54 protein-coding genes, 1 tRNA gene and 1 pseudogene (1 of these 56 running past the window's edge) are annotated in these 57,671 nt (G+C 39.2%); 33 read left to right on the top strand and 23 right to left on the bottom strand.

The window, feature by feature from the left end; genetic code table 11:
• The 3 genes from IR083_RS00575 to feoB all read right to left on the bottom strand — a co-directional run.
• Positions 1–96: the beginning of a SusD/RagB family nutrient-binding outer membrane lipoprotein gene (locus IR083_RS00575; RefSeq protein WP_006800477.1), read on the bottom strand. It extends 1,428 nt beyond the left edge of the window; 96 of the gene's 1,524 nt are visible here — the first part of the coding sequence; its start codon is at positions 94–96; its stop codon lies off the left edge, out of view.
• Between the two features lie 22 nt (positions 97–118).
• A complete protein-coding gene (locus IR083_RS00570) occupies positions 119–3,310 on the bottom strand; it encodes a SusC/RagA family TonB-linked outer membrane protein (RefSeq protein ID WP_006800478.1) in 3,192 nt (1,063 codons plus the stop codon).
• Between the two features lie 487 nt (positions 3,311–3,797).
• Positions 3,798–6,287: a ferrous iron transport protein B gene (gene feoB, locus IR083_RS00565; RefSeq protein ID WP_006800479.1), complete on the bottom strand. Its 2,490-nt coding sequence runs from the start codon at positions 6,285–6,287 to the stop codon at positions 3,798–3,800.
• A 1,823-nt stretch (positions 6,288–8,110) separates the two neighbouring features.
• On the opposite strand from feoB, the gene IR083_RS00560 reads away from it, so the two are divergent.
• From IR083_RS00560 to IR083_RS00550, 3 genes are read left to right on the top strand one after another with little or no spacing between them, the layout of a single operon-like run.
• Positions 8,111–10,573 carry an endonuclease MutS2 gene (locus tag IR083_RS00560; RefSeq protein WP_194222828.1) on the top strand — a complete coding sequence of 821 codons (2,463 nt, stop codon included), beginning with the start codon at positions 8,111–8,113 and terminating at the stop codon, positions 10,571–10,573.
• Positions 10,574–10,588: 15 nt separating this feature from the next.
• On the top strand, positions 10,589–10,834 hold the full coding sequence (locus IR083_RS00555) for a hypothetical protein (protein WP_006800481.1): 246 nt from the start codon (positions 10,589–10,591) through the stop codon (positions 10,832–10,834).
• A gap of 29 nt (positions 10,835–10,863) precedes the next feature.
• Entirely contained in the window at positions 10,864–11,739 is an 876-nt protein-coding gene (locus IR083_RS00550) for a PD40 domain-containing protein (RefSeq protein WP_194222827.1), read from the top strand.
• A 60-nt stretch (positions 11,740–11,799) separates the two neighbouring features.
• On the opposite strand, the gene IR083_RS00545 is transcribed toward IR083_RS00550, so the two are convergent.
• Positions 11,800–12,759 carry an NAD-dependent epimerase/dehydratase family protein gene (locus tag IR083_RS00545; RefSeq protein ID WP_194222826.1) on the bottom strand — a complete coding sequence of 320 codons (960 nt, stop codon included), beginning with the start codon at positions 12,757–12,759 and terminating at the stop codon, positions 11,800–11,802.
• A gap of 3 nt (positions 12,760–12,762) precedes the next feature.
• Complete coding sequence (gene kbl, locus IR083_RS00540) at positions 12,763–13,959, bottom strand: glycine C-acetyltransferase (RefSeq protein ID WP_194222825.1); 1,197 nt, start codon at positions 13,957–13,959, stop codon at positions 12,763–12,765.
• A 468-nt stretch (positions 13,960–14,427) separates the two neighbouring features.
• Between kbl and IR083_RS00535 the strand changes: the two genes are divergently transcribed.
• Entirely contained in the window at positions 14,428–15,462 is a 1,035-nt protein-coding gene (locus IR083_RS00535) for a glycerophosphodiester phosphodiesterase family protein (RefSeq protein ID WP_194222824.1), read from the top strand.
• 143 nt (positions 15,463–15,605) lie between these two features.
• Positions 15,606–15,932, top strand: a complete 327-nt coding sequence (locus IR083_RS00530) for a hypothetical protein (RefSeq protein WP_194222823.1) — start codon at positions 15,606–15,608, stop codon at positions 15,930–15,932.
• A gap of 155 nt (positions 15,933–16,087) precedes the next feature.
• On the opposite strand, the gene IR083_RS00525 is transcribed toward IR083_RS00530, so the two are convergent.
• Positions 16,088–17,041: a hypothetical protein gene (locus IR083_RS00525; protein ID WP_194222822.1), complete on the bottom strand. Its 954-nt coding sequence runs from the start codon at positions 17,039–17,041 to the stop codon at positions 16,088–16,090.
• 266 nt (positions 17,042–17,307) lie between these two features.
• On the opposite strand from IR083_RS00525, the gene IR083_RS00520 reads away from it, so the two are divergent.
• Positions 17,308–19,848, top strand: a complete 2,541-nt coding sequence (locus tag IR083_RS00520) for an alpha/beta hydrolase family protein (RefSeq protein ID WP_194222821.1) — start codon at positions 17,308–17,310, stop codon at positions 19,846–19,848.
• A gap of 78 nt (positions 19,849–19,926) precedes the next feature.
• Here IR083_RS00520 and IR083_RS00515 read toward each other — a convergent pair whose 3' ends face one another.
• Together IR083_RS00515 and IR083_RS00510 are read right to left on the bottom strand one after the other, a co-directional pair.
• Complete coding sequence (locus IR083_RS00515) at positions 19,927–20,406, bottom strand: hypothetical protein (RefSeq protein WP_206759845.1); 480 nt, start codon at positions 20,404–20,406, stop codon at positions 19,927–19,929.
• Positions 20,407–20,417: 11 nt separating this feature from the next.
• Positions 20,418–21,332, bottom strand: a complete 915-nt coding sequence (locus tag IR083_RS00510) for a dimethylarginine dimethylaminohydrolase family protein (protein ID WP_194222819.1) — start codon at positions 21,330–21,332, stop codon at positions 20,418–20,420.
• Positions 21,333–22,104: 772 nt separating this feature from the next.
• Between IR083_RS00510 and IR083_RS00505 the strand changes: the two genes are divergently transcribed.
• Together IR083_RS00505 and IR083_RS00500 are read left to right on the top strand one after the other, a co-directional pair.
• Positions 22,105–22,530, top strand: a complete 426-nt coding sequence (locus IR083_RS00505; RefSeq protein WP_194222818.1) for an organic hydroperoxide resistance protein — start codon at positions 22,105–22,107, stop codon at positions 22,528–22,530.
• Between the two features lie 391 nt (positions 22,531–22,921).
• Positions 22,922–23,278 carry a hypothetical protein gene (locus IR083_RS00500; RefSeq protein ID WP_006800493.1) on the top strand — a complete coding sequence of 119 codons (357 nt, stop codon included), beginning with the start codon at positions 22,922–22,924 and terminating at the stop codon, positions 23,276–23,278.
• 56 nt (positions 23,279–23,334) lie between these two features.
• On the opposite strand, the gene IR083_RS00495 is transcribed toward IR083_RS00500, so the two are convergent.
• Positions 23,335–24,285 (bottom strand): NAD-dependent epimerase/dehydratase family protein, encoded by a 951-nt coding sequence (locus IR083_RS00495; protein WP_194222817.1) that lies wholly within the window; start codon positions 24,283–24,285, stop codon positions 23,335–23,337.
• Positions 24,286–24,453: 168 nt separating this feature from the next.
• Between IR083_RS00495 and aldA the strand changes: the two genes are divergently transcribed.
• The 4 genes from aldA (at position 24,454) to IR083_RS00475 (ending at position 28,678) form a co-directional block, all read left to right on the top strand.
• On the top strand, positions 24,454–25,890 hold the full coding sequence (aldA, locus tag IR083_RS00490) for an aldehyde dehydrogenase (RefSeq protein ID WP_194222816.1): 1,437 nt from the start codon (positions 24,454–24,456) through the stop codon (positions 25,888–25,890).
• Between the two features lie 88 nt (positions 25,891–25,978).
• Positions 25,979–26,719 (top strand): (Fe-S)-binding protein, encoded by a 741-nt coding sequence (locus IR083_RS00485; RefSeq protein ID WP_006800496.1) that lies wholly within the window; start codon positions 25,979–25,981, stop codon positions 26,717–26,719.
• Positions 26,716–28,110, top strand: coding sequence for a lactate utilization protein B (locus tag IR083_RS00480; protein ID WP_194222815.1), 1,395 nt, complete (start codon positions 26,716–26,718; stop codon positions 28,108–28,110). Before IR083_RS00485 ends, IR083_RS00480 begins: the two co-directional genes overlap by 4 nt.
• Complete coding sequence (locus IR083_RS00475; RefSeq protein ID WP_194222814.1) at positions 28,100–28,678, top strand: lactate utilization protein C; 579 nt, start codon at positions 28,100–28,102, stop codon at positions 28,676–28,678. The genes IR083_RS00480 and IR083_RS00475 overlap by 11 nt, the downstream gene beginning before the upstream one ends.
• Before the next feature lie 115 nt (positions 28,679–28,793).
• Here the strand turns inward: IR083_RS00475 and IR083_RS00470 are convergent, their stop codons facing one another.
• From IR083_RS00470 to IR083_RS00455, 4 genes are all read right to left on the bottom strand, one after another.
• A complete protein-coding gene (locus IR083_RS00470) occupies positions 28,794–29,609 on the bottom strand; it encodes an META domain-containing protein (protein WP_194222813.1) in 816 nt (271 codons plus the stop codon).
• A gap of 25 nt (positions 29,610–29,634) precedes the next feature.
• Complete coding sequence (locus tag IR083_RS00465) at positions 29,635–30,420, bottom strand: nitrilase family protein (protein WP_194222812.1); 786 nt, start codon at positions 30,418–30,420, stop codon at positions 29,635–29,637.
• A gap of 86 nt (positions 30,421–30,506) precedes the next feature.
• Positions 30,507–31,046 (bottom strand): 1-acyl-sn-glycerol-3-phosphate acyltransferase, encoded by a 540-nt coding sequence (locus IR083_RS00460; RefSeq protein WP_194222811.1) that lies wholly within the window; start codon positions 31,044–31,046, stop codon positions 30,507–30,509.
• Positions 31,046–31,327, bottom strand: a complete 282-nt coding sequence (locus IR083_RS00455) for a hypothetical protein (protein ID WP_006800502.1) — start codon at positions 31,325–31,327, stop codon at positions 31,046–31,048. Before IR083_RS00455 ends, IR083_RS00460 begins: the two co-directional genes overlap by 1 nt.
• A 342-nt stretch (positions 31,328–31,669) precedes the next feature.
• On the opposite strand from IR083_RS00455, the gene IR083_RS00450 reads away from it, so the two are divergent.
• The 11 genes and pseudogenes from IR083_RS00450 to IR083_RS00400 all read left to right on the top strand — a co-directional run bounded on the left by IR083_RS00450 (position 31,670) and on the right by IR083_RS00400 (position 41,294).
• Complete coding sequence (locus IR083_RS00450) at positions 31,670–33,322, top strand: glycogen/starch synthase (protein ID WP_194222810.1); 1,653 nt, start codon at positions 31,670–31,672, stop codon at positions 33,320–33,322.
• A gap of 267 nt (positions 33,323–33,589) precedes the next feature.
• Positions 33,590–36,175 carry an alpha-glucan family phosphorylase gene (gene glgP, locus IR083_RS00445; RefSeq protein ID WP_194222809.1) on the top strand — a complete coding sequence of 862 codons (2,586 nt, stop codon included), beginning with the start codon at positions 33,590–33,592 and terminating at the stop codon, positions 36,173–36,175.
• Positions 36,176–36,289: 114 nt separating this feature from the next.
• Positions 36,290–36,496 (top strand): annotated as a pseudogene (locus IR083_RS00440) (hypothetical protein); the annotation flags it as partial.
• A gap of 20 nt (positions 36,497–36,516) precedes the next feature.
• On the top strand, positions 36,517–37,005 hold the full coding sequence (locus tag IR083_RS00435) for an RNA polymerase sigma factor (RefSeq protein ID WP_194222808.1): 489 nt from the start codon (positions 36,517–36,519) through the stop codon (positions 37,003–37,005).
• Complete coding sequence (locus IR083_RS00430; protein ID WP_194222807.1) at positions 36,992–37,597, top strand: hypothetical protein; 606 nt, start codon at positions 36,992–36,994, stop codon at positions 37,595–37,597. The genes IR083_RS00435 and IR083_RS00430 overlap by 14 nt, the downstream gene beginning before the upstream one ends.
• Positions 37,598–37,795: 198 nt before the next feature.
• The gene (locus IR083_RS00425; RefSeq protein WP_194222806.1) at positions 37,796–38,458 is read left to right on the top strand and encodes a helix-turn-helix transcriptional regulator; all 663 of its coding nucleotides are present in this window, start codon (positions 37,796–37,798) and stop codon (positions 38,456–38,458) included.
• 205 nt (positions 38,459–38,663) lie between these two features.
• The gene (locus IR083_RS00420; protein ID WP_006800510.1) at positions 38,664–39,134 is read left to right on the top strand and encodes a DUF4252 domain-containing protein; all 471 of its coding nucleotides are present in this window, start codon (positions 38,664–38,666) and stop codon (positions 39,132–39,134) included.
• 119 nt (positions 39,135–39,253) lie between these two features.
• Entirely contained in the window at positions 39,254–39,760 is a 507-nt protein-coding gene (locus tag IR083_RS00415) for a DUF4252 domain-containing protein (protein WP_194222805.1), read from the top strand.
• Positions 39,761–40,255 carry an RNA polymerase sigma factor gene (locus tag IR083_RS00410; RefSeq protein ID WP_006800512.1) on the top strand — a complete coding sequence of 165 codons (495 nt, stop codon included), beginning with the start codon at positions 39,761–39,763 and terminating at the stop codon, positions 40,253–40,255.
• On the top strand, positions 40,255–40,821 hold the full coding sequence (locus tag IR083_RS00405) for a hypothetical protein (protein WP_194222804.1): 567 nt from the start codon (positions 40,255–40,257) through the stop codon (positions 40,819–40,821). The genes IR083_RS00410 and IR083_RS00405 overlap by 1 nt, the downstream gene beginning before the upstream one ends.
• Positions 40,818–41,294 carry a DUF4252 domain-containing protein gene (locus IR083_RS00400; protein WP_006800514.1) on the top strand — a complete coding sequence of 159 codons (477 nt, stop codon included), beginning with the start codon at positions 40,818–40,820 and terminating at the stop codon, positions 41,292–41,294. Before IR083_RS00405 ends, IR083_RS00400 begins: the two co-directional genes overlap by 4 nt.
• A 63-nt stretch (positions 41,295–41,357) precedes the next feature.
• Here IR083_RS00400 and recA read toward each other — a convergent pair whose 3' ends face one another.
• The 5 genes from recA to IR083_RS00375 form a co-directional block, all read right to left on the bottom strand.
• On the bottom strand, positions 41,358–42,380 hold the full coding sequence (recA, locus tag IR083_RS00395) for a recombinase RecA (protein ID WP_194222803.1): 1,023 nt from the start codon (positions 42,378–42,380) through the stop codon (positions 41,358–41,360).
• Positions 42,381–42,405: 25 nt separating this feature from the next.
• Positions 42,406–42,867: a thioredoxin-dependent thiol peroxidase gene (bcp, locus tag IR083_RS00390; protein ID WP_194222802.1), complete on the bottom strand. Its 462-nt coding sequence runs from the start codon at positions 42,865–42,867 to the stop codon at positions 42,406–42,408.
• 15 nt (positions 42,868–42,882) lie between these two features.
• Positions 42,883–43,416 carry a hypothetical protein gene (locus tag IR083_RS00385; RefSeq protein WP_194222801.1) on the bottom strand — a complete coding sequence of 178 codons (534 nt, stop codon included), beginning with the start codon at positions 43,414–43,416 and terminating at the stop codon, positions 42,883–42,885.
• 48 nt (positions 43,417–43,464) lie between these two features.
• Complete coding sequence (locus IR083_RS00380; RefSeq protein ID WP_194222800.1) at positions 43,465–44,040, bottom strand: TIGR00730 family Rossman fold protein; 576 nt, start codon at positions 44,038–44,040, stop codon at positions 43,465–43,467.
• A gap of 639 nt (positions 44,041–44,679) precedes the next feature.
• Positions 44,680–45,537: a helix-turn-helix domain-containing protein gene (locus tag IR083_RS00375; protein ID WP_194222799.1), complete on the bottom strand. Its 858-nt coding sequence runs from the start codon at positions 45,535–45,537 to the stop codon at positions 44,680–44,682.
• Positions 45,538–45,991: 454 nt separating this feature from the next.
• On the opposite strand from IR083_RS00375, the gene IR083_RS00370 reads away from it, so the two are divergent.
• Together IR083_RS00370 and IR083_RS00365 are read left to right on the top strand one after the other, a co-directional pair.
• On the top strand, positions 45,992–47,257 hold the full coding sequence (locus tag IR083_RS00370) for a carboxypeptidase-like regulatory domain-containing protein (RefSeq protein WP_194222798.1): 1,266 nt from the start codon (positions 45,992–45,994) through the stop codon (positions 47,255–47,257).
• A 102-nt stretch (positions 47,258–47,359) separates the two neighbouring features.
• The gene (locus tag IR083_RS00365; protein WP_006800521.1) at positions 47,360–47,938 is read left to right on the top strand and encodes an ACP phosphodiesterase; all 579 of its coding nucleotides are present in this window, start codon (positions 47,360–47,362) and stop codon (positions 47,936–47,938) included.
• 12 nt (positions 47,939–47,950) lie between these two features.
• Here IR083_RS00365 and IR083_RS00360 read toward each other — a convergent pair whose 3' ends face one another.
• Entirely contained in the window at positions 47,951–48,688 is a 738-nt protein-coding gene (locus tag IR083_RS00360; protein WP_194222797.1) for a helix-turn-helix transcriptional regulator, read from the bottom strand.
• A gap of 189 nt (positions 48,689–48,877) precedes the next feature.
• Here IR083_RS00360 and IR083_RS00355 point away from each other — a divergent pair, with 189 nt between their 5' ends.
• From IR083_RS00355 to IR083_RS00345, 3 genes are all read left to right on the top strand, one after another.
• Positions 48,878–49,057, top strand: a complete 180-nt coding sequence (locus IR083_RS00355) for a hypothetical protein (RefSeq protein WP_194222796.1) — start codon at positions 48,878–48,880, stop codon at positions 49,055–49,057.
• A 14-nt stretch (positions 49,058–49,071) separates the two neighbouring features.
• Positions 49,072–49,344: an immunity 17 family protein gene (locus IR083_RS00350; protein WP_194222795.1), complete on the top strand. Its 273-nt coding sequence runs from the start codon at positions 49,072–49,074 to the stop codon at positions 49,342–49,344.
• A 152-nt stretch (positions 49,345–49,496) separates the two neighbouring features.
• Positions 49,497–49,799 (top strand): hypothetical protein, encoded by a 303-nt coding sequence (locus tag IR083_RS00345; protein WP_006800525.1) that lies wholly within the window; start codon positions 49,497–49,499, stop codon positions 49,797–49,799.
• Positions 49,800–49,891: 92 nt separating this feature from the next.
• Here IR083_RS00345 and IR083_RS00340 read toward each other — a convergent pair whose 3' ends face one another.
• The 4 genes from IR083_RS00340 to IR083_RS00325 all read right to left on the bottom strand — a co-directional run bounded on the left by IR083_RS00340 (position 49,892) and on the right by IR083_RS00325 (position 53,737).
• Positions 49,892–51,043 carry an esterase gene (locus IR083_RS00340; RefSeq protein ID WP_006800526.1) on the bottom strand — a complete coding sequence of 384 codons (1,152 nt, stop codon included), beginning with the start codon at positions 51,041–51,043 and terminating at the stop codon, positions 49,892–49,894.
• Positions 51,044–51,083: 40 nt separating this feature from the next.
• Complete coding sequence (locus IR083_RS00335; protein WP_006800527.1) at positions 51,084–52,094, bottom strand: AI-2E family transporter; 1,011 nt, start codon at positions 52,092–52,094, stop codon at positions 51,084–51,086.
• Positions 52,095–52,391: 297 nt separating this feature from the next.
• Positions 52,392–52,802 (bottom strand): DoxX family protein, encoded by a 411-nt coding sequence (locus tag IR083_RS00330; protein ID WP_194222794.1) that lies wholly within the window; start codon positions 52,800–52,802, stop codon positions 52,392–52,394.
• Positions 52,803–52,876: 74 nt separating this feature from the next.
• Complete coding sequence (locus tag IR083_RS00325; protein WP_242052317.1) at positions 52,877–53,737, bottom strand: energy transducer TonB; 861 nt, start codon at positions 53,735–53,737, stop codon at positions 52,877–52,879.
• Positions 53,738–54,421: 684 nt separating this feature from the next.
• Here IR083_RS00325 and IR083_RS00320 point away from each other — a divergent pair.
• From IR083_RS00320 to IR083_RS00300, 5 genes are all read left to right on the top strand, one after another.
• Positions 54,422–55,012: a hypothetical protein gene (locus tag IR083_RS00320; protein WP_194222793.1), complete on the top strand. Its 591-nt coding sequence runs from the start codon at positions 54,422–54,424 to the stop codon at positions 55,010–55,012.
• Positions 55,013–55,021: 9 nt separating this feature from the next.
• On the top strand, positions 55,022–55,945 hold the full coding sequence (gene queG / locus IR083_RS00315) for a tRNA epoxyqueuosine(34) reductase QueG (RefSeq protein WP_194222792.1): 924 nt from the start codon (positions 55,022–55,024) through the stop codon (positions 55,943–55,945).
• A 30-nt stretch (positions 55,946–55,975) separates the two neighbouring features.
• Positions 55,976–56,446, top strand: coding sequence for a hypothetical protein (locus IR083_RS00310; protein WP_194222791.1), 471 nt, complete (start codon positions 55,976–55,978; stop codon positions 56,444–56,446).
• Between the two features lie 112 nt (positions 56,447–56,558).
• Positions 56,559–56,631 (top strand) — tRNA-Gly (locus IR083_RS00305).
• 273 nt (positions 56,632–56,904) lie between these two features.
• Positions 56,905–57,671: phage integrase SAM-like domain-containing protein (locus tag IR083_RS00300; protein ID WP_194222790.1), on the top strand; the 767-nt coding region annotated here is incomplete at its 3' end.

Below are 57,671 nucleotides of genomic sequence, written 5' to 3'. Positions count from 1 at the left end.
TGCGTTTGGATCATGATTAATATCTAACCAATCGCTACATCCGGTTGTGAACAATAAGAAGATAGCGGATAATATAATTAATAATTTTCTTTTCATAATCTTTACTGTTTAATCGCTTTTAAAATGACAGTTGTACTCCAAACACATAGGATTGATACGGAGGTGTGGATGCAAACTCCCCGAATTTGGAAGAAATGTCGTTACCCCAGGTTGTTACTTCCGGATCAATATACATATTATCTTTCGGAGTCCACAGCAGTATATTGGACGCTGTAGCTGATACCCTTAAAGAAGAAACCCTAAGTTTTTCACAGATTTTTTTCGGTAGTTGATAAGCCAGACTTACATTACGAAGTTTCAAGTATGAACGGTCGATAACATTATTATCCGAATATTCAAATCCACCATTGCTATAAAATGTATTTAAAGATGTTGGATCGACGGGAGTCGTATTTTCAACATACACAGGATTACCGTTAGTATCCGTACCATTTTGCACAACCGAATTTGGTATAAGAAATGGGTTTCGATCATTATATGCCGTTTCAGGGCCACTACCTACCCAGCCCAGATAGTCCTTGGAATAGGAGTAAATATATCCTCCATAGCGAAGATCTAATGTTGCCGACAATGAAATACCTTTATATGTAAAGGTATTGGTCAATCCCATCCGGTATTTTTCGTTAATATCTTTATCCAAGAAAACTTCATTAGGGGTTGGCTGAGGATTCCCGGCTCCATCGACCACGGTATGGTCCACACCATCAATATTCACAGTCAAAGCCTTTTGGGTTTTAAACTGACCGAGCGGCTTGCCTTCAACAGCGTAAATACCTATTCCTCCGTATCCACCCAAATAAACTTCAGGAACACCTAAAGTTTCCACTTTATTATTGTTTTTAGTAAAATTGTATGTGATATCCCATTGGAAATCCCGGGTTTTTACAGGAACTAAAGAAAGAGATAATTCTATTCCACTATTGCGTACATCCCCTAAATTAGCCCTTTGGGCTGTATAACCAGCTGTTGGGTCTATTGGCATTGTAGCAATCAATCCTTTTGTCAGTTTATTATAGTATGAAAATTCAAGACCGATACGCTGATCGAGAAAAGAACTTTCAAACCCAACTTCAAATTCATCGGTCAACTCAGGTTTCAAATTCTGATTTTCTAACGTATTGGAGATTGTATAACCATTGATACCTCCTAACGGGAATGATAGATCGTCAACATTCGGGAAACCCGGATTAAGTACTGATCCAACAACAAAGCGGTCGTAGACGAAATAAGGAGTTGTGTCTTTACCTGTCCGTCCGTAGGATAATCTTACTTTTGCATAATCAAGCGGGCCAGTATTAATATTTTTCAGTTTCATATAATCAGAAACAATGAAACTCAACATAGCTGCCGGATAAAAGAAAGAGTTATTCTTTTTAGGCAATGCTGAAGACCAGTCGTTACGCGCAGTAAGCGTAAGATAGAGGTAATCCTGATATCCTAAATCTGCATTAACATAAGCGCCCACTATCCGGTAACGGTCACTAGTTTGTTCGGCAACGGCCGGGGTAAGCGTATTGGATAAATGATAAAAACCAGGGATATCAATTGAAGAAATCGATCCATATAAACGAGTCATTTTCTGTTCATTGGCATTTCCTCCAACAATTGCATTCAAAGAAAAATCTCCAAATCGCTCATTGAATGTAGCAAAATAGTCATGGTTAACCTGCAGGTAATCTCTTTTATCCTGTGAGTAACTACCCGCATTGGATGGACCTTTTTGATTATAAGAACCAGGAGTAAAAGAAACTGCATCGAAATGCATATCGGCAGTAGACGTTTCATAGTCACCTCCAAATCGGTAAGTAAGTTTGAGATTACTTAGCAAATCATAGTCTAGTTGAACTTTTCCAAAGAATTTATATTTCCTCTGCAATGCTTCCTTAGCACTTAATACAAAATATGGATTTAAACCATATGGAGTAAAATAATTGTCCAAATTATTAAATTTATCATTGTAGTCTTTCAAGTCGACAATGGAAATATCTGTCGCAATTTCATTTAATGAACGATATACTGATTGGTCTTGTCCCGTTGTCGATACACGATTCTTTTCTACACTGACATTAAAAGAAGAACTTATTAATAACTTATTTGCTTTATGGGATGCGTTAGAAGCAACTGTAAAGCGATTGTAAGAATCGGTATTGGTCGGAATAGGCCCGTCCAGATAGTTATGTGATACCGACAGATGATATAAGGTCTTGTCTGTACCACCGCTCAATGAAAGTGCATTGTTGTACCCAAAGCCCAAATCATAGAAATCACGTATACGGTTTTTCAGATAATTATAAGGTTTTATTTTCTGGCTATTGTCCACCACATTACCCCAAACTCGGTCTTTACCATCGAAGCGGGCACCCCAGCTTCCGTTTTCATCCAAGGCACGATCTCCGCTCCAACCTTGACCGAACATCTGTTGCTCGTCCGGTAAACGTCCGATCTGCTGAATGGTTATACCACCATTATATTCTATTTTCAGCTTTCCGTTAGTATTTTTTCCCGACTTAGTAGTAATCATGATAACCCCTTGGGCAGCACGAGAACCATACAAAGCCGATGCAGCAGACCCCTTCAAGACAGTCATACTCTCAATATCATTCGGATTCAGAGCATTAATACCTGAACCAAAATCAGCCTGGCTATTCAGCGTATTTGTACCTCCGGAAATACTTCCCGACTGATTCTGTTTATTGGTAAGAGGAATACCATCTACCACATATAGAGGTTGGTTATTTCCAAAAGAGTTAAATCCACGAATAGTTACGTTTTGCGTTCCTCCCGGAGTTCCGGATGAAGAAACCTCTACCCCTGAAACTTTACCCTGAAGGGCAGACATCGGATTTAGTGCTCTCGAATTGGCAATATCATCACCCTTGATTGAGGATACTGAATATCCGAGCGTTTTTTTATCTCTTGCAACCCCTAAAGCTGTAACAACAACATCCTGCAACAGATGCTCATCATTCTCCATTACAACCCTCATATCCTGAGACATCCTCAGTTCTACAGTTTTCATTCCCACCAATGTAAACACCAAAGTATTTCTTCCTTCGGGTACATTTATGGAAAACTTACCGTCTACGTCTGTAACGGTACCAACAGTAGTCCCCTTCACTACTACCGAAGCACTGATAACAGGCTCAGCGTTACTGTCGACAACAGTACCGGAGATTTTTGTTGTTTGTGCTACGATAAATCCTATGCTTAGAAATAAGCAGGATAGAATTAACATCACTCTTTTCTTCATACAAACACTACTTTATTAAAAATTAAAACAACATACAAACCCAATTACATACAAACACTTGTCATTCAAAATAAAAGCAACCCTTCTAATCTTATATCAATTTAACAATTTAATACCATATTGGGCTTTTTAGCATCAGTTTGCTTTTTGATATGCAAATTTAGACAATTTTCACGAAAAAAAAAATTTTGGATTAATTTATATAAAATATAACAATATGAAAGCATTCAAAGTCAATCAAATATAAAATCAGAGATCAATTGTTATGTTTTAGTTAAAAATATGTTATTTTGAAAGAAATAAAAAGACAAGACGACAAGTACACTCTGAAAATGTGCTTCTTCACGATGAATGAAAAGTGCATTTTAACACTTTCCATTCGTATTCTCTCATAAATATGAAAGAGAAACTAATATTTACACTTCCTGGATACTATATCAATAAAATATAGGCATTAAGCATCAAATTAAAATAAAAAAAGTAAAAACTACAACATATTTCCAATCTGATAGACCAAAAATGATATTATCCAAGCCAGTAAAGTAGTGTAAATGATACTGAAAACACCCCATTTCCATGATCCTGATTCTTCCTTTATTGCAGCTATAGTAGCGACACATGGAAAGTAAATCAGTACAAAAAGTAACAAACTGACAATAACCAATGGTGTAAATGTCGGAGTACCGTCGGCCTGGGTATCACTCACAAGGCGAGTCTCCAGTGATTCCTGATTCTCGGAGTCTCCTGTATATAAAACACCCAGAGTACTCACGACAACCTCCTTAGCAGCCATACCGGAAAGCAAACTCACACTTATCTTCCAATCGAAACCTAAAGGACGCATCACGGGCTCTATAGTCTTCCCGATACGACCAATGTAAGACTCTTCCTGATGTGCAATATTACGTTGGTCTTCAACCTCCTCTATCAATTCAGTCTTTCGATTATCATCTATTTCATTGTTACCAAACTGTGTCTCTACTCTGGATATCTGATTATCAAACTGCAATTCACGTTCTTTATCCCGGGGAAAATACCCCAAAAACCAAATAATAATGGATGCAACCAAAATAACGCCTCCCATTTTTCTCAGATATTGCCTCGACTTATCCCACATATGTATAGATACAGCACGCAATGTAGGCATTCGATATGGGGGCAATTCCATTACAAATGGGGTATCTTCTTTCGGAAAGAGGAATTTCTTAAATAGCCGCGCCGATATCACAGCTATCAATATACCTATAAAATAAAGCCCGAAAAGAACAAAACTTGCGTAAGGCTTAAAAAATACTCCGACAAAAAGCAAATAGACAGGTAACCGGGCACTACAAGACATAAACGGATTGATAAGCATTGTTATCATACGGCTATTGCGGCTCTCAATGGTACGTGTAGCCAGAATAGCCGGCACATTACACCCAAAACCCATAACCAAAGGAATAAAAGATTTTCCATGCAATCCCATCTTATGCATCACCTTATCCATTATAAAAGCAGCCCTGGCCATATAACCCGAATCTTCCATAAAAGAGATGAAAGCATACAATATTAATATATTAGGCAGAAAGACGATTACTCCCCCTACTCCTCCTATAATACCATCTACAATCAAATCTTTGAGCATGCCCTCAGGCATAGTTCCGCGGATAAAATCCCCGAATGCCGCAACCCCATTCTCAATCCACTCCATAGGATATCCGCCCAAACGAAAAGTACATTCAAACATCACCCACATGAAGAAGAAAAATATAGGGAATCCCAGATATTTATTTGTAACGATAGAGTCAATAATACGTGTACGGTCCGACTCATTCGTTTTTTCCTTCAACGTTTCTTTCAACCCTCCGGCGATAAAACCATAACGGGCATTTGTGAGAGTCGACTCTGTATCTTCTTTTAGTGTTTCTTCAATATATTTTATTTCTGCATCCCTTGTCGCCAGTATATCCTTGCCATTCGAAAGAGTAGACACATAAGACTCAATGTCTTTATCTTTTTCAAGCAATTTTATTGAAATATAACGACGGGGAAAAATAAGCTGGGTAGATTTATCCTTTTCAAGTTTTATATTAAGTCTGCTTATTGAGTTCTCTGCTATATTACCATAAGATATATGTACCCGCCGCACGATCGGCTCCTTATCTTCATACATTCGTATGACCGTATCAAAAAGATCGTTTATCCCCATTCCGGTTTTGGCCACCGTCGGAACCATAGGAATACCGATCATCTTGGATAATTTCCCGTAGTTAAATTCACCTCCGCTCTCTTTCAGCTCATCATACATATTCAATGCGATAACCACTGGAGCTTCCATGTCTATCAACTCAGTTGTCAGATATAAATTCCTTTCCAGGTTGGAAGCAGCCACAATATTAATGATAACATCAGGTTTATCTTCCACAATATGGCGCCTCACAAAAAGCTCTTCCGGAGTATAAGCTGACAAAGAATATGTCCCGGGCAAATCGACTATCTTAAATGTATAACCTCCATGTTTAAATCGTCCCTCCTTCGAATCGACCGTTACTCCTCCATAATTACCCACATGCTCATGTGCCCCTGAAGCAATATTGAACAAGGATGTTTTTCCGGCATTGGGATTACCGACTAAAGCCACGGTTATAACTTTCTTGCTATTTGGGCTATTCTTAATTTTAGAAGAATACTCTTCTATTGAAGATTCTTCATGAGACAAATCGCCATTGAAAGACGATTCCGTCTTCAGAAACTCTTGTTTTTTATTTATTTCGGGATAAATTACTTCAATAAGTCCCGCTTCGCTACGGCGAAGAGAAACTTCATAATCCATAATTTTATATTTGATCGGATCTTTTAGGGGAGCATTCAGGATGACTTTAATGGTTTTTCCTTTGATGAAGCCCATCTCCATGATGCGCTTACGAAAGGCCCCGCTACCATTGACGCGTACAATAACACCTTTCTCTCCTGTCCTCAGGTCTGATAAAAGCATACCAACAATCTTTCATTTAATAATAGAGGTACAAAGATGGGTATTTTTTGTTAGATACAAAGAACTTTTATGCGCATTATTTAGAATGAATATAAAAAAGAACCATCTTTCATTCCTGAATATATTTTATTTGAGATACTTTTTTAGGAGTATTATAAGCACATAAAAAAACCAATGCTTTAGAGGTTATACTTCAATGGTCGAATCTCACAAATCCACTTTCACAAGCAAAAGCATGAAACTATATTTTTTATAATAAAAACCATCGTCGGAGTAATAAATGCCCAATATATCCGATTGTGTCTCTGCCGCATTGGTTTTGTATATATGAATTATATCAAAATCATTCTAATGATACAAACAACTTAATTCAAATTTAATCATAATAATAATTGCTACTTACGTGGATAAATACTGTAGTAATCTTCTGTAATTTTGCAAAAAATAATATTTCTTTTATTGGGGCAAATTAATTGCTAAGGTTGTTTGTAAATTCAATAAACAAGTTAAGTAAAAAGTATTTCCGTAGGGATGAGGAATATAATAATCCAACGCCTCGCTCACCTTTCTTCCAGCGGTAAAATTACAATTTTGTTTTTATTTCGCAAATTTTACACGATATAATTTAATCTAAACGTAGGGAATTTAATTTTTTGAGAAAGTTTATCTATATAATAAGCTGGTAGTCTTTAACTATTAACTTATAGCTCTTTGAAAAATTGATTCGTAAATCTGTAGATTAGCATATTAGCAAATGAGTGAAATAGTGTAACCTTTGTAACCTTTTAACAAGTAATAAGTTTTAAGTAATGAGTACAAAGTTGAAAGAACTGTATTTATGTTTACCCTAAAGTCTTTTGTGCGACAGCCTAAGCTAACGGCTAATAGCTATCAGCTAAAAGCTGAAATATATGTTACTTTTTATTTAAACACAGTGTAAAAGGAGTAGCACGGAGTTTTTTTTATAAACAGGATACTCGGCTCTGCTCAACACGATAAGCTAATTATTATTTTCCATTCTTAATGCCAATCAGTAGTTCAAGTAACTATTGTAGTATAAAATTGTTCAATTCTTTTCAGCTCCACTTCGTTGCGCTTAAACGTTCATTTTGGCATTGCCCAAAACGAACCAAAAGGCTAGCGCTCCGCTCCTCGGCGACCCAAAACCGTTTTGCCGGCTGAATCAAACACACGGGCTATCGCCCCGTTTGATTCTACGCCGCCTGCAACGGATTGGGTACCCCGCCTGCGTCACTAATGCGCGAGGGCTGACGCACGTAGGGCTAAAGCATGAAAGACTCTGTTCTGTCGCCGCATCGCGATTCCGGCCTCATCCCGCAGGCGGGGTACCCAATCCGTAAAGCGGAGGTGTAGGGCAAAATAGGATGGCTGCTATACACGACTGATAATCCGGCTAAAGATGACTCCGTATTATTTTGCCCCACCGGAGCTGCGGTGTTGGGTCGCCGGAGGGATGCAGCCTTGATTTTTGTAACTTTTTATCAAGAAAAAGTTAAGAAAAACAAGCCGGATGGCGCGTTAGAAAAAATAGAACATTAAATATCAACTACTGATTCGCATTATTAATTGTTTCCTATGTTACCTTTGTTACTTTTTAATCACATATAGTTAACAGATGTAAAAAACAACGGCATAAAATAATAAAAAAGTTGTCAGATGTGTCAGATTTTAACCAAATATAGTTAAACAACACAAAAACGACCGATAATTATAATTGCCAATTTTCAAACCTTACAGCTAAAGCTTATAGTTTATAACTTATAACTAAAATTTTTATCTTTGCATCCTAAAATGAACACAACGTGATATATCCGGAGAATTTCGAATCGAAAATAGGATTTGACAAAATACGGCAATTACTCATGGCTAGATGCCTGAGTCCGCTAGGAGAGGAAAAAGTAGAGAATATGGCTTTTTCTTCCGATTATACATTTATTACTGAAAGCCTCTCCCAAACAGAGGAATTCATGCGCATCACACAGGAAGAAGATGATTTTCCAACGAATTATTTCCTTGATGTACGCCCGTCGCTACGGAACATCAAAGTAGAAGGTACGTGGATAGACGAAAATGCATTGTTCGATTTAAGACGCTCCTTGCAAACAATTCGTGACATTGTAAGTTTTCTGAAAAAAGAAGATGAAGAAAATACGCCCTACCCTCATCTATATACATTAGCAGGGGAAGTGGTTGTATTTCCTCAGCTGATAAGTAAAATAGACAATATCCTCGACAAGTTCGGGCGCATAAAAGACAATGCGTCATCCGAATTGCACCGTATACGGAAAGATATGGCCCATATATCGGGAGGCATATCTAAAAGTCTGAATGCCATATTACGTCTGGCGCAAAGCGAAGGCCTTGTAGAAAAGGATGTAACACCTACCATGCGTGACGGACGGCTGGTTATCCCCGTTGCTCCGGCATTTAAACGGAAGATTAAAGGGATAGTGCATGACGAATCTGCTTCAGGTAAGACAGTCTTTATAGAACCGGCCGAGGTAGTGGAAGCAAACAACCGGATACGTGAACTGGAAAGCGAAGAAAGACGCGAGATAATTAAAATACTCATTGCTTTTACTGACGTTCTACGCCCACTGGTTCCCGAGATACTGCAATCGTATGAATTTCTGGCTATGATCGATTTCATCCGGGCAAAAGCTACATTCTCTATCGAGTTGAGTGCCATCAAGCCATCTATAGAAGATAAACAAATAATACGCTGGTACAGGGCGAAACATCCGCTGCTGTTTCTCTCGCACCGCAAGCAGAATAAACAAATAGTACCGCTCGATATAGAATTGGAAGAAGACAACCGGCTGCTGATAATTTCAGGACCGAATGCCGGAGGAAAATCTGTTTGCCTGAAAACAGTAGGACTGCTCCAATATATGGTACAATGCGGTTTGCCGATTCCTCTGGATGAGAATTCTAAGGTCGGGATATTCAACCATATATTCATAGACATAGGAGATGAACAATCGATCGAAAACGATCTGAGTACATATAGCTCCCATCTGACCAACATGAAGTTTTTTGTCAGGAACTGTGATAAAAAGACTATCCTGCTCATTGACGAATTTGGCGGAGGTACCGAACCCCAGATAGGCGGGGCAATTGCCGAATCTCTATTGAAACGTTTCAATGAAAAAAGCGCTTTCGGAGTAATCACCACCCACTATCAGAATCTGAAACACTTTGCCAATGAAAACAAAGGGGTGATAAATGGAGCCATGTTATACGACCGCCATCTGATGCAACCTCTGTTTACCTTATCCATAGGAAATCCGGGCAGTTCGTTTGCCATAGAGATTGCACGGAAGATAGGATTGCCTGAAGATGTTATTGCCGATGCTTCGGAAATAGTAGGCAGCGATTATATCAATATGGATAAATATCTACAGGATATTGTCCGCGACAAACGTTATTGGGAAACCAAACGCCAAAGCATCCGTCAAAAGGAAAAACGGCTCGAAGAAGTTACCGAGACCTACGAAACCGACTTGCTGGCTGTAGAAAAGCAGCGAAAAGAAATCATCCGTCAGGCAAAGGCTGATGCTGAACGCATTATGTCGGAGGCAAATGCCAAGATAGAGAATACTATCCGCACGATCCGTGAATCACAAGCCGATAAAGAGAAAACTAAGCAGGCGCGACAAGCGTTAAGTGAATTCAAATCGGCACTGGATAATGAAGATAATTTCTCCGATGATAAGATTACCCGGAAAATACAGAAGCTAAAGGACAAGGAGAAAAATAAGAAACAAAAAGAAAAGGCTCCTGAAAAGCAAAAAACTCAAGCAATTACCATCGGTGATAATGTCCGCATAAAAGGGCAAACATCTATAGGGCAGGTACTCGATATACAAAGAGGTAATGCAACAGTGGCTTTCGGGATGATAAAATCGACAGCCAAGCTCGACACACTGGAATATGTAAGTAAGAATCAGGTCAAACGGGATTCGAAGAGTACATTGGTCAGCGCTGCCGTAAGCGACGATATGCGCGAGAAGAAACTCAACTTCAAACAGGATATAGACGTACGCGGCATGCGTGGAGACGAAGCCTTACAGGCCGTTATGTACTTCATTGACGACGCCATTCTTGTCGGGGTATCCCGTGTGCGTATCCTGCATGGAACAGGCACGGGCGCACTGCGGCAAATCATACGGGATTACTTACGTACAGTACCGGGTGTACATAATTATCAGGACGAACATGTCCAATTTGGTGGTACAGGTATTACGGTTATAGACCTGAATTAAATAAGCTTTAAAACTATGGATATAAATATTGACCCTTCCGGCGGATTTTCTCTAGGCTTTGGCTCCGGCGCCATAATAGCCTTACTTGTCATTGCCATACCCGTATGGTTTATCTGTTGGCGCATATTCAAAAGAAGAGCTAAACCGGAGAAGCCTAAGAAGCTTCATATAGCGGCAGCCATAATTATTATTACGCCGATAATATACGCTATGTTAATTATCCTCTGCTATCTTGCAATAAAGCTATTGTACTTAGAATAACATCTATCAGAAAAACTAGCCATAACATTATGCAGCCACAACAAACAGAGCCATCCAAAGTTACCAGTATCCTTGAAATATATGATATTACGACTGGCAGACGAACCATCGTGAAAGAGTTTCCTTATCTGATAGAAGCTCCCGATTGGACGCCTGACGGCAAACATCTGATATATAACAGTGAAGGGTTGATATATAAACTCCCGACAGATTTTTCCGGAGAGCCGGAATTAATTGATACAGGCTTCGCCACCAGATGCAACAACGACCATCTGGTATCACCGGATGGAAGGTTAATGGCAATCAGCCACCGCTCATTACCGGACGGACGCCCCACAATATTCGTATTACCGGGCGAGGGTGGGGAACCGAAACAGGTAACTCCTTCCCGGCCAAGTTATATGCACGGATGGAGTCCGGATGGAAAGATGCTTACCTATTGTGCCAACCGCAACGGGGAAATGGATGTATATACAATTTCCATTGACGGAACCAATGAAACCCGCCTGACAACATCCGAAGGTCTGAATGACGGACCCGAATATTCTCCCGATGGCAAATACATCTGGTTCAACTCCGTGCGTACGGGACTGATGCAGATATGGCGGATGAAAACCGACGGTAGTGAACAGACACAGATAACGTTTGATGACGATAGTAACTCCTGGTTTCCACACCTGTCTCCGGATGGCAAGAATGTCGTATATATCGCATACAGGAAAGGGGATCTCGAACCGCACGAACATCTCCGCTACAAACATGTAGAAATACGAATGATACCTGCGACAGGAGGTGAACCTCAGACTTTAGTCAAATTATTCGGCGGACAGGGTACTTTTAATGTAAACTCATGGGCGCCGGACAGCAAACGCTTTGCTTTTGTCAGTTTCAGTATAGAAGAATAAGATTTATAGAGAGAAGTAAAGCATGGATTCTATTGCCATGCTTTCTAACTCTATCTATTATCAAATCAAATGTACTTCCCTCTCTTTGAGTACACTTATCATATCAGCGGTCATCTTCTCCAGATCATATTCAGGTTTCCAGTCCCATTCCTGACGAGCACAGGTATCATCCAGAGAGTTGGGCCATGAATCGGCAATAGCCTGCTTCAATGGGTCTACATCATATTCCATTTCAAAATCGGGATAATGCTTTTTAATAGCCTTGTACAGCATCTCAGGGTCGAAACTCATTGCCGCTATATTGAACGAATTGCGATGTACCAGCCTATCAGGATCAGCTTCCATAATGTTGATAGCTGCGTTCAGTGCATCGGGCATATACATCATATCCATAAAAGTTCCAGCCTTAAGCGGACAGATAAACTTCTCCTCTTTCACCGCATTATAGTATATCTCTACGGCATAGTCGGTAGTTCCACCGCCCGGGTGGGTAAGGTTGGATATAATACCCGGAAAACGAACCGAACGGGTATCCACTCCCCAGCGGTCGTGGTAATAATCGCTAAGTAACTCCCCCATTACCTTGGTTATCCCATATACGGTTTTCGGACGCTGAACTGTATCCTGCGGTGTTTTATCCTTTGGAGTATTAGGGCCGAATGCGCCGATAGAACTTGGAGTAAATACTGCACAATTGAACTCTCTGGCCACATCGAGACAGTTCATCAGGCTGCCTACACCTACATCCCATCCCAATTTAGGATTTTTCTCGGCTGTAGCAGACAATATAGCTGCCAGATTGTAGATAGTATCTATCTTGTATTTTTTTACAACATCTGCAATTTGCTTTATATCGGTTGCATCTATCTCCACTGTCGGTCCCCAATCGAAGAAACCATCGGGATAAGGCGGCTTATAATATCCGCAGATTACATTACCGTCTCCATAAATCGAGCGCAACCTGATACTCAATTCCGAGCCGATCTGGCCCGTACTACCTACTATAAGAATGTTCTTCATCGTTTATTTAATTACACCTAGTTCTTTTCCTGTTTTCGTGAAAGCTGTTATACATTTGTCGAGATGTTCTTTCTCATGTCCTGCCGATATTTGTACACGGATACGCGCTAAGTCTTTAGGTACTACCGGATAATAAAACCCTGTAACATAAATACCCTCATCCAATAACCGGGCGGCCATATCCTGTGATAACTTCGCATCGTACAGCATTACCGCACAGATGGAGGATTGCGTAGGCTTAATGTCAAAACCTGCCGCTTTCATCTTTTCCACGAAGTAGTCTGTATTGGCATGCAATTTATCCTGTAATTCATTCGTGCGTTCCATCATCTCGAACATCTTAATCCCTGCCGCAGTGATTGCCGGAGGTAAGGAATTTGAGAACAGATAAGGGCGTGAACGCTGGCGAAGCATATCTATTATCTCTTTCTTACCTGTTGTGAATCCGCCGATAGCTCCCCCAAACGATTTACCTAATGTACCTGTAATGATCTCAACCTTACCACGCAGATTAAATAATTCGGTAGTTCCACGACCGGTTTTGCCGACTACACCTGCAGAATGTGATTCGTCTATCATTATCATGGCATCGTATTTTTGTGCCAGTTCGTATATTTTATCCATCGAGGCCACATTGCCGTCCATAGAGAATACACCATCTGTCACTATCAGCCGGAAACGTTGCGACTGAGCCAGTTTCAACTGTTTCTCCAAATCTTCCATATCCGCATTTGCATAACGGTAACGAACAGCTTTACAGAGGCGCACGCCATCTATTATGGAGGCATGGTTCAATGAATCGGAAATAATGGCGTCCTGATCGCTCAACAACGGTTCGAATACACCGCCATTAGCATCGAAACAGGCGGCATACAAGATCGAATCTTCCATACCGAAGAACTTGGCGATAGCTGCTTCCAACTGTTTATGTAAATCCTGGGTACCGCAGATAAACCTTACGGAAGACATGCCAAACCCGCGGGAGTCCATAGCCTCTTTAGCGGCTTCGATTAGCTCCTTATTGTCTGATAATCCAAGATAATTATTGGCACAGAAATTCAGGACTTCTTGTCCGGTGTTTACACGTATAGATGCCCCCTGTGGAGATACTATTATACGCTCGTTTTTGTACAATCCTGCCGATTGTATATCGGTCAGTTCATTTTGAAGATACTTTTGAAAGCTAGAGTAGGTATTCATAGTCTTAATTTTTAACGTAAAGGTAATAAAATGTCAACTGATAGAATAAATATTAATTGGAAATATTTTTCAAAATAAGAGAAATAAAATCCTTCAAAAATGAAATGACAAAAGTATCCCAACTAAATCTAAAATACAGTATCGTAATAATCAAAAAAGGTAACAAAAGTAACACTTTTTACAAATTACACAGCCCTGTTACATTTCTTCGCAAAGCCTATAATCACCTGATAAATAATCAATTTTTAATTTATTAATAAAAAAGGTAACAAAAGTAACAGATTATACACACTTTTTCATTTCTTACTTTTTATCTTTGACTATTCAAGATCATTATCTATTCCTGTATATAGATAAATTTTTATAGAAAGAATGCTAAGTTTGCCCGTTTTCAACTATAACGTATCCGCTACTGCATGTATTCATAGTATATAGTATAATATACGATTAATGTCTAAAAATATAATTATGAAAAAGTTATTGTTCTTATTTTTTATTTTATTCTCAAGCCAGACCATCATGTATTCACAATCGGCAACAGAACTGTTAGTATTAGATAATTACCTGATTAAAAATAATAAAAGAGGTGTAAAGGTTGGAAAATTTAATATTCCGGCCGGAGAAAAAATCTCTTTGATAAAAGATGAGGCTAACTTGTTTGTATTGAGCGAAGACGGACATTTGTTGATTAAAAAAAATGCCACAATCACAAAATCCACTCCGTGGAGATTCGAAATCACGGTAAAGACCAAAGACGGAGAGAAAACCTTCGAACTGGTCAGAGACGACTTTATCCGAAACAAAGTTATCGCACACCGTGGAGCGTGGAAAAACCATGACGCCAGCCAGAACTCATTAAAATCATTGAAAAAAGCGATAGAAATAGGCTGCGAAGGCTCTGAATTCGATGTATGGTTATCATCCGACAATAAGGTTATCCTCTCTCACGATCCTGAAATAGGAGGAAAAAAGGTAGAAGAAACCACAGCGGACGAATTATTCAAAATAGAATTGAAAGACGGAGACAAGCTGCCAAGCCTCGAAGAATATATAAAATGTATTAAAGGACAAAATAAGACCCGCCTGGTACTGGAAGTTAAAGCATCACAAAAAGGAAAAGAACGTTGCGAAGCCGTTGCCGATTCGGCTGTCCGTATAGTACATCGTATGAATGCACAGGCATGGACCGATTATATAACATTCAGCTTCGATGCGGCAAAACGCATCAGGGAGCTGGACCCAACGGCTAAGATTCTTTATCTGGAAGCTGATAAAACGCTCGAAGAACTGAAAGCGGAAAGAATGTCGGGTATAGACTATCATTACAGTAATTTTATTAAAGATACGGATTTGGCAAAGAAAGCAAAATCCATAGGTTTGTTAACCAATGCATGGACTGTGAACAAGACTGAAGATATGCAGACAATGCTCAATCAGGATATCGATTACATTACCACTGACGAACCGGAAATTCTCCTTGAAATACTGGATGCTAAAAAATAGAAGATAGAATTAAACACAGGAAGCGCTGAAAATCAAACATTTCAGCGCTTTTTTATTTTCTATAAAGAAAAAACAGGAGTCTTATTATGGAATATATACTGTATATCCCTCTATATAACGTAACCGATAAAACTTAGATTATTATGAGTAAGACTGCAATATACCCTATCTGCCTGATATCGATGATAGCTTCCGCTATATTCTATCAATTTAAAGGTAATCCCAGAGATAAGTACAAAAATAACACTGAAGTATTAGCTCAATCCGAAGAACAACAGAAACACCAATCTTTTACATCGACAATCTATAATGACGTTGTACCAACCATACTGTCGGCTATAGCGATAGCCAAACCGCTGTTAATCGAACAAGAACCGTTTTCGGTAAGCCTGGATAACGAAATATGGTATATCAGTGGGACAAGAGGCGATATAGTAAAAGTCAGTAAAGCCACAGGAGAAGTATTATGATATATCCGCCCGTAGATAATATTTGAAAATATAAGGCTGCCCCCTTAGCCTCCCGGCTTGGTTAGGTAATGAATATCTCTCAATTCTTCGTTCATTATTTGTAACTAAGTCGGGATTAAACAAGAAAGTCCGGTTTAATGCCGGACTTTCTTATATTATTTCTTTTCTTTTCCGAAATGAGAGAACTTAGATACAAAATCATCAGGAATACGTTCTCCGTTAACCGTTCCGGAAAGTGTCGCCGTACTTAACATATTATTCTCATCGAGAACATATTTATACGCGATGTCAGCATAATCCGACTCACTTCCGTTTTCTTCTGTTTTCTTTATAATAGTTCGTGATACGTTGTTCACACTCGACTTTCCTAGATATTTAGCCGACAGAAAAGGCAGACTGGACATAAACCAGCATCCTCCCCTGCTCTTTATGCTTATTGTATTCAGAGGCATTTCATACACATAGCTTGCCGACTTAATATATGCAGTCTTGTCATATGTATATATATGACGATAACCCGCCGATGAGATTACTTCGGTTATATTGCCGTCTGTAATCACATATTCCTCGGCATATGAGAGGGAGTTATTATTTCCACTGTAATCATAATGATCCATATTGGTCATATAGCCTTCCGCATTATATTTACAAACGGTGGAATCGTTCCATGTTCTTTCATTCGAAATCAATTCGCCATCCCTAAATTTCTCTGTATTGGTCACATGCAGGGCATAATCTATCTGCTTATTCTCATTCAGGTAAATCAGCAGGCTATCCGATGTCCGGCTTGTCGCGGAAGAACTCCTCACGCGGGAAAATGAGAAAAATTTGTCTTTATAATCAACCTGAATGTAGTCTCCCCCATCATTATCTATTACGATTATGGAATCAGCATCATTGTATGTCAGGGTAAAATCATCTCGGGACTGCATTTCCAACTTATTATATTCCGGATAATCCACACTTTCCAACAACCAATAATATTCCGGTTCGGGCTCTGGTTCCGGTTCGGGTTCCCTCTCATGATAAAGCATTATATCTTCGCCACACGAAGAAAATATGACAAGAACAGATAAGATACAGATAAGGTAGTATGTAAAGATCTTCATTTTTTAATATTAATGATACTATTTAATATAGGCGCTATAACATTAAGTACTTTTGCAAGATTTGGCAGGATCAAAATAAATTCTGCTCTGCCCCTGCTAGTTAAGACGTGCATTTTTAATGCTCAAAGATAATATATTATCCTCAATTAAAGATATCCCTGCTATAAAACATCATGGCAGACAAATGCTTTTCATTGCTATTATTCCGTTTGTCTATCGTATAATTCATATCTTTATTGCCTAAACTATAAAATATTATAAAATATATGAAATTACGATTGTCGGTTATCGCCCTATGCCTTACATCCGTTATAGGCATGTTTTCTCAGATCAAACAAAAATTACCCCAGATATATGCAGCTCCGCCCGTTGCTGTTATCAATCCGTTAATTGTAGACTCTACCAATCTGAAAGGAGATAAGTATTCGGAAAAGGATTTATTGAAAATGAATCTGACCATTCCTGAGCAAACCGCTTTTGTAAGACCTCTCAAATCCGACACTGCCGGATATTTTTATGCGGAAAAGCCAAGGGAAGGCTATACTTTCCAGCTATTCTCATTCTATGTGCAGGCCGACCGTTATGCGAAATTATCCTTAAAGATAACCTCTCCGAATATGTTCGAGCTATATGTGGATGGTAAACTCAGCACCTCGAAAACCACCAGAGAAGAAAACTTCAGAAATGAAAAAGAGGTTACCGCTACTTTCAACCCATATCCTTTATCCAGCCGTGTCGTAATCAAGCTACTAGCTTCGGCGGAAGATAAGTCCTCTCCTATTTTCAAAATTGTATTGGAAAACGAGAAGGGGGACGATAAAACGACCTTTTCAGTTCAAAATACGAGCAAAAGGTTCGTAAACTTTACCGATATGCTCTTAGGTAAAAGAGTAACCAATACCAGTATGTCGCCAAACGGTCAATACGCTTTGATCTCGTACAGAAATACATTCGGAGAGAAAAGCATATCCACAACCGAATTATACAATGTCTCCACAGGCAAACAAATCCTTCTGGATACCGATGGCAGTAAAAAACAGTTAAGTTGGATGCCTGTAAGCGAAAAAATGTTCTACTTACTAAAAACCGAAGATGGTACAAATCTGATCTCCATCGATCCCGCGACATTACAGGAAACGATCCTAGCAAAGAACATTCCGGACGAGTATATGACCTTCTCCCCCGATGAAAGAACTCTTTTCTATACCAAACAGGAAAAGGGCGAAGAGACGAAAGGAGATTTAAAGCTTTTATTATCACCCGAAGACCGCCAACCGGGATACACTAACCGTTCGTTCATCTATAAATACGACATCAGATCGGGTCTAAGCCAGCAACTTACATATGGCTCGCATACGACATGGCTCAACGACATCAGCGCCGACTCAAAACAGCTTCTGGTTTCTTTTACCGATGAAACAGTGACCGAACGTCCGTTTCGTAAATATACAATGCTCAAGCTGGATTTGCCGACTATGAGTGTAGATACTTTATGGACAAACGAAGGTTTTGCATATGGCGCGACTTTTTCCCCCGACGGTAAAAAAGTCCTTATATCGGGTGCCGGCGAAGCCTTCGGCGGCATAGGACAAAATATAGATGCCGGACAAATAGCCAATAGCTATAATGGCCTCGCATTTATCATGGACTTAAGCACAAAACAGATTGACCCGATCACAAAGAATTTCGATCCGAGTATCGACAATAGTTTCTGGAACAAGAAAGACAATCTGATCTATTTCCGTACTACCGACAAGGACTATGTGAATATGTATGCATACAATCCTTCCGGCAAGTCTTTCACTAAATTACCATTGAATGAAGAAGTCATCCGTTCATTCTCTACGGCTGACAATGCTCTGTCCGCAATCTATTTCGGCGTAAGCCAGTCGAACTCTACCCGTGCCTATCTGTATGATATAAAAAATCAAAAGTCGACAATGGTAGCCAACCCATACAACGACAGGCTATCTGAAATGACTCTCGGAAAAGCGGAAGACTGGAACTTTACCAATTCCGCAGGAACAGAGATTAAAGGCAGTTGTTACCTGCCTCCAAACTTCGACGCGTCCAAGAAATATCCGATGATCGTATATTACTACGGAGGTACCAGTCCTACTTCCCGTACATTTGAAGGACCGTATCCTGCCCATGTGTTTGCATCGCAAGGCTATGTGGTGTATATTATACAGCCGAGCGGCGCAACCGGCTTCGGACAGAAGTTTGCAGCCCTGCACGTCAATGCATGGGGTAAACGTACCGCCGAAGATATCATAGAAGGAGTAAAACAGTTTGTAAAAGAACACCCTTATGTAAACGAAAAGAAAATCGGCTGTGTAGGCGCGTCATACGGCGGATTTATGACCATGTACCTGCAAACCCGGACAGATATATTCGCGGCTGCCGTATCCCATGCGGGAATCAGTTCCATCAGCAGCTATTGGGGCGAAGGATACTGGGGATACACTTATAGTTCGGGCGCAAGTGCTCACAGCTACCCGTGGAACAACCCCGACCTGTATGTAAAGCAAAGTCCGTTGTTCAGCGCCGACAAAGTACACACACCTATTCTGTTTACACACGGTACGGTCGACACCAATGTGCCTATAGGCGAAAGTATCCAGATGTATACAGCCTTGAAGATATTGGGCCGCCCGGCGGAATTCATACAGGTGAAAGACGAAAACCACGGAGTAATGAATTACAAACGGCGTGTGGAATGGAACAATTCCATAATGGCCTGGTTTTCCAAATGGCTGAAGGACGATAATGGCTGGTGGAAAGGACTTTACCCCGACGCAAAATAAGTTTATGAATGATGAGTAGTAAGTATTGAGTAATAAGTGGTTTGAAATTCTTTCAACTTAATACTCAATACTTATTACTTATAATGAAAGAATCAGCCCCAAGCGTACGAAAAATTGATTGTTGCCACGCGACACATTCATATCATACCCTGTCTTTATATAAAACAAACTATAAGCACACATAATATTAGGAGTAAGCACAATCCCGCTCGCCCTTTTTTCATTAAAGTTCCGTAAATACCCCGCATCGCACGACAGCCACAAAACACTTCTATCGGCATAATCTCCAAAAACCATACTTGCAAAATCCAATGTGGGCGAAATAGCCTTCGTATTTAATCCTGAAAGTTTGGTACTGCCTCCTGTATAATCCAAGCCTCCAAACAGGAAGAAATTTACATCCCCCTTGTATGTGTAATATCTGGTATGTATATTGGCTGCGAACTCAACTTTCTCACTTTTTGTCGCTTGCATGCCTGCGCCGATCATCTGTGCAGATAAGGTAACGGACGCAAACATAAAAACAATAAAAAGCCCCAGAGATTTAAGCATATTCATTTTATACTAGATTATTCCCTAACTAATGGTAGTGTAGAGCAACGGAGCAATCCTCCCATTTTGGATATTTCGAAATAAGGGATAGCCTCGACTGTCAACCCCCATTCATCGGCCAAATGGCGATTAAGGCGCGTAAAATGTTTCTCGCTTACAACAACCGTAGGAGATATAGAAAATATATTCGTATTCATATAATACATTTCTTCCTGTGTAACCTCGAAAACATTCTTCCTACCGAAGAAATCAACCAGATAATGATAGTCTTTTTCGTACTTGAAACCATCTTTATAGATAATAGCCTTACCATTACCTACCGGCATGAAAGTACAATCGAGATGCAGGATACCTTTACGGGGGTCGGTATCATCTTTCTCCAGTTCGAGTGCCACAAAATTTTTCTCAGGATATAATTCCCGAAGGAATGCTATTGCGTACGCGTTTGTTCTGGCAGTTTTGTATTCAGGATAATCCCTTTCCATATAAGTACCGACAAAGACGGTATCACCATACAAGACCACGTCTCCACCTTCTACATGTGCTTTCTCGGGCAGGTTATATATTTTATTGAAAGCTATCTGACTATAGATAGGCGCATACGCTTCCTGCTCATCCGCACGATCGGGTATAATGTTTGATGTGATAATCTTATCATCAATTACAAATGCTACATCACGGGCATAGACCTGATTACAGTTGGGCAAAATAAGAGGACGAAGAACTTCCACATCATATTTTAAGAAAACTTTTTCAAATGCGGTCATTTCATCGGCGATATTCTCTTCCTTAGGATAAGTACCATTTTGGACAGATTCATAAGATTTCGCATCATATGTATCTTCCGGTGCAGGTTCTTTCCCTAACGAATAAGGCTGCCCCAACACAACGGTTTTCAGTGGTGCGGTTTCATTTTGTATATTTAGTATCATAACTTCTCATTTTGTGCAAAGATAGTGCTTTTATAAAAATAAGGGATAACTCTTTAAGTCTTTACAGGGCAAACGCATCAAATTATTCAACTTCTATCGAAGGCCTGTAGGGGCGTATTGCATACGCCCGCATAACAAAATATCACAACTGGGCGTATGCAATACGCCCCTACAGGAGGTTGAAAACAGCTTTATGAATTTTGATGCGTTTGCCCTAAAATCTTTAAGGCAAACGCACGAAAAGCGAAAATTTCAACCATTAATATTATTTACATTAATTAACTCTGTTTAGTTAAAACCTGACATATCTGACAATTTTCTCACTATTTCCATGTCGTATTTTTAACATTTTTTTAACTGTATATAGTTAAAGAGTAACAAAGGTAACACATATTTCAGCTTTTAGCTGATAGCTATTAGCCGTTAGCTTAGGCTGTCGCACAAAAGACTTTAGGGTAAACATAAATACAGTTCTTTCAACTTTGTACTCATTACTTAAAACTTATTACTTGTTAAAAGGTTACAAAGTTTACACTATTTCACTCATTTGCTAATATGCTAATCTACAGATTTACGAATCAATCTTTCAAAGAGCTACAAGCTGACAGTTAAAGGCTACCAGCTTATTATATAGATAAACTTTCTCAAAAAAAATAAATTCCGTGTCATTACCCTATTATGTCTTATATTCTTTATTATAGCTATCATTGAACAATACAAGTCTTACTATTGTTTTATTATACTAACTAGGCAAATTATAAAAAACAGTAGTATGGAAAAAATGTACACAGCAGTAGCTACCTCGGTAGGAGGAAGAAGCGGTAGTGTCAAGTCTTCGGACGGAGTACTGAACCTGGAAGTAAGACCTCCTAAAGAAATGGGCGGCCCGGGTGGTAATTACACTAATCCTGAACAACTTTTTGCGGCAGGTTATTCCGCTTGCTTCGGCAGCGCACTAAGCCACGTTTCACTAGCCAAAAAGATTCACATAAAACCGGAAGTGACCGCCAAAGTAAGTATTGGTCCAAAAGAAGGTGGAGGCTTTCAACTGGCTGTGGAAATGGATGTACATATAAAAGGGATCAGCCGGCAAGAAGCCGAAGAACTGGTTAAAGAAGCACATCAGGTATGCCCTTACTCCAATGCTACACGAAACAATATAGAAGTAACTTTGAAAGTGACTACTGAGAATAAATAATTAAGCAGTTTTACTGCCCTGTATTTATTATTATATATGGATTGATTTTTTGGATAAAGGCGTGAGCGTATGTTCACGCTTTTTATTTGATAATAACTAGGTATGTCTTCAGCTGTAATTTGTTTTACATTTAGTGAGTTTCCATATAACAATCATATATCAAAAAAGTTCACAAAAACCCAATAGAAAATATATATGACATATAAATGCATATTTTTATGCCAAAAAGACATTAAATAAAAATTATTCCTTACATTTGTATCGTGAATTAGGTTATCAATAATTTACAAGTATAACGAACAAAGAATACCATGAACAAGATGGGATTTCTTTGTTTTTTTTATGCCTGTAAGTTAATAAAGATTGTTTTTAAAATTAAATTTTTTTGGTTATGAAAAGGTTATCAATTTTATTTGTAGCGGTACTGGCGTTCAGTATCAGTTCATTTGCGAGCAACGATTATGAGGTTTTGTGGGTATTGAATAACAAGAGCACATTCAATACAGTAACCGATTATGTACAGGCGACTCCTGCACAGAAAGAACAACTCGGAAATATATTCTACGATTCGGCGGAGAAGCTGAAAGATGCATTGCAGGATAACGACAAAGAGGGGGCATGGAAAGCCTTAGCCTTCAATTTGGCAAACACAAAATCTGTATTATCTGCACAGCAATACCGTAAATATCTGGCAATATTAAATGCTACATATCAGCAGACACAAGGTGTTCTTGTAGCTAATAAATAAGATGTGATGTTTATTAAACAAATTGGAGGGAAGGATTTATTCTTCCCTTTATTTTTTCAAAACAGTTCAATACCTTCTCTGTATGTCTTGAATTTCAGTTCGGGAAGCAGTTCTTTTCTCATACGCCTCGTATCTCCATAATAAGACACCATTCCTATTTTTACAAAATCAACAGTCAACGGGCTTTGCGTACCAAAAAGAGCAGAAAACAACTCAAACCCGCGTGCAGCCGTCATTATCATCCATACGGGCATACGCCACGGTTTATGATTTCCTTTATAGATTGTTATATCGTCAAGAAACTGTTGCAAAGTCTGCACTCCCTCATCCCCAATATGATAAATTCCCTTTACACCGGGGTTTAGAGTGGCCGCAATAGTTGCATCCACAAAATCTGATTTCGAGATAAGATGTATATCGGTTGGTTTCTTCCACACTCCCAGCAACCTGTGACGGGCAAACCATTGTGCTGCGTCTATCATAAGAATTCCTTCACCATACACCATCCCTACCCGCAAAGAGACAGCTTCGAAACCACATTTTTCTCCATACCGGAACAAGAGTCTTTCTTCTTCAAGACGTGTTTTTGCATGCATAGATTCCGGTTTTCCGTCCAATACTCCGGTCGCCGGATTTTGCGGGCTGCATTCACCTTCTACATGAGGGAAACTGATAAGGATGATGCGTTTTACTTTTTGTCGGATAGCAACATCTAACAGGTTATTGAAGTATTGCGTATTCGTAGTAGGCAGGAATTTTTCGGGATTCGCTTTGAATAGTATTCCCGCAAAATGAACGATTACATCGACATTGTCGAGTGCATCGCACAATGTCTCCTTGCTTGCTAAATCTACTTTGAAAACGGATATATTTTCTTTTTCTTTCAGGTTCCCGGCAATATCTTTCTTATGTGTCAGCAGATTTAGATACACATCCATATCTTTCATCCCCTGAGCTAATAGTCCGCCAAGATTGCCTGCCGCTCCCGTTATTGCTATTCGTTTCATGTTAAGTTTATTTAAGCCCTAAAGATAAGTCTAGTTTATTATTATATAGTCATTTATTGAAACTATAATATCAAATTTTGTAATGCGGTATGCTCTTTTTTTTATAATTTTAGTTTCCGAATTTAGCTATATAATACCTGTATATTAATAATATAAACATTAAACACCATGAAAGAACTAAAAATGTTTATCGACGGCAAATTTGTAGAAAACGCATCCGGAAAATGGATAGACGTACTGAACCCGTCGACAGAAGAAGTAATCTCGCGGCAACCCGAAGGCACAATCGAAGACGCCCGCAAGGCAATAGATGCGGCCGAAAAAGCACAGGATAAATGGGCAGCTACTCCTGCCGTAGAAAGAGCAAGCTATCTGATCAAGATTGCAGCAGGCATCCGCAAACGGGAAAAAGAACTGACCGATATCATTGTCCGTGAAGGTGGTAAAACTCAGGGACTGGCAAACGTAGAAGTCCTTTTCACAGCCGATTATCTCGAATATATGGCAGGATGGGCACGCAGATATGAAGGTGAAATTATCCAGAGCGACCGTCCACACGAAAATATTTTCCTGTTTAAGAAACCGATTGGTGTTACTACGGGTATTCTTCCATGGAATTTTCCGTTCTTCCTCATTGCCCGTAAGGCTGCTCCTGCATTGGTGACGGGAAATACAATCGTGGTAAAGCCCAGCCAGATTACTCCTGAGAATGCATATGTATTCGCCCGGATAGTTGAAGAAGTGGGTATGCCTGCCGGTGTATTCAACCTTATAATGGGACGTGGTTCCGTTATCGGGCACGAACTGGCTGCTAACCCGAAAGTAGGAATGGTAAGCCTTACCGGAAGCGTTGGCGCAGGGCAACAGACAATGGCTGCCGCAGCTCCGAATATCACAAAAGTATCCCTCGAACTGGGCGGAAAAGCTCCGGCTATCGTTATGGATGATGCTGATCTAGATTTGGCGGTAAAATCGATAATCGCATCCCGTGTCATCAATACAGGGCAGGTTTGTAACTGTGCCGAACGGGTATATGTACACAAGAAAGTGAAAGACATATTCCTTGAAAAACTGGTTGCAGGCATGAAAGCCGTCAAAGCGGGTAATCCTTCCGAAATAGTAGATTTGGATATGGGACCTCTTGTAGAAGCCAACGCATTAAAATCAGTGGAAGAAAAAGTAGCGAAAGCCATAAACCAAGGCTGCAAACTTCTTTGTGGCGGCAAGCGTATCGGAACGAAAGGCTATTTCTTCGAGCCTACTGTTCTCGCTGATGCCACTCAGAAAATGGATATTATACAAGAAGAAACATTTGGTCCGGTATTGCCTGTCGTTGAATTTTCCGATATAAACGATGCTATTGAATGGGCTAACGATTGCGAATATGGTTTGACATCTTCCGTTTACACTCAGAACCTGGATACAGCTTTCAAATTGGTAAGAGCGCTTAAATTCGGAGAAACATACATCAACCGTGAAAACTTTGAAGCTATGCAGGGATTCCATGCCGGATGGCGCAAATCGGGAATCGGCGGCGCTGATGGTAAACACGGGCTTGAAGAATATCTTCAGACACATGTAGTGTATCTGGAAACAAAAGGCTGATAAGTCTAATAATAAAAAACTCAAAGTCTGCTGGCTTTGAGTTTTTTATATTATTACCTTTATAGCGATCAACTAATTTAAGATAAAGATGAAAGTAGGATTATTTATCCCCTGCTATGTAAATGCCATATATCCCGAAGTGGGGGTAGCCTCATACAAGCTCCTCGATTATCTGGGTGTGGATGTGGATTATCCCATCGATCAGACTTGTTGCGGGCAGCCGATGGCGAATGCAGGTTTTGAAGACAAAGCCATTCCTTTGGCAAAACAGTTCGAAAAACTTTTCGACAAATACGACTATATTGTCGCTCCGTCAGCCAGTTGCGCCGCTTTTGTAAAAGAAAATTATCCCCGCCTGCTGGAGAAAGAACAGCATCTGTGCCAGACAAGCGGAAAAATATATGACCTGTGCGAGTTCCTTCACGATATATTGAAAGTGGACAAACTTCCGGGTAACTTCCCTCATAAAGTGAGTGTACATAACAGTTGCCACGGCGTGCGGGAACTACATTTGTCTTCGGCAAGCGAACTGAATATTCCCCGTTACTCAAAGGTCAGGGATTTACTGTCCTTAGTAGAGGGAGTAGAAGTACTGGAACCTCAGAAAGTCGATGAATGCTGCGGCTTTGGAGGAATGTTTTCTATCGAAGAACCTTCCGTATCTGTATGTATGGGGCAAGATAAAGTAAGGAACCATATGGCTACCGGGGCAGAATATATAACCGGAGCCGATAGTTCATGCCTGATGCATATGCAGGGAGTGGTCAGCAGAGAGAACCTTCCTATTAAGTTTATTCATGTTATTCAAATTTTAGCTGCGGGACTATGAGTACAAAACATACGAAGGCGGCAGACCGCTTTATTGCTAATAAAGAGCAGGAGACATGGCATAATGAAACCCTTTGGATGGTACGCGAAAAACGCGACCGCATGGCAATGGCTATCCCCGAATGGGAGCACTTGCGTGAACTGGCTGCGAAGGTGAAGATGCATACCATTACCCATCTCGACCAATATCTCGAAAAATTTGTCAGTAATGCCGAATCCAACGGTGTTATTATTCATTGGGCAAAAGATGCAACGGAGCATAATGAGATCGTATACAGTATTCTTTCGGGACGCAACGCGAAGAAGCTGGTAAAAAGTAAATCGATGCTTACCGAAGAATGTCACCTGAACCCATACCTGATAGACAGGGGAATAGATGTGGTCGAGAGTGATTTGGGTGAGCGCATTCTCCAACTGATGAACGAGCCGCCGAGCCACATTGTAATGCCTGCTATTCACCTGAAGCGGCAGGAAGTAGGCAAACTCTTCGAAGATAAATTGCATACCGAAAAAGATAACAGTGACCCTACATACCTTACCCGTGCTGCCCGTCAGCATTTGCGCAACGAATTCCTGACAGCCGGTGCAAGTATGACAGGGGCTAACTTCGGCGTGGCGGAGACCGGTGACGTGGTAGTCTGCACCAACGAAGGGAATGCGGATATGGGTACTTCGCTACCCAAAGTACACATCGTATCGATGGGAATAGAGAAGATTATACCCGACCACCGTGCCTTGAGTGTATACACCCGTCTGCTCGCGCGTTCGGCCACGGGGCAGCCTGTAACGACTTATACTTCCCATTTCCGCAAGCCGCGCAAAGGTTGTGAGATGCATATCATACTGGTCGATAACGGACGAAGTGAGATACTCGGAAATAAGGAACATATACAAACACTGAAATGTATCCGTTGCGGGGCATGCATGAATACATGTCCGGTGTACCGGAGAAGCGGCGGGTATTCCTATACTTATTTTATACCCGGTCCTATAGGTATTAATCTGGGAATGCTGAAATCGCCGGAAGAATACGCTGATAATGTTTCGGCCTGTTCGCTGTGCTATTCATGTAACAATGTTTGTCCGGTAAAAATAGATCTGGCAGATCAGATATACCGTTGGCGGCAGAATCTAGATTCGTTTCACAAGGCGGATAAGATGAAGAAGATAATGTCATGGGGTATGAAATTCCTGTTTATGCACCCGGCTTTATACAAGACAGGACTGAAATTTGCACCAGTTGTAAATCACCTGCCACGATTTATGCTGTATAACGGATTAAACGATTGGGGTAAAGGACGAGAACTGCCACAATTTGCCAGCGAATCGTTTACCGAGATGTGGAAAAAAGGGAAAGTACAAACGAATAAAGCAGGAAGCGATGAACAGTAAAAACAATATATTAGGAAATATAAGGCGGCATATAACAGACAGGTATGAGATGCCCGATATAGATATAGAAGGAATACAATATCCCGATAAAGTCGCCCAATTTATAGAAATAAGTAAGGCTGTAGGAGGAGATGCGATTGTCTTGAAAGAGGGGGAGGATATAAATGAAGTTATACGTTCGTTATACGCCGACGCTAAAGTGATAGCTTCCAATTTGCCCGACATCACTATCGCAACCATCAATCCGGATAATGCCGCGGATCCGCACGAATTGAATGGGATAGACCTGGCTATAATAAAAGGAGAAGTCGGTGTTGCCGAAAACGGATGTGTATGGATTCCACAGAATGTAAAGGAGAAAGTGGTTTACTTTATTTCAGAATACCTGGTTATCGTACTCGACAGGAAGGCTGTGGTAAATAATATGCATGAAGCCTATGATAGGCTAACCTTTAATGACTATGGTTTCGGTGTATTTATTTCCGGCCCGTCTAAAACGGCTGATATAGAACAGTCGCTGGTTGTAGGGGCACATGGTGCAAAAGGAGTGACGGTTATATTGAAGTAGAAAATATAGGGGTGAAAAATTTTTCACCCCTACTCTATTCAATATAAATACTTAAAACGCCTAAAGATTCAAACTTTGCTTACAAGCGCTTTTATATTAGATAAGACAGAAAAAATCATTCTGCCACTCCTTTTACAAATTCAAGTACGACATTTCCCTCTTTGGAGAATGTCAGTTTATCGCCATTCAATCCGGCTTGCAGTGGACTGGCAAGAAGTCCTGTAAATAAACCTTCTCCTTTCAGACTCGGACAAGCCATCTTTGTAGACATCACTGGGCCAAAAGTCACCGTGTTTTCCTGTAGTGTGTATGATGTACGATATGTGTTACAACCTCCATTACCGAATGCTTTTCCATCTGCTGTGAATTCCAACGTAGGAGTTTTTCCTGTAAACAATGTAGCCATATCGCCACCGGCTATAGACGTAAGGGTCCAAGCTCCGGCTAAGTTTTCTGCATTTACAATATCCGTAGCTGCTGCTACTTTAGGAGCTTCGCCTTTTTCGAACTGTAGTATCACTGTTTTATCTTCAGACAACGTCAGTAACCCTTCTTTGTCTAATGACAAGATGAGGTTAGGAGTAGAAAGGGCTGTGAAAAACTGGGGCTCTTTATTTGCTTGTACGCACATCATCATTGTTGCAGCCAGATTAGGTGCAGAAAATTCATTCTTATCTGTCAGTGTAAAAGCTCCCGTAAATCCATTACATCCGCCATTACCGGAGACCAGATTTTTAGCGAAATCGAATTGCAGATAGGGCAATGTTCCCGCAAATGCTGTTTTAGCATCTTCACCTTTCAGAGTTTTAAGTGTCCAATAACCTTCCAGTTGGGTTTTATCAACCGGTTTTGCTGAATTGCAACTTTGTAAGCTGAATGTAAGTGTTATAATTGCGATTACAAGAACCGCCGGATTTAAAATACGTTTCATAATTAATATTTTAATGATAATTCTATTACTTTAATTCAAATCTGTCGGCATCTTTCCATACTGGAAATTTAGCCCTGAATTGCTCCAACTCCAATTTTGATAAACAAACAGTTTCGACCTGCCCTAGGTTCAGACCGAGAGAGAGTATTTCATCCCCTTTGGCATCGACAACCTTTGAGCCGCCTTCGTGTATCAGTCCGTTACCATCCTTTCCTATCCGGTTTACCCCACATACATAAGCCATATTCTCAAGAGCACGGGCCGTTAACAACGCGTTCCATACTTTTGCCCGTGAAGCCGGCCAGTTAGCCGTATAAATAAGCAGATCATACTCATTATCAACATTTCTTGCCCATACGGGAAACCGTAAGTCGTAACAAATAAGTAAACAGATATTGAAGCCTTTATGTTCAAAGATCAAACGTTTACCTCCTGCTGAAAAAGACTGAGGTTCAGCTCCCATGCGGAAGAGATGGCGTTTGTCGTAATAGAATTCTTTATCAGGAGTAATGAAAAATCCCCGGTTATAAAAATCAGTATTTTCTTCGGCTATATAACTACCGCATACAGCAACATCATATTGCGCAGACCACTGTTTCAATAAGGTTATAGTATTACCGCTAACCGGCTCTGCCAGATTATGGCTGTTCATGGAAAAGCCTGTAGTGCACATTTCGGGTAGAATTACAACATCGGTTTTACCTTCGAGACCTGATACAACAGTATGTATATAATCGAGGTTCTTTTGTTTATTTTCCCATGCAATGTCGTATTGCACAAGACTAATCCTAAGGTTACAGTCTTGTAGCATAATATGTTATCAATTTAAAAGTGGAGAACGAAAAGTAAAAAATATATTAAATCTTAATTTTTTACTTTTAATTTTTCGTTTTTCATTTACAAAGAAAAATATTGAGGGTGCTTTGCAACCACTCCTTTATAGCAGGCTTTAATTATTTCCAGATCGGCATCCACATCTCCTGTAGGCATCAGAATCTTCTTAAAGTCAGCCTCTTTCTTACCATAATCGAGTGCTGCAACAACAATCGGTACATTAGCAGCCAAAGCGATGAAATAGAATCCTTTTTTCCATTCTGCATTCAGTTTACGGGTAGCTTCAGGAGTTATAGCCAGTTGAAAATTTTCTCTCTCTGCATATATTTCCGACATCTGCTCAGTCAGTGAAGTTTTTCGTGAACGGTCTACAGGAATACCACCAAGTCCTTTGAAAATAAGATTCATAGGAAAAAAGAACCACTCTTTCTTGATCAGGAATGATGCTTTTCTGCCTAATGCACTATAAACAGTCAATCCTAAAGGTAAATCCCAGTTACTTGTATGCGGTGCAACACAGATAACACATTTTTCAGGCAGTTCGGTCTGCCCGGTTATTTTCCACCCGATAAGGCGGAGAATAAAATTACTGAAACTTTTCATTAACCCAGAGCTGCTATTTCTTTGGCAATCGTATTTGTTTGTTCCTGGATATCAACTCTTAATTTTTTATAATAAGACTTAACTCTGCCTTTCACATCCTTGCCTTCATTTACATTCACACGCTTCAGCAATTCGTTTTGGACTTCTACTATATGGGTAATGACTTTGTCGGCAGCTTCCTTATCCGCATCGACTACGAATATCTTATAAAACAGACAGTCTACATACAGTAATTCCATCGTTGCAATTATACTTTTTTTTAGTTTTCGTCTGCTACTCATAAGAAAATATTTTTTATACGTTTATATCTTTATTATCTTTGTGCTCCTTTGAAGCGAAGAGGTATTTTATGTCTTATCTCCAAATCATAAACAACAAGCGTTGTTGTGTTTAGATAAGCAATAAATAGGTCTGAAGCCTTAAAGTGCGTGGCAAAGGTACTAAAAAAGATACTCATAAACTTACGCATTAGAAATTAATAAGTATTAAATAAAATAAACCGCAAAGCAATATTGTACAACTAAGGGAAAGAGTGTCTCTGATGATATACATCTCAATTTAGCTACTTATTGTCTTTATTAAGCTTAACAAAGTAATAAACAGGTCTGAGACCTTAATATAATATGGCAAAACAAAATAATAATCCGGATTATATCTTCGAAGCAAGTTGGGAGGTTTGTAACAAAGTAGGAGGAATATATACGGTATTATCTACCAGAGCCAAGTCGATGCAGGATGTATGCAAAGACAAGGTTGTATTTATAGGTCCGGATGTGTGGACAGAGAAAGAAAGTCCATGGTTTAAAGAAGATAAAACTCTTCTGGCAGACTGGAAAAAAACAGCAATAAAACAAGATAAATTAAATATCCGGATAGGCCGCTGGGATGTTCCGGGGCAACCTATTGTGGTGCTGGTTAATTTCAATCAGTTTTTCCCTGCAAAAGATGCGATATACGGCGATATGTGGCATAAGTTTGGTGTAGATTCGCTGAATGCTTATGGCGACTATGACGAATCATGTATGTTTGCATATGCTTCGGGTGCAGTTATCGAAAGTTTCTATAAATATCATAAACTTCAGAATAAAAATGTAGTCGCTCATTTCAATGAATGGATGTTGGGAATGGGTGCATTATACATAAAAGACCGTCTACCGAAAGTGGGGACGCTATTTACCACACATGCCACATCTATCGGACGTTCTATAGCCGGAAACGGTAAGCCTCTTTATAATTATCTGTCGGCCTATGATAGCGACCAGATGGCACGCGAACTGAACATGGAAGCAAAGCACTCAATAGAAAAGGCCGCAGCACGGCATGTAGATTGTTTTACGACTGTGAGCGATATTACAGCCCGGGAATGCCGCCAGTTGCTTCATCGCGACCCTATAGTTACGCCTAACGGATTCGAGAAAGATTTTATTCCGGTAGGACAGGAACACGAAGAAAAACGCCTGATAGCACGCAAGAAGCTCATTAATGTAGCCGAGAAATTATTGGGGTACGATATCCAGGAAGATGCTCTGCTGGTTGCTACCAGCGGGCGTTATGAGTACCGCAACAAAGGCATAGATGTGTTTATCGACGCTATGCACCGACTGGAGCAGATAAAACAGCTCGAAAAAGATGTGATCGCATTCATAATGGTGCCGGCATGGATTAGCGGTCCCCGTGCCGATCTGCAGGACAGATTAAAATTAAAAAAGACTCCGGGAACTGCTCTCAGTCATCCGCATATCACCCATTGGCTTCGTAATATGAATCACGATTCGGTACTGAACCAGATTAATTATCTGAAAATGGAGAACAAAGCCGAAGACCGGGTGAAAATTATCTTTGTTCCATCCTATCTCAATGGAAATGATGGTATCTTCAATATGCCGTATTACGATTTGCTAATAGGGCTGGATGTCACCGTATTTCCTTCTTACTATGAGCCTTGGGGATATACACCACACGAGAGTATTGCGTTCTCTGTACCTACTATTACGACATCTTTAGCCGGATTCGGATTATGGATGCGTAAAATGGGCGATGAAAAAGGTATGGACGACGGAGCTGAGGTTATAACCCGTGATGACTACAACTTTATTGAAGTGTCGGAAGATATCTGCAACCGCGTATTCGAAATGACGACAAAAAGTAATGAGCAGGAGAAGATCTTGCGTCAGGCAGCATTAGATAGGGCAGATATGGCCGATTGGGCACATTTCTATCAATATTACCAGGATGCCTACCGCATTGCTTTAGCTGAAGCGGCAAGCCGTACCTGAATTTCTTATTTCATTGCAAACGTTTGCAACAACCAGGTAAGACTTAAACAAAATATATAACAATAGAACGTTCCAAATTCATTATATTTGTAGTTTCGAATAATAAACAAACAGCAAAACATATCCGTTATAATAAGGAATGAGAAAGGAATCTGAGGTCACAGACCTATTTATTATTCGGGCAAGCAGAAAAACAAAAGTACGTTATAATCTGAAAACATATCATCAAGTTCTATCAGTCACTTACAAAGTTTAAATAATATATTTATGAGAATTAAAGCAAGTTATTCTAACACTCCCTCTTGGAGGAGTGCGTATACACAAGTGAATCTGCCGAAAGAATTACTGCCACTGGAAAAAGTAGCACGTAATCTATGGTGGGTATGGAACAACGACGCAACAGACCTTTTCGCTGAATTTGATCCTGAACTTTGGAAAAAAAGCGAACACAATCCGGTTATCTTACTACAGAAAATTTCTTATGAAAGAATTGACGAAATTCTTAAAGACTCTATCCTGATGGATAAAGTGAAAAAAGTGATTAAGAATTTCGAATCATATATAGCCGAAAAATTTGATAAAGCAAAGCCATCCGTTGCATATTTCAGCATGGAGTATGGTTTTTCGCATGTATTGAAGATTTACTCAGGAGGTCTTGGAGTATTGGCGGGTGACTATCTGAAAGAAGCCAGTGATAGCCATGTAGACCTTACAGGCGTTGGATTCCTGTATCGTTATGGATATTTCACACAGTCTATTTCTCCTGACGGTCAGCAGGTAGCTAATTATGAGCCGCAGAACTTTGGCGAACTACCACTCGATCCGGTATTGAACGAAGACGGAAACCAGATGATTCTGGCTGTACCGTATCCGGATAGAGATATCTATGCAAACGTATGGAGAGTAAATGTAGGACGTATTAGTCTCTACTTACTTGATACTGATATTGACTTGAATAGTGAATATGACCGTCCTATTACTCACCAATTATATGGTGGCGACTGGGAGAACCGTCTGAAACAGGAATACCTGTTGGGTATCGGTGGTATTTTACTACTCAACAAACTGGGAATTAAGAAAGAAATATATCATTGTAATGAAGGCCATGCCGCATTGATTAATGTTCAGCGCCTACTTGACCTTATCGAAGGTGAAGGGCTTACATTCAATCAGGCATTGGAAGTTGTACGTGCTTCAGGTCTGTACACAGTGCATACTCCCGTTCCGGCAGGGCACGACTATTTCGATGAAGGTCTCCTTGGCAAATATCTTGGCAGCTATCCGGCCCGCCTGGGTATCTCATGGCAGGATTTCGTAGACATGGGACGTGAGCATCCGGGTAGCGGGGAAAAGTTCAGCATGAGTGTATTTGCACTAAACACCTGCCTTGAAGCCAATGGCGTAAGTTACCTGCATGGAATCGTTTCGCGTCATATGTTCCAGCCTGTATGGCCGGGATATTTCCCCGAAGAACTGCATGTAGGACATGTAACGAATGGTGTACATATGCCGACATGGACCGCGAAGGAAATGAAAGAACTATATGAGAGGACATTCGATAAGAATTTCTATAACGACCAGTCTAATCATGAAATATGGGATAATATATACAGTGTTCCCGATGCTGAAATCTGGAAACTGCGCCTGGCAATGAAGAAGCGTCTGGTTTCTTATGTTCAGGAGCAAATGAAAGAAGGATGGATAAAGAACCAGAAAGCGCCGTCTGCAATATTCAACATTGTGGATAAGATCAATCCCGATGCGTTGCTTGTAGGTTTCGGCCGTCGTTTTGCGACATATAAGCGTGCTCACTTATTATTTACTGATCTCGACCGTTTATCGAAACTGGTAAATAACGAGAAATATCCGATACAGTTCCTGTATACAGGAAAGGCTCACCCTGCCGATGGAGCCGGACAAGGTTTGATCAAACAGATTGTAGAGATTTCGCGCCGTCCTGAATTTTTCGGAAAGATCATTTTTCTTGAAAACTATGACATGCGTCTTGCCAAACGCCTTATATCAGGTGTTGATATCTGGTTGAATACGCCGACACGCCCATTGGAGGCTTCCGGTACATCCGGTGAAAAAGCAGAAATGAACGGGGTGCTTAACTTCTCTGTCCTTGACGGATGGTGGTATGAAGGCTATCGCAAAGATGCAGGCTGGTGTCTGACAGAGAAACGCACTTATACCAATCAGGCATATCAGGATGAACTGGATGCTTCGGAAATATACTCTATGTTCGAGAACGAGATACTTCCATTGTATTATGCCCGCAATTCGAAAGGATATTCCCCTGAATGGATTCAGTATATCAAGAACTCTATCGCCAATATCGCTCCGGAATATACAACCAAGCGTATGATCGACGATTATATCAAGAACTTCTATAAACCGGAAGAAAGCCGTTCTAAACTGGTTACAGCAAACAACTATGCCAAGGCTAAGGAATTGGCTGCATGGAAAGAAGATACTGCTGCTAACTGGGATAAGTTCACCGTAGAACAATTAACATTCAACGGGCAAGATTTAAGAGACGGCGCCGGACTTCCATCCCCTAACCTTACCGAAGGTGAGAAATTGAAAGTGGAAGTAGTCCTTGACAAGAAGGATATGAAAGGTGATCTAGGCGTAGAATGTGTACTTACCGAATATGACGCGGAGAAGAAGGTTGACAAATTCATATCGACTCAGGAATTCAAGTTAGTAAAGCAGGAAGGATCGAAACTGTATTTCGAAATGAATGCCGAAGCTAAAATACCGGGCTTGTGTAATTTCGCATACCGTGTGTTCCCTAAACATCCGGACATGGCTCACCGTATGGACTTTGCTTATGTACGCTGGATTTGATAGTCTTTAAAGCAAAATAAGAGAATAACAGTTCTCGATAAAATGAACCCTAAAAGTTTGACAACTTTTAGGGTTTGTTTTTATGGTAAGAAGTTCGGGACACTTTTTACTATCTCACAGGGAGTTCCAATAGAAACGGGCAGTAAGATGATGGGGCATACTAATATCAAAACGACCCGGATTTACGCCAAGATAACAAAAGAGAAAATCAGTCAAGATATGGAAGCCCTTTCTCATAAATTGAAATCATTCGAAAAGCAAATGATAAAACAAATCCAAGATAATGTAATATTTGATGTGAATCATACGACTAACCTATAAAACGATTCAATATTTTAATTGTGGAAAAAGAATTTTTTAAACAAGTTAATGCATCTCAAGGTATATTACAAAAAATCTGTAATATTTACTTTTATGGAAACCCTTACAAAGAAGATTATTATCAAGAAATAATTATCAGACTTTGGAAAGCGTATCCAAATTTTAAAAATCAATCATCCTTTTCGACTTGGCTATATAAAATTGCTTTTAATACTGCCATTGACATACTCCGTAAACAAAGTATTCGTCCTATTCACGTTGAACTTACCGAATATGAATATAGGCAGCCGGATGATAGTTATCACCTCGAATCTGAAAATAAGGATAAATTGTACCAGGCAGTTCTCCATCTTACAGAAGTTGAAAAGGCGATAATTCTACTCTATTTGGAATCATATGAGTATAAAGAAATTTCTGTGATTATAGGCATTTCGGAAAGTAATATTGGCGTTAAAATTAATCGGATAAAAAACAAATTAAATAAAATACTTACAAATGGAAAAGAATGATATAAAACTGATGTGGCAGAAAATAAACCTTGCTGACGCATCATCAAGTGAGGTAGATGTCGAAGAAATTATTAAGAAAAGTCACAGCAACATAATTTTAAAAACTCTAAATCTGCAAAAAAAGAAAATGCTGGTATACTTTTCTTTTTTAACTGTTTATGCATCTCTTATGATATATGCTTTTGTTATTTTAAGATTGAATTTATCAATACAATCAGTCATACCACTTTCGCTGACAGGATTATTTCTTTTTGTAAAAACAATTTTCGAAATAAATGGGTTTCGACTATTACAAAGCATAAAAAGTGATATTGCTATTAAAGAATCTATTTTCTCTTTTAAACAAAAACTTAATCATGTAAAAATGGTTGAGTTTATATCTACCCTTATATACTGTTATGGTTGGGCAATTGGAATTGCCTGGGTTGTGATTAATGATTTTAACGAATTAATAAAGAACTTATTACCTCTTTTAATATTTCTTATCCTGATACTTCTTATTATTCCTTGGTACATAAAATATTTTCGTCCCCAATACAAAAATCTATACATTAGTTTAGATAAGGATATTGAGTTCCTTAAATCAAAATAGTTCGTATCATAATTGGATTTATATAAAAGTCATACAGCATAATAGAAAATTAACTCCAACATCAATATTCCGCTCACTCGTGCAGACGTCTCGTCTGTGTGTTACGAAGCAAAAGAAGGATCAATTGTTTTTCCTTGCTCTAAAATATTAAAATCCTGTATAAATATAAATCCCGTTTATCTATACCAATAAACGGTTATGACGAAGTATAATACAGAATTGACTGAAAAGATTGTAAACCTGATTGAAGACGAGTTTTTCACCGTATCGCAGGTATGTAAGGCAACGGGCATCAGCCGGGAGACATTTTATTGCTGGATGAATACCAAAGGCGATTTCCGTAGAGAAGTGGAACAGGCGGTAGCGCACCGTGAAGCCGAACTGATGACGATGGTACAGGCTTCGCTTAGAAAGAAACTTGAAGGATATTACACAACAGTAGAAAAAGATATTTATGTCTCCGATGAACATACAGGTAAAATTATTTTCAAGCAAAAGACAATTACGAAGAAAGAATGCCCGCCCGATCTTCGTACAATAAAGATGCTGCTGGACAGGCAGGACAAAAGCCCCTCACAGTCCCGAAGGGAGGAGAAAGCCGCTAAAGAATACATTATGAAGAGTGAACCCGAAACTTTAGAGAAAAGAGAAGTACCGGAAGAAGAAATCATCCTGAATCCGGTGGAAGAAATATTGGAAACCAGTGCGGAGGCCATCATAGAGTATCCCCCCAAAAACGAACATATAGAAAGGGATATGAAAGTACTGACTTCTTCACAAAAAAGAAAAGCCGAGCACAAAAAGAAGAAAAATATGACAACCGAAAAAATTAAAAAAAGTGTCAGATGTGTCAGATTTTAACAAGTGAAAAGTAGTAAGTAGTAAGTAAAAAGTTATATGAGATACAAGTAAACCAAGTACAAGGTACAAGTTGTTAACTGATGACTGATGACATTTTTCTTACTTTTTATTGTAACAAATTTTCAACCTATTCCGTCTTAGTATTTGAAAACAGATGAAAGAGCACATCTATCATTAATTTACTAACTTTTATATAGGAACTGTTATGAAAAAATATTTATTTTGTTTAGTATTACTTTTCGGTTTTATACTGGCTGCTCCGGCACAAAATATAGACCAGTTATTGAAAAAAGTATCTAAAACCGAGAATATAGAGAAAGTCAAAATCGGAAAGTTTATGATGTCTCTGGGCAAAGCGTTTGGTGGTGTAGGCGACATGCCGGTAGCAAGGGGGATACATTCTATGGAAATATATGATTTATCGTCTTGTGATAATGGCCTGAAAAAAGATTTAGCGAAACAATTCAATAAACTGAAAGACGGCGGAGGCTATGAAACCCTTATTTATGCCAAGGATAAAAGCGATGGGGTACGCATAATGGTGAAGAAAGACAAAGACACCATCAAAGAAATGATAATATTGTGTATGGACGAACAAGACCCTACCATAATCCGGTTTTCGGGAAAAATAAAAGATAATGACATTGCCGAACTGGTAAACAAGTACGACAAATAAATATAAAAAAAAGAAGGTATTTAATCCAATATTTTTGAATCATAACTAATTATTGCCGTTGCAGATATAAAAGTAACAAATAGGTCTGCGACCTTAGCAATGTAAAACACAATCGATTTATGAAAAAGTTTATAGTATTTTTTATCCTAATATTAGCAGGAAGCCATATTGCAACAGCTCAGGATCTGGACGGACTGATGAAAGAAGTGGCAAAAAACGAAAAGGCACAACGTCAGGTAGTAGACAAAGCCATGCTAGGCACTTCCATGGCACAGGCTCAGGCTCAGGACCCGACAGGGGAATTGAAATCGAAGATGCCTTCATTTATGCAGAAAATAGATTCCATACAGGTGGTCACATTGGAGGAGGATGCTCCCGATATAAGAAATATGGTACTGGACAATTTGAACTCATTTAGAGATGATGATATATATTCCACACTGGTAAGAGTCAAAGACGGTGAAGATAATGTACGCATCATCGCTAAAAGAAACGGGGAAACAGTATCCGATGTATATATCTTGGTCATGGATGAAGAAGATATCGTTTTGGTAAAAATGAGTGGCAGACTGGAGCAATCCGATTTGGAAGATATAGTTAAAGAACAGGCAAAGAACAAGAAATAGATGGATGCAGAAACTTTTAAAAAAGTATTTCTACCATATCATCAGAAATTGTATCGAATAGCTTATCGTATTGTACAGGATGCCGCAAATGCCGAAGACATAGTTCAGGAAACATTTATAAAACTCTGGAACAAACGCGGGGATATGCAGGATATAGAAAATACCGAAGCTTTCTCTATTATCATACTCCGGAACACATGCCTGGATCATCTACGGAAAACGAAAAACGATTATCATACCAATTATGACTCCGATATCCCCGAAACAGCTTCTTTGGTCAAACAGATAGAAATACAGGATGAAGCCGAACGGGTAAAAAAACTGATAAACAAGTTGCCTGAACAGCAACGCCAAGTTATGATAATGAAACATTGGGACGGGTATTCGGATGAAGAAATAGAACAGATAACGGGAATCAGTCCGGGAAACATTAGAGTGATACTCTCAAGGGCCAGGAAAACGATACGCGAACAATTCATAAAAATACAACAGTGATGAAAACGGACGAAATAAAAATAATGCTGGATGCTTTCTACAACGGTGAAACAACTGTCGCAGAAGAGCTGATATTGCTGAAATATTTTAGCAGTGAAGACGTAGCCGAAGAATTACTGGATGAGAAAGAAGTTTTCCTCAGTATGTATCAGGCAGAGCCGATAGACGTACCTCCGGCTTTGGATTCGAAACTGGAGAACCTCATCGACGAACTTGCTTCGAAAGAAGAAAAGAATACTGAGATAAAAACCGTGGCTAAGAGAAAACATCTGCTGAGATGGGTCGGGAGTGCCGCAGCTTGTATAGCCTTGCTGATTTCCGTCACATTCTATTTCAACAATAAGCCGGATACAGGCCAACCGCCTACAACTCCTGAACAACAAACTGCCGATAACCTGAGTGAAGCGGATAAGAAAGCCCTGAAAGAAGCGGAAGACGCGCTTATACTGTTGTCTTCTAACTTTAATAAAGGAGTAGATCAACTGGCTGTAGTATCTTCAAGCCTTGACAAATCAAATGAAATATTAAACAAAACGCTTAATCGCAAAAAAGATAAAGAATCATGAAAATAAAAGTACTCATTACAGCAATATTACTCCTGACCGGTTTTGCTACTATGCATTCGCAGAACAATATGTTCGACAGGCTTTCGGATAACAAGGACATATCCACAGTCTATATATCCAAAGCATTGCTCAATATGATGCCGAAGATGGATGTTGGAGCGGGAGGTGCCGATATAAAATCATTGGCCGGCAAACTCGAACAACTGGAAATATACAGCAGCCAAAGCAAAGAGGCGGCAAAACTCATCAGAATGGAATTTGAAGGGCTTACAAAGAGTAAAACATACGAGACCCTGATGGCCATCAAAGATAAAGGCGATAATATAACTTTCTATGCCCGCAAGGAGAAGGATAACTTCAAAGACCTGATAATGTTCGTCAACGAACCCGAAGAATGTACGGTCATCCGTATCATGGGTACTTTCACGGCAGAAGACGTACAAAAAGTGATGAACAGCAGTAACAAAAAATAAACAATAAAAAGCCCCGGAGAGTAATTCTCCGGGACTTCTTTATCTAATAACTTATTGGTTTCGTTATTTTTTTGCCTGCAATGCTGTAAATATCAGGCCTTCGAGTTCTTCGGCAAGTTCCGGATTGTCTTTTACCATATCCTTTGCCGCTTCACGTCCTTGTCCCAGCTTTGTATCATTGTAGCTATACCACGATCCGCTCTTCTTGATGATCCCTAGTTCGGCACCGAGGTCGATAATCTCGCCGGAACGGGAGATTCCCTCTCCGTACATGATGTCGAATTCAGCTTTACGGAATGGTGGAGCAACCTTGTTCTTCGCTACCTTCACACGGGTCTGGCTGCCTTTCACTTCATCACCGTCTTTTAGCTGTCCGATACGACGGATATCGAGGCGTACAGAAGCATAGTACTTCAAGGCATTACCTCCCGTTGTTGTTTCCGGCGAACCGAACATAACCCCGATTTTGTCACGCAACTGGTTGATAAAGACACATGTGGTACTGGTTTTATTGATAGCTGCCGTCAGCTTCCGCAATGCTTGTGACATCAGACGGGCCTGAAGCCCCATTTTAGAGTCACCCATTTCTCCTTCGAGTTCAGCCTTCGGCGTCAGTGCAGCCACAGAGTCTATCACTACGATATCTATCGCCGACGAGCGGATTAACTGTTCCGCAATCTCCAAGGCCTGCTCACCACTGTCGGGTTGGGATATATAGAGGTTCTCAATATCTACGCCCAATTTCTCTGCATAGAAACGGTCGAAAGCATGCTCAGCATCGATAAATGCCGCGATACCTCCGGCTTTCTGAGCTTCGGCGATAGCATGTATGGCCAATGTTGTTTTACCGGAAGATTCAGGTCCGTATATCTCGATTACCCTGCCACGAGGATACCCTCCTACTCCAAGAGCGGCATTCAACGCGATAGAACCTGTAGGAATGACAGAAATTTCGTCCACCTTATCATCTCCCATTTTCATTATCGAGCCTTTACCGTAGCTTTTCTCTATCTTATCCATTGCAGCCTGCAGAGCTTTAAGCTTCTCTGTATTCGGCGCCGCTTTCTTTTCTTTCTCTTCTGCCATTATTGGTTTCTTTCTTTTGGTTTGTTTATAATTGTTTTAATATTTGCTCCGCATGCTCTTTCGTCTTTATCTCTTTTGGGCCTATTATTTGCTCGATAACCCCCGATTCATCAATAAGGAATGTTGTACGGAAGGTTCCCATAAATTTACGTCCCATAAACGTTTTCTCGCCCCATACACCGAATGCCTCCACTAGTTTTTTACCCGTATCGGCAATAAGCGGGAACGGCAGCTGTTGCTTCTCTATAAACTTTTTATGCGCCTTCTCATCATCTACACTTACTCCAAGTATCTGATATCCGGCCTTACGCAATTTCGGGAAATTATCCCTGAAACTACATGCCTCAGCTGTACATCCGGGTGTACTGTCTTTTGGATAAAAATAGAGTACCAATTTTTGTCCCGCATAGTCGCTGGATTTGACGGTTTCCCCGTCTTGATTTATTCCTAATATATCCGGGATCTTATCTCCTATGTTTAATGCCATTATTCTTATTATTAATTATTCAACATAGGCAGTGCGCTCATAAATAGCCTTCTGCCTTCTCACCTTATTCCGTTTATCTATAGTAACATTATCTGCCTCCTGAAATTTACGGCTTGTCTCGTAATATAATTGTATATCGGAATTAGCATCGGCCCCGAGGATGCCAAATTTTTCCAATACCACTATCTTTTGTTTTACTGCCTCCAAATAATCCAGAATAGAGTTACGGTATTCCAACCCACCCTGATATATCGGCATATTTACTATTTCGGTACGGATATTATTTATTTCTTTAAGCGGAGTAACCGAGGTCTTTTGCAAATCCAGATTGACTTCATTATCCCATACCTTCTGTATAAGTTCCTCATACTCCGTATAAACTACATCTATATCTTTTACTACATCGAGCATAAAATAATTATAGCCGCTTTTGGTTTCTATATTCTTATTCCTTTCGATGCGCGGCCGCCCTACCTTAGCCTCCTGTTTTTGTGCATATCCCATTGCTGTAATGAGCAATAAGAGTACAATAGAAAAAATTGTTCTCATACTATTTGTTTTGTTAGTTGTGTTAATTAAATTGCGGTCGCTACCGTCCTACTTTACCTCGAACCATTTATCATTTTTGAGGGGCACGAATAATTCCATCTTATCCAACAGGGTATCTACATTATCTTCCACTATCATAATACCCCTATATTCATCTTTCAGAAACCCTTTCTCTATCATTTCTTCAGACATAGCCACCAAAGGGTCATAATATCCCAATGTATTGAGCAATCCTACTGGTTTCTTATGCAGGGCTAATTGTGCCCATGTGAGCATTTCAAACAACTCCTCCATTGTACCGTAGCCTCCGGGCAATGCTATTACGGCATCGCTGAGTTCGTTCATTAAAGCCTTACGCTCATGCATCGTCTCTACGATATGCATTTTGGTTATTCTTTTATGCTCTAATTCTTTCTGTTTGAGGAATTCCGGTATTACACCGATCACTTCTCCATTTTCTTCCAATGCACCATTGGCCACAGCTCCCATCAGGCCTACATGTGCGCCTCCATAGATAACGCCGTATCCCCTGCGGGCTATTCTTTTACCTAACAATATTGCCTGTTCTGCAAAAACGCTCTCGTTTCCTGATGACGAACCGCAAAAAACCGATATATATTTCATTTGTATAAAATCTACTTTAAAGGAATACCCAGAGTTTGTAAGTCTTTAATCCCTATATGTTAAGATACACGCTAAATATTATGTAATTTATAATTCATTATCCAAACAAAGATAATAATAATCTTACAGAATATGATGGAATAAAAAACTCTGTTGAAAACTTTTGTTCCTTTATTTTTTCACAGACAGAAGAAGCTCTTTTTGCCATTCAGATTCATCGGAAAATGTAATCTCCGTACCACATTCATTTCACCCATTACTCTTTAGTTGTGGATACGATAATAAACAGATGCAGCTCAAAATATCCACTCTTCACTATTATAGATAAAGATATATTGCAGAAAAATACTTTAAACAAAAATTATGAGATAATTTCAGTTTATGAAATGAACCAAGAGTAATAATTTTATTTAATATATAAAAATGTAAAAAGTCCGCAAATTCCCTTCGCAGACTTTCCAACCTTAACACAAACTTTACAAAACTACACAATAATAGAGTTAAACTACAACCTATTCAGGTTTTCATTTAAATAAATATATTTTCCTCATATATTTACATTACAAATGTAAGGAATTATAGGCCTTTATCATTACATAAAAACACCCGCTTTTTCAGAATTCGTGCCTTTCTATTAAATCAGGCTTTTGTTGCAGCTTTTTTTCGACGGATTCTGCCTGGAGTGGTACCAAAATGTACTTTACAGAAGTCGTTAAAATGGGAAGGTGAAGAAAACCCATACTCATCACTTATTTCTTTAAATGATTTCTCTGTACTGTTTATCTGATGATATATAGATTTTGAGCGCACATCTTTCATCCAATGATATGCAGAAACGCCAAATACTTTCTTGAATCGTTTTTGAAAACCGGAAAGGCTATAATGTGTCATATCAGCTAACTCCTGAACAGTTCTGGCTTTATAGTGGTTTTTTATAACCAGATCAGAAAATGAAATATCTTTGCTGAGCAGGGGATAGAAAAAAGCTAAAAGAGCAGGTTTCTGGTAATAGGCCCGTAAAAGGAAATAGAATTCTTTTGCTTTCAATTCGAAATAATATGTACACTTCAAGCCATCAGTCATACAAATATCCAGAAACGAGAGGAAAGATTCCACTCTTTCATTTATATCTAAGTAATATAAATCCGGTTCAAAATCATCAGTCTTTTCCTGAAGTAAAACATCTAAAGAAAAACAATCGCACAGTTGCTTTGTATTATGTAAACGAATAATAATAAAAGTACAATCGTCCTCGGCATAGCAATCCATCTGACTACCCGAAGGAATCAGCATTATTTTGCCTCCGGCAATGGTCCTTTCCGTAAATTCTCCAAAAGAAAAACGCAAACTGCCTGACTGCACAAAAAAGGCTTTATTATCAATGGAAAATATTTTCCATTTCTGCCCTTTTTTTACATTAATTTTTTCGATTGTAGGTCTTTCCCCTTTTTCGTAATTATAGCATGTGAGATGTTCCTGTGGATATAATAATTCCATTTGGATATTCCTCTAAAATTGTTTTGTTATAGCTTTGTTTCGCGATGTACCGAAAAATTTGTTCCTATTCTATTTTTATTCAATATTGTGATATTATCAAAATATAATGTCCCTGATTGCAAATATAAATAAAAAAAGTAATATTGTCGCCTCCCCAAAGGATAATATACTATTATTTACCTATCCTCACACAAACCTTAACCATGACACTAAGCCTGTATAGATAAAAGGATTTTAATTAATCCTATTCCGGAGCAGATGAAGATTAAAAAAAAACTCTTTACTATGAGCTAAAAATTTTCGATAAAAATTATATTTAACTGATGCTTTTTCACTATCTTTTAGTCAGAATAAATACGATACAACTCACGGCAATATTTAAACATTAAGGCAATCTTATATGTTTAATATTATACAAGCAGGAATCTGATACTTAACCAAATAGCTGAAAAATATGAAAACAAATCATAAACCTACTGCAAATTCAGCCATACTGCTCCTGTTCCTCTTTTTTGCAATTCCATTATGGGCACAGGTCGGTGTGGACTACACCTCTATAAGCGGAGTAGTGAAAGATAAACGCACTAAAAAGAAAATGGAGTATGTAAGCGTTTCTGTTCCGGGTACAAATATCGGAACTATCACGAATGCCGACGGAGAATTTACAATCAAAATAAAAGATGAAGCGCATGCAAAATCGATAGAGATATCCCATATCGGATATATAAATTACACATTACCTATCGACGGCAGGAATATGAACAACGTGACAATATTGCTTACGGCAAATGAGAACAAGCTGTCGGAAGTGGTTGTACACCCGACAAATCCACGTGAACTGGTAAAAGTAGCAATTCAAAAAATCGGGGATAACTATAGCCTTCAGCCGAATTTATTGACAGGGTTTTACCGGGAAACAGTAAAAAAAGGAAGGAATTACATTAATATTTCCGAAGCGGTTATCGACATTTATAAATCTTCTTACAAAGAAGACATACGAAAAGACAAAGTACAAATATTCAAGGGTCGAAAGCTGATTAGCCCGAAACCCAGCGATACGCTCGTGGTAAAACTTCTCGGAGGCCCTACCCTGGCTGTTTATCTGGATATTGTGAAAAATACAGATGATATTTTACTGGACACCGAAACTCTGGACTATTATAGCTATACAATGGAAGAGAGTGTGATGATAAATGAACGGCTTCATTATGTTATCAGTTTCAAACCCATCCTGATCCTCCCATACGCCTTATATTATGGGAAATATTATATAGACAAACAAACTCTTGCTTTTTCGAGGGCAGAATTCAGCCTGAATATGGATGACCGCGATAAAGCCACACAGGCAATACTGATAAAGAAACCGCCAAAACTACACTTCAAGCCGGAAGAGATATCATTCACAGTGACATACAGAGAGCGGGAAGGACGTAGTTACCTCAATTATATCCGTAATGACATCCGCTTTAAATGTGATTGGAAAAAGCGTTTCTTTTTCTTCTCTACCAACTACGAAGTGGTTTCCGAAATGGTAGTAACTGACCGCAAGGAGGAAGATGTAGCCAATATACCGAACAAACTGGCATTTAAACAAAATCAGTCCTTATCTGATAAAGTCAGTGATTTCTCCGATAAAAATTTCTGGGAGGATTTCAACATTATAGAGCCTACCGAATCACTGGAATCAGCTGTAAACAAACTGAAAAAGAAGCATGAATAAAATTGTCCCCAAAAAAACCTTCATAACCTGAGCGGTTCTTTTTATGAGCTATTGTGCCGATAAAAACACTATCTTTGCGTCTCATTCGTAAAGTACAAAGACATGAATTTTCTGGCACATGCATACCTGTCGTTCGGAGACCCTGATATATTGATCGGAAATATGATTGCCGATTTGGTAAAAGGTAAGCAAATAGAACAATATCCCGAACGGATACGGCATGGAATACATATACACAGGCACATTGACGCATATACCGACAGCCATCCTGTTACCTTGCGGGCAATGGAGGTGTTCCGGTCATCGGCTCATAAATATGCAGGCCCTTTTCTGGATGTCTCGTACGATCATTTTCTGGCTTTAGATGAATTGAGTGAACCGGAAGAAGGCTGGAAAGAATTCGCTGCGAAATGCTATTCGCAAATTGAGCAATATGCTGAAATTCTGCCATCAAAATTCTGCAGTATGTTTATGTATATGAAAAGCGAGGACTGGTTTTTCAACTACCGTTACAACTGGATGATAGAGCGCAGCTTCGACCGGCTGCAACAACGGGCTGCCTATTTGCCCGATAATGCGCATATATTCACCGATTTTGAAAAACATTATAAGGAAATAGCCGACAGCTACAATGAGTTCTTCCCTGACTTAAAGGATTACACGAAAAAAATATCCCTATAGATATTCCTCTTTTTAAAAAGAGCTGGACATCCGCTGCACAATATTGCACAACTGGCAAACATCATCGAGCTTAAGCTCGAAATCGGTATATTCCGGTGATGGGTTCAGGGAATGACAGACGATAGTACCCTTCTCCAAATCCTGGCTGATTATTTGCTTGCAGAGTATCGTGTTGTTAAGGACGATTACCCAGTTGGGGAAATCTTCGGTATGCAGTTTGTTGCGCCAATGTTCTTTGCCTAACTCCCGGGCGAGGACAATATCGCCATTACTGAGGCTGCGTTTCGAATCATTGTCCATACTATCGCCTTTTATCTCAAAAGCAAAATAACGGCCATGCCCTATCTTGTCTACAATAAAGTCAAATTCTTCGAATTCATCGCTTACATACTCCACGTCGCGGCAATCGTCGATATATTTGGCATACGCTTTTACAGGAATAAAAGGTACCCGCATACGATACTTTCCGTTCGACATTTCGTAATACTTCAATCCTGACTTAGTGGTAAGGTATGGCTCTTCGCCCCGCACTTTTTCAGGACGGTTCATATAGCCTGTCCCATTGGCAAGCCACTCTTCATTCACTTTAAAATATGCAGCCAAGATGGCAATATTTGACTTATTGGGATTCGTCTTGCCTTCTATATAATTGGCGATTGTACCCTTAGTTATCGCTGTATCTTTCCAGATACGGTAAGCGGTGACGCCCTCTTTCTCCAATAAATGCTTCAACCTGTCTTTAAATTCCATACTATCCGCTTTTAAAATTTAACTTAGCAACCCTCTCATTCAGTATAAAAATCAATCACAACAGCAAATATAGTAAAATATTGAATTACACATATATTTTTAGACTAAGAATATGCATTCCATCGAGAAAAATATATTTTTAAGAGGATATTTGCTAGTTTTGTACAAAAAACTACAGAAAGAATACAAATGAACGATAAAAAGGGAGAGAATGGCAATTGGGGTTTTATGCAGTGGGCGCTTCTTATTACTATTATATTGATGATAGGATTTGCCTTCGCTCATTTCTTTTTCGATATTCCTGTAAAATTTATTCCCATCATACTTATTTTCCCCCTATTTAGCAGCATTTTTAGTAAAAAGAAATAATAGATATTTTTCTAATGGATAACCTTAAAGACACAGTACAAGACTATTACAATCAATATCCGGTTATACTTCCTCTTTTTTGTATAGCAGTAGGCATATTCTTTCTTCTGGCATGTATTTTCGACTGGAACTGGATGTTTGGAGACGTAAATACCACTACATACAATCTGAAAAAAATCGATGGATTGGTCAATATGTTCGGAAGGAAGACTGCCCGCATCCTGACCGGAATAGGAGCCGTTTTCCTCATAGTACTCGGTATAGGTCTGGCTATTATAATCATATAATAAAACCTTATTGATAAAAATTTATAGCCTAAATGTTTTTTTAACAATTTAGTTATTTAAGGATAAACAATAGCCTTTATTTGATTGTTATTTTAATAAATATCCTATATTTGTTAATAAGAAAATTACTAATTCATAAAATAGATATCATTATGAAAGGTTTTATATTGGGACTTGCTGTCGGTGCACTGGGAGTGTATGCAGCGCTTAAATTATCGGATGAAGAAACCCGCGAAGAATTGCGCACCAGAGTAAATAACGCTACAGGTAAAGCTAAAGCCGAATTGGATCATACTCTTGTCGTAGGTAAGAGCAAAGCCTTACGCGCCGGAGTACGCGCAAGACAGGAAGTAAGAAAAGGTACAAAAAAGATCAATGAAGTGACAGCCGATGTAGCAGGAAAATTAGCGAACGAACTATCTGACATTGAAGCTAAAGCTAAGGCAAAAGCTTAATATAGTATTAAGTTTAGATATATAAAATAAGGCTTGAGAATCTCAAGCCTTATTTTTTAGGTCACAGACCTATTGATCTCTACCCACAGTACCTATTTAAATAGTTGCGGAATAAATTCTATCATATAATCACGCCAATTGCTCCATGTATGCCCGCCTTCACTCTCATGGTAAATATATTTGAATTTGAGGCTGTCCAGTTTAGCACGGTAATCGGTTACATCCTTATATAGGAAATCCGTTTTTCCTATAGCAATCCAATATAGCTTTACCCCATTCTTATTCTGAGTTTCCAGCGTAGTATCGATATCTTTATATACAGGAGAGTCTACATCCGGCCGCGGCTTAATCGCAGGAGAGAAAAGACCGATATAATCGAACGTATCGGGATAATATCGGGAAATATGCAAGGAATGAAAACCACCCATCGAAAGGCCCGCTATTGCCCTACCCGATTTATCGCTTACAACCCGGTAACTGTCTTCCACAAAACGTATCACATCTTTGAAGGTCTCCTCCATCTTTCCATCCATTGTGTGCGGAAGCATGAAAGACGGCTTGTAAAAGCCAAGGCTCGATTCTCCGGGTGCTGCTTCCTGAGCAACATTCCCGTTTGTCATTACCACTATCATCGGTTTTGCTTTACCTTGTGCGATCAGATTATCGAGTATCTGGGAAGTCCGACCGAGAGCCATCCATGCCTCTTCATCACCCCCCATGCCATGAAGCAGATACAGCACCGGATATTTTTCCTTACCGGTTTCGTATCCGGCAGGCGTATAGATTGTAATCCTGCGCTCCATATCATTTCCCGGAGAAGAATACCACCGGCGTGTCACGGAACCGTGAGGAACTTTATTTACCTTATATAGATCACCGTTTCCTCCTCCAATTATAAATATATTGGAAAGGGTGGAGACATCCCTGTTGATATAAACATTGCTTGGATCATCCGTCTTCAAACTATCTACCCAGAAAGAATAACTGTAAAGATCGGAACGAAGCGGCCCGGTCGTATATGACCAAAGGCCTTTTTCATCTTTATTCATAGCCACAGGCTGTTGCAGCCAATCTCCTGATATTTTTACTTCCTTTGCATTAGGCGCATGCAACCTGAAAGTTACGGTATTGTTCCCATGTGCCTCCGGAGAAACAACTTCGGAACCTCCCCATAAAGCCTGCTGGGAAAATACGCTTGTGCAGAATATGATGCTTACAATAAGCAGAAACAGTGTTTTTTTCATGACTGGTTATATTAAAATGTATATGTCTCAAGAAAAATCCCTACTTACCACTGTCGAGATAGCCACGTTTGAAGATATCGACCAACAGTATAAACATTGACAGGAACAACGGGCCAAAGATAACACCCCAGAACCCAAAGACGGGCAATCCTATCACAACACCAAATACGGTAATCAGCGGATGCGTATTTGCAATCTTCTTTTGAAGGATAAAGCGCAGCAGATTATCGACATTAGAAATAACAATCAATGAGTAAGCCGTCAGGCCGATCGCATTCAACCAATCCCCGGTAATAGCCATATAAATAACAAGTGGCAACCAGATAAACATAGTTCCCACGATAGGAATAATAGTGGCAAAGCATGTAAGAAACCCGAAAAGAATAGGATCGGGAACTCCAAAGATGATATAACCGAGCGTCGCAAAAATACCTTGTATGGATGCCAGCAAAGGAATACCTATGGCATTCGATTTTACCATTACATCTATTTCGCGCAACACATCCTTCTTATTTTCATTATTGAATGGTAATAAGTCATTCAGGTAAGCCTCCATTTGCGGACCTCCGATCAACATAAAATAGAGAACAAATAACATTACTACCGAATTGACGGCAAAACTGCTCACACTACCGATAAGTATCTGTCCGATCTTAGGCAGATAGGCGGCAGCGCTCACCAGGTTATCTGTACTCAATATATTGTAACCCGTGCGCTCCTTCACCATGGCTATTACTTCCTGGACAGATTCTATAGACGAGGTAAGATTTAAGTTTATCCCCTGCAATTCCTGAATCAGCAACCACACGGCAATGGCCAGAGGTATAAGAAAACACATAACCACCTCAACCAATATGAGCGAAGCCGCTAAATTCTTCCCGAATTTCTTCTTCCCGGTCAGGTAAAACATTTGTTTCCTCACCAAAATATATACGGTAGATGCTCCTAATATCCCGCTAAAAAGCGGTGAAAAATAATGAAAGAGAATCACTCCCATAAAAAGGATAATAATAATCAGGGAATATTGCCAGTATTTTTCTTTTATAGTCATAAATACAGAAATTTGATCGGTTACAAGTTATGTGATTCTATTTTCAATATATTTAACACGAAAGATGCAATTATGTTTAACATTTTACTTTTTCCTTCTTATAGAAGGCATTTATTGTATCTTTTATCGGGGTCCGTGTTTTATATTCTTACAATAATATGATTATTTACCCATAGTGGTTATCACCAATAATCCGAATCCAAATTTAAGTAAATAATGTCTATTTTAAGCTATTATAAGATACAAAAACGGCCGACACCTCATGTATCAGCCGTAATATATCAAAGACTACAAATTTTAATCCCAAAGTTTCTTGTTGCTAAGTGCATATTTACCACCACCGGTAAAAATCAAAGCTACTGCACCAAAGAAATATAAAGCCTGCAACTCGATAGTCCAGCCACCCGCTTCATTAACTGTAAAGATATCTCCACTATGCGCCATTCCGACAGCTACAAGCATATTAAACGCAAATATAGCTGCTGCTATACGCGTGCCAAAACCGAATATAATAAATAACGGAGCTATTACCTCCCCTACATATACCCCATAAACGATAAAAGCCGGCAGCCCGCTGGCTTCGAGCATCTGTTCTATACCACCTGCGCCGTGCATCAATTTGGCTATTCCATGCATCAGCATCAATACACCGACACTCAACCTGAGGATAAGTAATCCTAAATCTATATTTCTTTCTAATACTTTCATATACTGTTATTATAATAGTTACAGTACATAGAACAAAGAAACATCCGGAAAGTTCGTTCTTTCCGGGAAAAAAATTACTTCGGTAATACAAAAGGAATAGGCAGCATTACTTCCATCGGTGCAGGCTTACCATCTTTAAGACCTGGAACCCATTTAGGCATCTTCTTTATAAGGTAAAATGCCTCTTCGTTACAATCACGGAATATACCTTTGAATAGGGCTATCCGGGATATCTCCCCTTGTTCCGAGATTAATATATTAAATATAACCCGCCCTTCTATCCCCATCTGAATAGCCCGCTTAGGATATTTCAGGTTAGACTTCAGATATGCCTCCAAAGCATCCTTTCCACCAGGAAACTGAGGCGACCGGTTTAACAAGGTATCTGATTGGCTAATTACATCAGGGGCAACCTCTCCGGAATCAATTCCAGATAGATCCGTCTCATTTATTATGAGAGAACCAATATAAAAATTATCATTCGGCTCTTTTTCCCGTTGTTCTTTTGCCCTCTTCTTCAAATCTTCATCGGCTTTGAAGCTGATAGTCAATTTCTGCTCCATTTTTACAGGCTGGCCCGAATCGGTGGCAGGAATCCATCTGGGCATAGCTTTTACCATACGTATTACTTCATCGTCGGCAACAGGATCAAATCCCCTCGTTATTTCAACATCTTGTACAACTCCGTTCTTATCTATATTGAATTTTATATCGAGATCGCCTTCCATATCTATTTTTAACAGAAGATAAGGGTATCTGGTATTACTTTCGATAAACTTATATAATCCGGCCTCTCCTCCCGGAAATTGTGGGGCAATGATATCAGCCGATTCGACTTCTACCGGAATAAGTTTTGCCGACACTCCGTTTTGTGCCGAAAGTGAAGAAATGCTGATCATTAAAGTTATTGTAAAGATCAAGTATTTGTGTATCATTATATATTTGTTTTACCTATTGACTAACGTGTTAACTACCGAAAGATTACTTAATACAAGAAAAATAATAGAAGAGCCTTATTCTCCATCGTTTATTGATTAGTAAATATTACTCATAAAAATATATTCTCTCTTTCAAAAATAACAGGATAACAGGATTAAGCAAATATATCGGTATATTTTTTAAGAAAGTTTATCTATATAATTAGAGCTGATAGCCTTTGGCTGTTAGCTTATAGCTCTTTGAAATATTGACAGGCCCCCTGGGAAAAGCAGACAAGATACGAGAAATAAGTTGCTTACTATTTACTGAAATAAGTGTTACCTTTGTTACTTTTTATTTAAACACACAGTAAAAGGAGTAACACGGAGTTTTTTATAAACAGGATGCCCCGCTCTTCTCAACATGATAAGCTAATTATTAATTTATCATTCTTAAATATTAATTGTTTTCTCTGTTACTTTTGTTACCTTTTAACTATATATAGTGAATAAATATTAAATACAAATGGCTTCCCGACTGTATTAAGTTAAAATAACAGGCAGAATGTAACAGGTGCAATAGGTTGTAAGTTAAATGTTTATTTTTGTCTTGTATCGTACAGAAAGTAACAGGATCAATATTGATAAATAGTGTTACTTTTGTTACTTTTTTGAGAGTAAGATTATAATATACAATTATATATGAAAAAGAATAAGAAAAATACCGTTTACACGGTGATTATATCTGCGGTAATCGTTATTATACTGCTTTTTTTCCTGAAGGGCAGTGTTTACCGGATGGTTGTAAAATATGAAGATGCGGGAGGACGAAAATCATATGATATAAAGGATGAGAAGCTGGCTTCCTATATCAATCAGAGCCTGCCAAACGATGAGTCGCTGGATGCAAATATAGATATAGAAACCATCATTGATATATCGTTGGATATAACGGGTGATGCTCTTGATTTTTCGGCAATGTATAATGATAGCGAGCCTCATAAAGCTTTTGAGAATGGCGGTGCTAATCATGTTGGCTATGCTTCATTTACTGCTGCTGTGGGTAATTATCTGATAAAACGTTTCGGTATGGATAAGGAATGGGAAGCTAAACCTAAAAAAGGAAAACTATACCTCTTTGGAAACAATATGCATAAGAATGCCAAGGATGGCTGGTTTAAAGATCATGACTTTGTCGTCTTCAGGAACAAGAATACTAAGGAAGAAATATATGTAGATCCTACTGCATTCGATTATTTTGGGACAAGACGGGTTGATAAACGTGAAAAATGACAGGAAAGGTTGATAACTTCTGCTCAAATAAAAGAATATGCCCTGACGCTTGGCTTCGAAGCCTGCGGTGTCTGCCGTGCCGAAGAAGTAGACTTGGAAAATCAGGAAGGTTATAAAAACTGGATTGATAATTCATTTTATGCAGGAATGGACTATATGGCTCGTAATGAGGACAAACGATGCAATCCTGCTTTGTTAGTCGAAGATGCCCGTTCGATAGTATGTGTGGCATTAAATTACTACCCGGGAACAAAGTCGCCGGAAGAAAATCCACAGTTTGCATACTATGCTTACGGGAAAGATTATCACGATGTGGTAAAAGCTAAGTTGCAACAGCTTTTTGATTTCATTAAGTCATTAAACCCATCAGCCGAAGGACGCTCCTTTGTTGATACCGCTCCGGTGCTGGAGCGCTATTGGGCAGCAAAGGCCGGATTAGGATTTATTGGTAAGAATTCATTGCTTATTATTCCCAAAAGAGGATCGTATTTCTTTTTGGGAGAATTAATCCTTAATTTGGATTTAGAGTATGACAAGCCTTTGTCCCTCTCTTGCGGTAACTGTACACGGTGTCTTGATGCCTGTCCTACAAAAGCAATTGTTGCACCCAGGGTCGTAGATGCCAACAAATGTATTTCGTATCAGACTATAGAAAATAAGGGAGAGATAGATGAGACCATTGTACCTAATCTGAACAACCGTTTTTACGGATGTGATATTTGTCAGCAGGTTTGCCCCTGGAACCGTTATTCGAGGCCACATAAGACTGAGGAATTTAATCCGTCACAGGCTTTTCTGGATTTGTCTTTGGAGAGGCTCGATAATCTGAATGTTGAAGAATATCAGATTATTTTTAAAGGTTCGGCAGTGAAACGGGCAAAGTATAGCGGACTGAAACGGAATCTGGAAGCGTTAAAACCGAGTAAGAAGTAATATTGATTGTATGATTTACGTTATATATAGATGAAAAAGATTAAAGATATATTAATAATAGGTTTGTTGATGTTTGTGATTTCTTCTTGCGGAAAAGAGGAGGAAAGGGATATAATATCGGGATATCCTAATTTCAGAATAGATTTGAATAATCTTGATGCGGATTTGCGAACTTCTGGAAATATAAAGACTTTTACTAAGCCCAGGCTAATGAATGAATCAGTCGGTTATTCTGGATTAATTGTAGTTAGTAATATTATTCAAGAAAATGGCGTAGTTAGTTTATCTGCATTTGACTTATGCTGTCCGAATGAAAAAATAAGAGAGATTACAGTTGTTCCGTCTACATCGGATGGCACCGCAATATGTTCTAAATGCAAGAGTGTCTTTGATTTATACTCCGGAATAGGAAATGTAAAATCAGGACCATCTAAAACAGGATTACAACGATATAGAGTACGTTCGGAAAGTAATAATACTGTTTTTTATGTCACACGTTAATTTTGCATGAATAAACCTTGCAGAAAGCAAAAACATTTTTTACATTTGCACTCGCTAAATGAGAATGGGTGCCATAGAGTTGGTTTAACAGAATTTCTCAGGCAGTAAAAATGCGAAAGTAGCTCAGTTGGTAGAGCACGACCTTGCCAAGGTCGGGGTCGCGGGTTCGAATCCCGTCTTTCGCTCAGACTCTGAAAGACATCAGAGAGAAAAATGAAGATAATAGCTTCCAAATCAATAGATTGGAAGCTGTTTTTTTAAAATATCCATTCCAGTTAACAGACTAAGAAAAGCCACTAACAGACACCTAATCGGTACTAGCTGGGTACCGATTCGAATTCACCTATAATTGGTACCGATTCGCCTACTTAAGTCATTGATTTGTCGCATAATGTCCGTCAATCTGTCCTTCTTTCAGGACAAGTTGAAACTATTTTTGCAATTTTAAATTAATGAGTATGAAACGAAGCACTTTTAGAATCCTCTTCTATATCAAAAGAGGTAACCCAAAGAAAAATGGGAATGTAGTTATCATGGGACGTATCACTATTGATGGGGAGCGTTCTCAGTTCAGCACCAAACTAGAAATCAATCCTACGGTCTGGGATAACAAATCCGGTAAAGTCAAAGGTAATAACGCAAAAGCTATAAGCATTAATAATGCGTTAGATAATTTTCGGGGTAAAGCCACTATGCATTATAACAAACTAATGGATGTAAATGGGTATGCCCACCCCGAAAAGATTAAAAATGCCCTGTTTGGTTTGGAAGAAAAGAGTAAAACGATCATGTACTACTTCAATAAATTTAATGAACAGTACAAGTCGAAAGTAGGAGCAGTTGTAACACGAACCACTTATTTGAGATATGAATTGGCTCAAAAACGCTTGGGTGAGTTTATGGAAGAAACACGTAAGGTAAAAGACATGCCATATCGGGAAATAACTACGGTCTTTCTTCAGGACTTTTATTTATTCTTACGCAATGAATATAAATCGGGGAATAACAATGCCATGAAAACCATTCAGCATGTGAGAGCTGTATTCTTCTATATCAAAAATACAGGAGAACATTTTGCAGATCCATTTGCCAATTTTAAAATCAGCTTTGAAAAAATTGAACGATCTTACCTGACAAAAGAAGAACTGGAAGTATTGTACAATAAGAAATTCGGTTCGGAACGGCTTGAAAGAGTCAGGGATGTTTTTCTCTTTTGCTGTTACAG

Origin of the sequence: Dysgonomonas sp. GY75 (assembly GCF_015234155.1) — a bacterium.
In the GTDB taxonomy this organism is placed as follows: Bacteria; Bacteroidota; Bacteroidia; order Bacteroidales; family Dysgonomonadaceae; genus Dysgonomonas; species Dysgonomonas gadei.
Note: the sequence above shows the minus strand (reverse complement) of the source record. Positions and strands in the feature narration are given on the sequence as shown.

Excerpts from the sequence above, each read along its gene's own strand:
- IR083_RS00570 (WP_006800478.1), bottom strand. The coding sequence starts at position 3,310 with ATGAAGAAAAGAGTGATGTTAATTCTATCCTGCTTATTTCTAAGCATA.
- feoB (WP_006800479.1), bottom strand. The coding sequence starts at position 6,287 with ATGCTTTTATCAGACCTGAGGACAGGAGAGAAAGGTGTTATTGTACGC.
- IR083_RS00555 (WP_006800481.1), top strand. The coding sequence starts at position 10,589 with ATGGATATAAATATTGACCCTTCCGGCGGATTTTCTCTAGGCTTTGGC.
- IR083_RS00550 (WP_194222827.1), top strand. The coding sequence starts at position 10,864 with ATGCAGCCACAACAAACAGAGCCATCCAAAGTTACCAGTATCCTTGAA.
- IR083_RS00545 (WP_194222826.1), bottom strand. The coding sequence starts at position 12,759 with ATGAAGAACATTCTTATAGTAGGTAGTACGGGCCAGATCGGCTCGGAA.
- kbl (WP_194222825.1), bottom strand. The coding sequence starts at position 13,959 with ATGAATACCTACTCTAGCTTTCAAAAGTATCTTCAAAATGAACTGACC.
- IR083_RS00535 (WP_194222824.1), top strand. The coding sequence starts at position 14,428 with ATGAAAAAGTTATTGTTCTTATTTTTTATTTTATTCTCAAGCCAGACC.
- IR083_RS00530 (WP_194222823.1), top strand. The coding sequence starts at position 15,606 with ATGAGTAAGACTGCAATATACCCTATCTGCCTGATATCGATGATAGCT.
- IR083_RS00525 (WP_194222822.1), bottom strand. The coding sequence starts at position 17,041 with ATGAAGATCTTTACATACTACCTTATCTGTATCTTATCTGTTCTTGTC.
- IR083_RS00520 (WP_194222821.1), top strand. The coding sequence starts at position 17,308 with ATGAAATTACGATTGTCGGTTATCGCCCTATGCCTTACATCCGTTATA.
- IR083_RS00515 (WP_206759845.1), bottom strand. The coding sequence starts at position 20,406 with ATGAATATGCTTAAATCTCTGGGGCTTTTTATTGTTTTTATGTTTGCG.
- IR083_RS00510 (WP_194222819.1), bottom strand. The coding sequence starts at position 21,332 with ATGATACTAAATATACAAAATGAAACCGCACCACTGAAAACCGTTGTG.
- IR083_RS00505 (WP_194222818.1), top strand. The coding sequence starts at position 22,105 with ATGGAAAAAATGTACACAGCAGTAGCTACCTCGGTAGGAGGAAGAAGC.
- IR083_RS00500 (WP_006800493.1), top strand. The coding sequence starts at position 22,922 with ATGAAAAGGTTATCAATTTTATTTGTAGCGGTACTGGCGTTCAGTATC.
- IR083_RS00495 (WP_194222817.1), bottom strand. The coding sequence starts at position 24,285 with ATGAAACGAATAGCAATAACGGGAGCGGCAGGCAATCTTGGCGGACTA.
- aldA (WP_194222816.1), top strand. The coding sequence starts at position 24,454 with ATGAAAGAACTAAAAATGTTTATCGACGGCAAATTTGTAGAAAACGCA.
- IR083_RS00485 (WP_006800496.1), top strand. The coding sequence starts at position 25,979 with ATGAAAGTAGGATTATTTATCCCCTGCTATGTAAATGCCATATATCCC.
- IR083_RS00480 (WP_194222815.1), top strand. The coding sequence starts at position 26,716 with ATGAGTACAAAACATACGAAGGCGGCAGACCGCTTTATTGCTAATAAA.
- IR083_RS00475 (WP_194222814.1), top strand. The coding sequence starts at position 28,100 with ATGAACAGTAAAAACAATATATTAGGAAATATAAGGCGGCATATAACA.
- IR083_RS00470 (WP_194222813.1), bottom strand. The coding sequence starts at position 29,609 with ATGAAACGTATTTTAAATCCGGCGGTTCTTGTAATCGCAATTATAACA.
- IR083_RS00465 (WP_194222812.1), bottom strand. The coding sequence starts at position 30,420 with ATGCTACAAGACTGTAACCTTAGGATTAGTCTTGTGCAATACGACATT.
- IR083_RS00460 (WP_194222811.1), bottom strand. The coding sequence starts at position 31,046 with ATGAAAAGTTTCAGTAATTTTATTCTCCGCCTTATCGGGTGGAAAATA.
- IR083_RS00455 (WP_006800502.1), bottom strand. The coding sequence starts at position 31,327 with ATGAGTAGCAGACGAAAACTAAAAAAAAGTATAATTGCAACGATGGAA.
- IR083_RS00450 (WP_194222810.1), top strand. The coding sequence starts at position 31,670 with ATGGCAAAACAAAATAATAATCCGGATTATATCTTCGAAGCAAGTTGG.
- glgP (WP_194222809.1), top strand. The coding sequence starts at position 33,590 with ATGAGAATTAAAGCAAGTTATTCTAACACTCCCTCTTGGAGGAGTGCG.
- IR083_RS00430 (WP_194222807.1), top strand. The coding sequence starts at position 36,992 with ATGGAAAAGAATGATATAAAACTGATGTGGCAGAAAATAAACCTTGCT.
- IR083_RS00425 (WP_194222806.1), top strand. The coding sequence starts at position 37,796 with ATGACGAAGTATAATACAGAATTGACTGAAAAGATTGTAAACCTGATT.
- IR083_RS00420 (WP_006800510.1), top strand. The coding sequence starts at position 38,664 with ATGAAAAAATATTTATTTTGTTTAGTATTACTTTTCGGTTTTATACTG.
- IR083_RS00415 (WP_194222805.1), top strand. The coding sequence starts at position 39,254 with ATGAAAAAGTTTATAGTATTTTTTATCCTAATATTAGCAGGAAGCCAT.
- IR083_RS00410 (WP_006800512.1), top strand. The coding sequence starts at position 39,761 with ATGGATGCAGAAACTTTTAAAAAAGTATTTCTACCATATCATCAGAAA.
- IR083_RS00405 (WP_194222804.1), top strand. The coding sequence starts at position 40,255 with ATGAAAACGGACGAAATAAAAATAATGCTGGATGCTTTCTACAACGGT.
- IR083_RS00400 (WP_006800514.1), top strand. The coding sequence starts at position 40,818 with ATGAAAATAAAAGTACTCATTACAGCAATATTACTCCTGACCGGTTTT.
- recA (WP_194222803.1), bottom strand. The coding sequence starts at position 42,380 with ATGGCAGAAGAGAAAGAAAAGAAAGCGGCGCCGAATACAGAGAAGCTT.
- bcp (WP_194222802.1), bottom strand. The coding sequence starts at position 42,867 with ATGGCATTAAACATAGGAGATAAGATCCCGGATATATTAGGAATAAAT.
- IR083_RS00385 (WP_194222801.1), bottom strand. The coding sequence starts at position 43,416 with ATGAGAACAATTTTTTCTATTGTACTCTTATTGCTCATTACAGCAATG.
- IR083_RS00380 (WP_194222800.1), bottom strand. The coding sequence starts at position 44,040 with ATGAAATATATATCGGTTTTTTGCGGTTCGTCATCAGGAAACGAGAGC.
- IR083_RS00375 (WP_194222799.1), bottom strand. The coding sequence starts at position 45,537 with ATGGAATTATTATATCCACAGGAACATCTCACATGCTATAATTACGAA.
- IR083_RS00370 (WP_194222798.1), top strand. The coding sequence starts at position 45,992 with ATGAAAACAAATCATAAACCTACTGCAAATTCAGCCATACTGCTCCTG.
- IR083_RS00365 (WP_006800521.1), top strand. The coding sequence starts at position 47,360 with ATGAATTTTCTGGCACATGCATACCTGTCGTTCGGAGACCCTGATATA.
- IR083_RS00360 (WP_194222797.1), bottom strand. The coding sequence starts at position 48,688 with ATGGAATTTAAAGACAGGTTGAAGCATTTATTGGAGAAAGAGGGCGTC.
- IR083_RS00355 (WP_194222796.1), top strand. The coding sequence starts at position 48,878 with ATGAACGATAAAAAGGGAGAGAATGGCAATTGGGGTTTTATGCAGTGG.
- IR083_RS00350 (WP_194222795.1), top strand. The coding sequence starts at position 49,072 with ATGGATAACCTTAAAGACACAGTACAAGACTATTACAATCAATATCCG.
- IR083_RS00345 (WP_006800525.1), top strand. The coding sequence starts at position 49,497 with ATGAAAGGTTTTATATTGGGACTTGCTGTCGGTGCACTGGGAGTGTAT.
- IR083_RS00340 (WP_006800526.1), bottom strand. The coding sequence starts at position 51,043 with ATGAAAAAAACACTGTTTCTGCTTATTGTAAGCATCATATTCTGCACA.
- IR083_RS00335 (WP_006800527.1), bottom strand. The coding sequence starts at position 52,094 with ATGACTATAAAAGAAAAATACTGGCAATATTCCCTGATTATTATTATC.
- IR083_RS00330 (WP_194222794.1), bottom strand. The coding sequence starts at position 52,802 with ATGAAAGTATTAGAAAGAAATATAGATTTAGGATTACTTATCCTCAGG.
- IR083_RS00325 (WP_242052317.1), bottom strand. The coding sequence starts at position 53,737 with ATGATACACAAATACTTGATCTTTACAATAACTTTAATGATCAGCATT.
- IR083_RS00320 (WP_194222793.1), top strand. The coding sequence starts at position 54,422 with ATGAAAAAGAATAAGAAAAATACCGTTTACACGGTGATTATATCTGCG.
- IR083_RS00310 (WP_194222791.1), top strand. The coding sequence starts at position 55,976 with ATGAAAAAGATTAAAGATATATTAATAATAGGTTTGTTGATGTTTGTG.